Consider the following 50,557-nt stretch of genomic DNA (forward strand, 5'->3'; position numbering starts at 1 on the left):
AGCTCGACCTTGCCATGAAACCCATCATCGATCCCGGTTCCGTAACCGGGCGGAGTTTCACCCTTGGAATTGTCGCACCCGGCCATCAGCGGGACAGCGGCAGCAGTTGCCCCTACCGCGGCGAAGCCACCCAGAATCGAACGCCTGGAAAGCCTATTACCGGAAGGTAGAGGGGCGGAATTGGATTCGAGCGAAAACTGCTCGTCGGACCGGTCCATGATCAAATAACCAACCTTTCGATATCAATTCATGTAGGGCCATAACGTCAAGCGAATCGAAGTTTCCGAAGCGCAGTCAGAAACTGAAAAGCCGCCAGCCGATATGGCCTATGACGGTGACTCCTGGTCGCGGCCGTCGTGCCAGGTCACTACGGTCGGGCAGTCATTCGGGCAAGGCGCAACGGAACCCGAGGTGACACGTCGCCGTGTCCTCGGTCTGGCCCTGGCGCGCCGCCGGCCGATACCGCAAGCAATAGTTCGGTGCACACAGATACGAACCGCCCTTGACCACCCGACGCGGGAACCGCTCACCGAACTCCGGTTCTGGTGGCACGTCAGCGCGGGCGGCACTGGTCGCGGGTGCACAGCACGAGCCCGCCGCAGCACGGTGTTCGGGACGGAAGTAATCGGTGGTCCACTCCCACACGTTGCCCGCCACATCGAACAGTCCATACCCGTTGGGCGGGTAGGTCCCGACCTTGGTCGTGCCCGGCTGCGCCGCCTGACCCTTGCCCGGCAAGAACTCCCACGGAAACCGACCCATCCACGTATTGGCCATCCGCCGCCCCCGCGGGGCGAACTCCGCACCCCACGGGAAAGTCGCCGCGTCCAATCCGCCACGAGCGGCGAACTCCCACTGGACCTCGCTCGGCAGCGTCTTACCCGCCCACTCGGCATAGGCGACAGCGTCGGCATAGGCGACATGAGTCACCGGGTGGTGCGTGCGCCCATCCAGACTCGTGCCCGGCCCGCCCGGATACCGCCAACTCGCGCCCGGAACGTAAGACCACCACAGGTGCCAATCATCCAGTGGCACCGGTCCATCCGGCGAACGGAACACCAAAGCGCCCGGCACGAGATCCACAGGATCGGCACCAGGGAAGTCCGCCGGATCAAGTTCCCGCTCGGCCACCGTCACATATCCCGTCTCACGCACAAACCGGTGAAACGCCGCGTTCGTCACCGGATGGATGTCAATCCAGAACGACTCCACCACAACCTCACGCACCGGCTGCTCCTCAGGAAAGAAATCCAGCGAACCCATGGCGAACACACCGCCCGGGACCCGGGCCATACCCTTACGCCCGACCGCTACCGCATTACCCGACATCGTCCGTGCCTCCAGCTGAACCGATCAGAACCTCATGCACTCTCAGACAGTGCTGAGCCAACCTACTTCCGTCATCCGATGCGCTCAGCGACCCACGAAAGAGGGTTTCGATGCGGAGCGTGGTCTTCGGACAGCGCTTCATCTTCACGTCCGCACGGTGCGCGCCGGAAGTCGCCACATCGACGCGCTGCCGGTCCTGGCGACCGCCGCGAGCAACCGGCGTACGACTCGCGCCTTCCGCGGGCCGTACGGGTACCAGAGCGGTTCCCAAGGCAGGGGACGGATGCGCGGCGCGGTGACCGCCTGTTGACGCGTGTATTTGTGAAGGCCGGCGGCTCCGCCCAATCGTGCGCCGGATCCCGACCGCTTCCACCCGCCGTGCGGCAGTCCCATCTCGAAGAGATTGGTGACCGTGTCGTTGATGTTGACCGCACCGACCTCCAGCGCACGGGCGATCTGCGCGCCGCGGGCCGGGTCGCGGGTCCACACCGATGCCGACAAGCCGTACGCCGACTGATTCGCGCGTCGGATCGCCTCGGCGGCGTCGGCGACCTTCACGATCGGGATGGTCGGCCCGAAGGTTTCCTCGCGCAGGCAGGTCATCGACTCGTCGACGTCGACGAGCACGGTCGGCGCGAGGAAGGGCCCGTCGGCGTCACCGCCGCCGATGAGCGCTCTGGCTCCGGCGGCGACGGCCTCGTCGATGTGACGCTGCGCGATCGCACGCTGGGCCGGTGTGGCCATGGCGCCGATGTCGACGGAGTAGTGCATGGTGTCGTCGCCTTGGCGCAGCCCGGCGACGTAGTCCACCAGGTTGGCGACGAACCGGTCGTAGACCGGCGCCTCGACGTATACCCGTTCGACCGAGATACACGCTTGCCCGGAGTTGAGCAGTGCGCCCCAGGCGATTCCGCGCACCGCCCGATCCAGGTCCGCGTCCGCCAGCACGATCGCCGGATCCTTGCCTCCGAGTTCCAGGCTGTAGGGGATCATCCGGTCGACGCACCGGTGTGCGATGGCCTGCCCGGTGCGGGTGGATCCGGTGAACTGGACGTAGTCCACGTTCTCGACCACTGCGGCACCGGTCTCGCCAGTGCCGGTGACCACCGCGAACACCGCCGGCGCCCCGATCTCCTGCCAGCCGCGCTGCAGTTCCAGTGCCGTCAGCGGTGTCACCTCCGACGGCTTGAGCAGCACCGCCGCGCCGGCCAGCAGGGCCGTGATCGCATCCGCGCCGGGAATCAGCAGCGGGAAATTCCACGGCGAGATCACACCCACTACCGGGAAGGGACGGTGGATCCGCATCATCCGCTTCGGTGTGCTCAGCAGTCCCGACGGACGGACGCGTTCGTCGGCGAGGAACTCCATGGCGTGGCGGGCAAAGTAGCTGATCGCCTCGGCCACGAACGGCAGCTCGATTTCCGCTTCGGCGCGCGGCTTGCCCGACTCGGACTGCAGCACATCGGCGATGCGATCCCGTTCTGCGAGCAGCCACTCGCGCAGCTTGCGCAGCCAGCCGGCGCGGGCGGCGGGACCGATCGCCTCCCATTCCCGTTGCTGCTCACGCAATTCCCGGACGATCGCGGCCACCGCCTCGGGCCGCTCGTTCGGTACCGCTGCCAGTACTGTGCCATCGACCGGCGACAGCACCTCGATCTTGCCGGTCATGCCGCGCCACCATTGAGCCGCCGGTGATAGCGCTCCCGTAGTACGGGATCGACGTGCGTGGCACCGACGTCGATCTTCAGTGCATGTAGCAGCGCGTACCGTGCGCCGCTGGGCAGGATCGCCATCGACGCGAGGAGCTGGCCCAACGATTTCGGACTCACGGCGCGCCGCTTGCGTTTCGCGACCGCCGCGACGATTCCGTCGGCCACGTTCTCGGGATCGACGGTCGTGATGCCTTCCATCCACTTCGGTATTCGCGTTCCCGCGGACAGCTCGGTGCGCACCACGCCCGGCAATACGAGCGTGACGGCCACACCATCGGTGCGCAGCTCCCGCTCGAGCGTCTCGGTGAACCCGATGACGAAACGCTTTGTCCCGCAGTAGGTGGCCAGACCCGGCAATACCGTCACGCCGGCCAGCGATGCGATGTTGACAATGTGTCCGCCGCCCCGTGGCCGGAACCGCTGTACGGCGAGCCGGGAGCCGATGAGTACGCCGTTCACGTTGATGTCCACCATCCGCGCGGTCATCGCGGGATCCTCGTCGGAGAACAGTCCGGTCGGCATGATGCCCGCGTTGTTCACGAGCACGTCGAGCGGGCCCAGCTCGGCTTCGGCGGCGGCGAGAAAGTTCGCGAAGGAGTCCGCGTCGGTGACGTCGAGTGGCAGTCCGACGATGCGGGCGCCGGAGCGGGCGGACAATTCGGCGCCGGTCTCGGCGGCGAGCCCGGCATCGATGTCACCGATCGCGACGTCGGCGCCGGCGGCGAGGAACGCCGCAGCGGTCGCCCGGCCGATGCCACGGGCGCCGCCGGTGACGGCAATCACCTTGCCGCGCAAGCCTTGTGGTGAGAGATACGGTCGGGCCATCTCAGGCACCCTCTTTCGTGGTGTAGAGCGCGTCGATCTCGTTCGCGTATTTCGCCGAGATCCGGTTGTGCTGGAGTTTCATCGTCGGGGTGACCTCGTCTCCGCCGGGAGCTGCAGGATTCCGGAGCCCAGCCGCATGCTGTTGGTGCGGGCGGCGAGGTAGCCGAGCTGGCTCACCGCGTCGAAGCTGTATCCCTCAGGGAGAGAGGCGATGCCGAGCCCTGCGCTCTCGTAGTCGGCCAATTGCTGTGCGACGGTGTCTATTCCGACCTGAGAGTCGGTGCTGAGATGGAGATTGATGCCGATACGCAAGTTGGGGCCCTTCGGAAGACAGGTGGGAACGAGCTCGTTACCGGCTTACGACGCAGCGGGTTCGTCACCGGGCATACAGATCACGGGCGATGATCATCTTCTGAATTTGCGGCGTGCCGTCACCGATCTGGTAGCCGGATATATCGCGCAGCATGGCCTGCAACGGCATTTCCTCGGACCAGCCGATGTGGCCGTGCAGTACCACGCAGTCGTTGACGGCGGCCAACGCGACCTGCGGAGCCCACCACTTGAGCATGGCCGCCTGTGTGGTGTGCGGTTGGCCGGCCATGCGCAGGCCGAGGGTCTGGTAGGCCAGCGCCCGTACCGCGGAGATATAGGTGCTGTGCTCGGCCAGCGGGAACTGCACGCCCTGGTTCATCGCCAGCGGCCGCCCGAAGGTGGTGCGCTGCTTGGTGTATTCCACCGTCATGTCGATGGCGCGCTGCGCGGTGCCGATCACCATGAGCCCGATCAGGGTCCTGGTGAGGTCGAATTCCCGCATGATCCCGTGGAAGCCGGAGCCCGGTTCGAGCATCACGTAGGAGTCGGGCACGTAGGTGCCGTCGAAGGTCAGCGCTCCGCGGCCGATCGGCTTACAGCCCGGGTCCTGGAACGCCTGCCGCGCGATGGTCGGATCGTCCAGCTGCACGACGAAGGCACCGATTCCCTTGGCGCGTTTGCCCGGATCGGTCTGCGCGAGGACGACGGCGACATCGGCGTGCGGGGCCTGAGTGATGGAGGACTTCTCTCCGTACAGTTTCCAGCCGCCCTCGACCCGCTCGGCGCGGCAGGTCAACGCCGAGGCGTCGGAGCCGGTGGCGGGTTCGGTGAGTGCGGTGCAGCCGATGGCTTCGCCGGAGATGAGTTTGGGCAGCCAGTCTTCGCGCACTGCCGCCGGCGCGTGGGCGGCGAAGAAGCTCGTCTGCGCATTGACGAAGAAGTACGCCACCGCCATTGTCGAGCAGGCGTAGGCGATCTCTTCGGCGGCCAGTCCGAGGACGAGCAGGTCCGCGCCCTGGCCGCCATGCTCCTCCGACACGGCCAGTGCGGTGAGGCCCGCGGCGGCCAGCTCACGTAGTTCCGCGCGCGGGTATTCCGTGCTCGCGGCCCGTCCCAGCTGGCCAGGAGTGAACTTCTCGCGGGCGAATTTGCGGATGTTGTCGCGGAAGACGAGGTGATCCTCGTCGAGGATGAATGTGTTCATGATGGTCCGATCAGGTTGCGGGACTCGGAGATTCAGCGGCCGATGAGTGTGCCGTTTTCGGCGGCGGCGACCACCCCGGCAGGCGGTAGAAACCGGTCACCGAACGTCGAGGCGAGTTCCCGGGCGCGGGCGACGAATCCGGCGGGGCCACCGTTGTAGGTGTTGATGAACGACAGCGCACCGCCCGTTCCGGCCGGGAATCCACCCATGACGGAACCGATATTGGCCGTGCCGGCGGATTCGACGATGCCCTCCTCGAGGCAGGCGGCCACCTCCAGCGCCACCCGGAACAGGAACCGGTCGCGCAGATCTTGGAACGGGATGTCTCGGGCGGGTCCGAACGCCTCGCGCAGACCCGGCCACAGCCTGAGGCGCTTGCCGTCGGTGTAGTCGTAGAAGCCCGCTCCGGCGGCGCGGCCCAGGCGCTCGAACTCGTCGACCATGCGGATCACGACACCCTCGCCCGCAGTGCGGTTGTCCGCCCCGCCCGCCGCGGCCTCCGGGTCGGCGATGATCTGCCGTGACAGCGACAGGCTCACCTGGTCCAGTACCAGCAGCGGCTGGGTCACCATGCCGTTCTGCATGGCGGCTTGTTCGATCGAGGTAGCGGGCACGCCGTCGGCGACCATTTCGCATGCCTCGAACGTCGCCGCCATGAACAGGCGCGTCAGATAGAAGCCGCGGCCGTCGTTGACCACGATCGGCGTCTTGTTGATCAGGCGGACCGCGTCCACCGCGCGCGACACCGTTTCCCGGCTGGTCAGCTTGCCCTTGACCACCTCGACCATCGGCATCTTGTCCACTGGCGAGGAGAAGTGCATGCCGATGAATGCCTCCGGCCGGGTTACTCCCTCGGCGAGTCCGGAGATCGGAATCTGCGAGGTGTTCGACGCCAGCAGCGCCCCGCCGTCCAGCACCGGCTCGACCTGCCCGTAGGTCTTCTTCTTGAGCTCGGGATCTTCGAATACGGCCTCGATCATCAGATCCGCGCCGACCAGGTCGGCGTCGTCGGCGGTCGGCGTGATGCGGGCGAGCAGCTCATCGGCTCGCTGCTGGGTCCATCGGCCTTTGGCGACCGCGGCTTCGACCAGCATGCGCGAGTACGCCTTGCCACGTTCGGCGGCCTCCGGCGAGATGTCTTTGAGGGCTACGGCCACACCGGCTTTGGCGTATTCGTAGGCGATGCCCGCGCCCATCATGCCTGCGCCGAGTACCGCCACCTTGGTCGGGCGGAAAGGCGCCGCCCCGGCGGGGCGGTCGGTGTTCCTGTTCGCCTCCCCGAGGTCGAAGAATGCCTGAATCCCATTGGCGGTCAGCGGATTCAGCGCCAGATTCACCAGGTATCTGGTCTCGATCGTCGATGCCGCGGCGAAGCCGACGAGGCTGCCTTCGGTCGCGGCGGCGATCAGATTGCGCGGGGCCGGCAGATCGGCTCCCTTGAGCTGCTTGCGCACGGTGGCCGCCAGTGCCAACACCTGCTGCGACAGTTCGGTCTCGGTGGCGCGTCCGCCTGGCAGGGTGTAGCCCTTCCGGTCCCATGGCTGCACGGGAGCCGGGTTGGCGGCGATCCACGCCCGCGCGGCCGGCAGCAGTTCGCTATCGGTGCCGACCACGGCGTCGACCAGTCCAGCCGCGAGCGCCTTGCGCGGGCTGAACTTGGTGCCCTTCAACAGCACGTTCATCAGCGCGCCTGCCAGGCCGAGCATGCGCACGGTCCGCACCACTCCGCCCGCGCCGGGAAGCACGCCGAGGGTCACCTCGGGCAGGCCGATCTGAATTCCAGGCCGATCCACGGTCACTCGATGGTGGGTGGCCAGCGCCAGCTCGAGACCACCACCGAGGGCGGTGCCGTTGATCGCGGCCACCACCGGCTTACCCAGGGTCTCCAGCCGCCGCAGCAGCGCCTTGGCTCCGTCGAAGAAGTCGGCGATCCGCGCCGCGTCCGTGCTCTGGAGCAGCGGCCCGAGCTCCTTCAGATCCGCACCGGCGCTGAAGATTTCCTTACCGGAGGTGATGATGACACCGGCATAGCTCGCTTGTTCGGTCTCCAGCCGATCCACGGTGTCGGCCAGCGACTGCCGGAAGGCGGCGTTCCAGGTGTTGATGGCCTGGGAGGGGTCGTCGATGGTCAACACCACGATGCCGTCCGCGCCCAGCTGCCAGTCGATGATGTTCTCGGTCATAGTCTTTACAAGTCCTCTCTGGTGCGGCGGATCAGCTCAGGCGCTCGACGATGGTGGCGATGCCGATGCCGCCGACCGCGCAGAGCGTGACCATGCCGTAGCGCTTGCTGGTGCGGTCCAGTTCGTCGATGACGGTGCCGAGCAGCATGCCGCCGGTCGCGCCCAGCGGGTGCCCCATGGCGATGGCACCACCATTGATGTTGATCTTGTCCACATCGATGTCGAACTGCTGGGCGAAGGTCAGCACCACGGCCGCGAACGCCTCGTTTACCTCGATCAGGTCGATGTCGTCGATGCTCAGTCCGGCTTTGTCCAGCGCCTTGCGGCAAGCCGGGTATGGGCCGGTGAATCCGATCGTTGTGTCGGATCCGGCGACCGCGGTGGCCACGATCCGAGCGCGCGGGGTGAGTCCGAATTCCGCGCCGATGCGGGCGTTTCCGATGGCGAGCAGCGACGCGCCATCCACGATGCCCGAGGAATTGCCCGCAGTGTGCACGTGCTCGATGCGCTCGAGCTCGTGATAGCGCTGCAGCGCGACAGCGTCGAAGCCGCCGTGCTCACCGATCGCCGCGAACGCCGGCTTCAGCTTGCCCAGAGACTTCACGGTGGTGTCCGGACGAATCAGTTCGTCGTGCTCGAGCACGACGACACCGTTGAGGTCCGCGACCGGTATGACGGCATCCTTGAACCGGCCTTGCGCCCATGCTCGGGCCGCGTTCTGGTGTGAGCGCGCCGCGAAGGCGTCGAGATCGGTGCGGCTGAAGCCGTACTTGGCGGCCAGCAGATCGGAGGCCGGTCCCTGTGGAATGATCGGAGTGCGCTGGTACGCATTGGGATCCGAGGCGACAACCATGCCGCCGTCGGAGCCCATCGGAACCCGAGACATGGATTCGACGCCACCGGCGAAGATGAGGTCCTCCCAGCCCGAAGCGATCTTCTGGGCGGCGGTGTTCACCGCTTCGAGTCCGGAAGCGCAGTACCGATTGAGCTGCACGCCCACTGCGGTCTCGCCCAATCCCGCACGCAGCACTGCCATTTCGGCGATGCCGAAGCCCTGCTCGCCGACTGCGCTGACACAACCCAGGATCACGTCGTCGATGCGCCTGGCGTCGATGCCCTCATTGCGTCGCAACAGCTCCCGGATCAGCCCGGTGGCGAGCTCGACCGGCGCAATCGTGTACAGCGCGCCGGTGGGCTTGCCCAGACCACGTGGAGTGCGAATTGCGTCGTATACCAATGCTTCTGTCGTCATTGCTTCCTGTTTTCCGTTCTGTCGCTTCGGATTCGACGCGACGGTTCCGCCGAATGGAAATGGCTGAGCGGCAGCGTGTTCAGGCCTGACCATGCTCGTAGAGGGCGTCGATTTCGCCTGCGAATTTCTCGGCGATGACGTTGCGGCGCAGCTTCATCGTGGAAGTGATCTCGTCGCTCCCGGGTTCCCAGAACACCGGCAGCAGGGTGTATGCCTTCACCTGCTCGACTCGTGACAGTCGCGCGTTGGCGGTGGCGACGGCCTCGTCGAGCTGCAGGCGGACGGCTGGATCAGCTGCCAGCGCGCGCGGCGAAGGATCAATACCGTGCTCGGCGGCGAATGCGGCCGCCGCCTCGGGTTCGAGGGTGATCAGCGCGGTCACGTACTTGCGCCGATCACCGATAGCCACCACGGACCCGACCAGCGGGCTCGCCGCCCGGATCGCGCTCTCGATATTGGCAGGAGACATGTTCTTGCCCGCGGAATTGATGATCAGTTCCTTCTTGCGATCGATGATCGTGACGTATCCGTCGGTTTCGATGACCCCGACATCACCGGTGTGCACCCAACCGTCGGTGGCGACGGTCTCAGCAGTGCGGACCGGGTCGTTGCGATAACCCTTCATCAATCCGGGTGTGCGGACCAGCAGTTCACCGTCATCGAGGCAGCGCATTTCAACCCGGCTCAGCGCTGTGCCGACGGTGCCCACCCGCTGCGCACCCGGGCGGTTGGAAGTCGCCAAGCCGATCTCGGACATGCCCCAGGCCTCGGCCACCGGAATCCCGAGCGCCAGCAGGAATTCCACAGTCTCCAGAGTGATCGGTGCGGCACCGGTGTAGGCGATGGTGGTCTGGTCCAAGCCGATTTGTTCCAGCAGGCGTGCCAGGACCAGACGCTTGGTGAGCAGATGTTGTAGCCGCAGCAGTAGCGGGACGGGTCGGCGCGCGAGATCCGCGGCAACCTTGCGATGGCTGACCTCCAGCGCCCACGCCGCCACCTTGCCGCGCAGTCCCGCCTCCTCGGCCAGAGCGGCGCGCACGGCCGCCTCGACCTTGTACCAGAGCATCGGTACGGTGACGAACACCGTCGGACGCACCACCGGCAGAGCCGCCGCGAGGTCCTTGCTGTCGGGCACCGTATATACCGCCGCCCCGGTGATGGCGGGCATGTAGTGGGCAAGCCACCGGTTGATGGCGTGTGCGTCGGGAAGGTAGGACACCACCCGTCCGACGCATCCCGACGCGAACTCCGGAATCCCGAGCATCGCTTCGGTGCCGAATATGGCGTTGCGATGTGACATCTCGACGCCCTTCGGGTCGCCGGTGGTGCCAGAGGTGTAGATGATGGTGATCGTGTCGTCCGCTCGGACTGCACGCCAACGGGATTCGAAGTCGAACTCGGGGTCGCCGAGGGCTTCGAGCTCCGCCAGCGTCATCGTGCCCGCCGGGGCGTTGCCGAGGCAGATGATGTGCTCGACGCGGCTGTCCACCTTGGCTCCGAGCACCCGCTCCAGGAATTGCTCCTCGCACACGACGACGCGGTTCGCCGCATTGCTGAACAGGTAGGCGATTTGTGCCGGGGCATTGGTGTTGTAGACCGAGAAGGGGATCGCGCCCAGGTGGTACGCGGCCGCATCGATCAGATTGAACTCCGGGCGGTTGGTCAGCATGATTGCGACCGTGTCGCCGTGCTGAACGCCGAGTGCCGCCAGCCCCGCGGCGAGCCCGCGCACTCGAGCACCGTATTCACCCCAGGTCAATGCGGTCCCGCCGTCGAGCGTGCGCAGCGCGATATCTCCGGCGCGAGTCGCGCAGGTGTGCTGGAACAGCTCGCACAGCGAAGCTGCCCGTGACAGCCGCAACAGGGTGTTCGAAGTGCTCATGGCGGCCAGTGTGCTGTGACACGAGAACGGGACGCTTGTACCGTGAGTCACAAAGCCGTCGGTGGCGGTTGTGCCGACGCCACGGTCTGTAATGTGCCACCGACGCCACCTGTACATCGACGTACGCCCGGGAGAAATCGATATGCGTCAACCCCGTGACCTGGTCGCGGAGGCCAAAGCCTGGTTCGAATCGTTCGCCTACCGTGAGGTGGCCGAGCCGGAGTTGACCACCCTGTCCGGGCGAATGATCGACGCCATTGCCGCCGACGCACCGGAGATCGGATCCGACGCCGCACTTCGGCCGGCGCTTCGGGTCGCGGTACACGACGGTGTCGGCGCGTACTTCAGTCAGGGCCCGCATGAACGCCCAGGCGATATCGATTTGCCCACTACGGCCAAAGCCCTCGGGCGCGCACTGGCCCGGCGTGGCTATGACATCGCCCTGCTGCAGCGCTGCTACCGGACTCTGCAGCGCATTGGCTGGGCCGAGATCATGACCTCGGCCTGCCGCGAGATCACCGATCCGGAGTTGCTGCCGGTGGTGCTGGATCTGCAGTGGGATCACTTGAGCCGCACCATATCCCGGGCAACCGAACGGGCCGAGATGGCCTTCCTCGACGAGATGCGGCGGCAAGCGAGCAGCGTGCTGACCCGCAGGCGCGAGCTCGTCGAGGCGATATTGCGCGAGGAGGCAGTCGATATCGAGCGCAGCACACGGCAACTCGGGCACAACCTCTACGTCCAGCAGACCGGCCTGATCATTTGGACTCTCGACCCCACCGAGGACGATGCCACCGCACTGCTCGAGAAGCTGGCGATCGAAATCGCGACCGCGCTCGGCGCTCCACGTCCCCTGACGCTGCCCGCCGGCGGTCGGATGCTCTGGGTCTGGCTGGCCACGCCGGAGGTGCCCGACCTCCGGGAGATCGCTCGCCTCCAGGTATTCCAGCACCGGGAACCGGTCGTGCAGCTGGCCGCCGGGGTGCCCGCCACCGGCGTGGAAGGATTCCGTGTCAGCCATCAGGAGGCACTGCGGGCCTATCGGATCGCCGCCGAGACCGCCCCCGCGCCGGTCACCCTGTACCGCGATGTCGAACTCATCAGCTGTCTGGCCGCCGATATCGCCGCGCTGTCCCGGCTGGTGCGGCGCGAATTGGGCGGTCTCGCAGAGCGGGGCGCGGCGGCCGCGCGGCTGCGCAACACCGCACTGGTGTACCTCGAGCAGGGCAGTATGGCCAGGGCCGCCGAGGCGCTCGGCGTGCACAAGAACACGGTGCTCTACCGGATACAGCAGGTCGAACAGTTACTGCCGCAGCCACTCGACGAACACAAGATGCCCTTGGAGGTTGCTCTCCGAGTCGTGGCCGCGCTCGGTGAACGGGTGCTTCCGGAGTGACCGCCGCGCGAAATGCGCGGCTGCCGGTCTATTTCGGTCAGGCGGTGAGTGCCGCTCAATCGGTGCGGCGGGACCACGTCGGTACTGCCAGATGCGATCAAGAGTTTGTCGAGACTTCTGCCACTGAGGCGCATCCCGCCCATGTGTTCGGCGAAAGCCCGCGGGGCGACGGTGCCTACGGTAGTGAGCACTCCGCCTCGACAATATCTGCCACGCCGACACGATGAGGACATGTGGGTGCGCGGAATGCATTGTCGGCCCAGGTGTGTCGCGCTCGATGCGCTGTGTCCGTGGTGATCGTGGCTTGGTCACAGCGTCTTGGATGAGGTGCGGCAGGGCGGGATGGTCGCGCTGGGTTCCAGCGAACCGGTCGTCATCGCTGTGGTAGGGGCGAATCTGCAATACGGGGCCCACGTCATCCGGTTATGAACGCCGACCAGGCGGATAGGGCGGCACATTCGTCAGTGACGCCAGCGCTGCACTGCCTCAACGTGGACCGGACGGCCCTGTTCGGCCTCGCGATCGGCGTGATCTCGTTCCACGAGGGGAAGCAACGCCAGGATGTCCTTGCGAGAGTTGATCATCAGCTTGGACAGAATCGCGGCGATCTGTGAGTCGACGGTGCGTGCGGAGGTTCTGCGGCGTGTGGCGATCGTGGTGTTGGTCAGCCCGGCGGCCGCCAGCACCGCGACCTCCTGCTCCGCGCCTGTCAATTCGTCCCATCCGGCCGAGCCACCGTGTTCGATGTCCATCCGGGCAGCGGGCCGAATGTTTACCGTCACATGCTCTTCGACGAGCAGGGCCACGTCGGATATCTGCTCTCCTTCCCGGTGCGCGGATTCGAACGCCTTGTGCCCCAGGATGTCTCGTGCGACCTCGATCGCCTCGACTGTCATCTGCTCAAAAGGCCCCAGATTCGACAGGTCGATGCCCACCTGCTGTCGCAATGCTGCAGTTCCACCCGCCATCCGCGCGATCACGCGCGCCCGCTGCACGGTTTGGTCCCGGGTAACCTCGTCCGTCTGGTCGGTGATCATCCGCGCCAAGATCCATGCCCGAATCTCCACGCCCCACACGGAGCCCCATTGGTCCCGCATCGGAATCTGAAATGCCAGCCCCGCATCGCACAGGGCCAGGGCTTCATTCGCGTCACCGTGCGCGGCCACCGCGATCGCGCAGGCGAGCCGGGCCCACGAAATCGCCCACTGTGCTCCCGCGGCCACGCTGCAGTCCAGATGTCGACGGGTCCGGCTCAACGCCTGCTCCGCGGTTCCGTGGAAGGCCGCCGACAACGCTTCGAACAGTCCGGCCATGGAGGCCCCGCCGAAATCTCCTTCGGCTGTGAACTTGGCGCGGGCCCGGGCCAGCAGCACCGTGGCTCTGGGATCGCTGTGCACCAAGAGCAACAGACTGCCCGCGAGGTATTCGACAGAGGGCGGCAGACCGAGATCCGCGCACGGATCGTCGCGCCACCGAACTCCTTCCGTCGGCACGACGCAGACGGCGACACACTCCTCCAGCAGTCGTTCAGCGTCCTCCGGTAGTCCTTGACATAGACTGATCCACCCGATCAGCGCACGTGCCCTCACCTCGAGATCGGTTGGGCAGCAACCCTGTTGGACGGCGGCGGCCAGGCTGCTTTCGGCCAATCTTCGTGATTCTCGCAGCGAGCCGCGAATGAATGGAACCCGCGAGGCGATGAGGCCGGCCGCGATCTCGGCACCGATCACCGCCTCGTCAGGGTGACCCATGCTGCCACTGACAGCAATCGCGACGTTGTCCCAACTGGCGCGGGTCCTCGCCAGCAGTTCTTGCTCGCGGGAGCTGACCCAACCGGTGCACAGCGCGGCTACTTCGTCGCGATAGTAACGGCGGTGGTGTTCGGTGAGCAGGCGGTATTCGCTCTCGCTCCGCTCCAGCAGCCGTTCGTGCGCGAACACCCGGAAGCTTTCCAACAGCGAGTACCTTGCGGTTTCGGCGCCGACATGAAGAGCGACCAGCGAACGATCGACCAGCTGTTCCAGCAGAGCTTCGATCTCACGCGCGCCCAAGCCGTCCGGTTCGGTGTCGGCGCAGACCGCTTCGATCGTTTCGAGGCTGACACCGGCATCGAGGACGGCGGCCCCGGCGGTGTCGGTGTCATCGGGATGGATGTCATATCCCGCGGCGAAGACCGACATCCGTTCGAAGAGCAAGCGCTCCTTGCGGCTGCACAGCTCGTACGACCAGCCGATGACCGTGCTGATGTCTCGGTGCCGCTCATCGCGTCCGACACGGAATCCCGGCGACCATCGCAACCTGCGATCGGCATGGAAAGTGTCCAGGTCACGCAGGATCATCGACACCGTCTGATACCGAAGGCGAGCGGCGGCCAATCGGATGTGCAGCGGGTAATTGTGCATGTGGCGGCAGATCGGCTCGACCAATTCCGCTTCGGCCGCGGACACCGGACGACCTGCCAGCTCGGCGCGCTGCTGGAATAGTGCCACTGCCTGGCCTCGCGACAGCGGAGGGATCGTCACGACCTGCTCGTCGACCCATCCGATCGCGGTCCTACTGGTGGCCAGCACCACCAACCCTGGTATGGCGTCGAGTAGTTCGGCGACCACCTCGCCGACCGCATCGAGCACGTGCTCGCAATTGTCCAGCACCAACACCGAGGGCCGCACCCGACCGACCGTATGGGTGCGGCCGATAGTGTCGATCAATACCTGCCGTCGAGTCCTACCGGAGAAGTCGCTATCGATCATCGCGGTGACGATCTCGTCCTCGACCGCGTTCGCATCGGCGTTCGGGCGCAGCCTGGCCAGATGCACCCAATGCACCTGCAGCCGACGGGCTTTGCGCAGCCGCGTTGTCACCGCCGCGGCGAGACGAGTCTTTCCGACACCACCCGGCCCGACCAGAGTTACCATTCGGGCGGCATTCGCCAGCACCGCGACGATGCGCTCGAGTTCACGTTCCCGTCCCACGAACCCGTCGTTGGTCGTCGGTATACCGACGTCGAACAAATCAGGTTCCAGCGACATGTCGGGAAATCTTAATGGCTACTTGGAGTGTCGTCCCAGTGACTTCGAGTAACGGGTCCAATCCGCCCCTGTCGGTAGATCCCCGACGGACCTGCTGATGCGCCTGGACCACCTGTTCGCTAACTTGTGGCTCCCAGTTGCCCAGAACATCGGAAGGGAACCGGGTTGCTCGCAGCGCATTTCGACGCGGTACGTGGTCGAGTCGCTCAGCTATCAGCTGGCGATGTCCGATCCAAGGCAGCCATCGGCTCTGGGAATCCTTCGTAGATGTGACGTGGATCGAGACCGGCGCATCTGGTCGGTTCCGGCTACGGGGCGCTCAGTTGTGTGGTGGCCGCGGCCGAGAGACCGCACGACGCGGTGGAACCTGCTGACCTCGGCACGGGCCGGTGCCGGTCAGCTGGACTTTTCACGTCGGGGGGCGAAGGTGTAGCTGAAAGAGATCAGGAAATCGATGACGACGACGATGCCCCACGGGCCCAACACCATCCACAGCGGTGCGGTGCGCGCGGTGTCGCCGACCAGCAGAGTGAAGACGGCGAGAACTCCAGCCGCGACGACGTAGGCCGCCAGGTGCCGGAACCATTGGGACCGTTCACGAGCGGCATGGGCGCGTCCGGTCTTGGGAGGCCGTTCCGGGCGCGGACCTCCGGCGAACCGGTAGGCGAAGCGCTGGTCTGCCCAGTCGATCATCTGCGGTCCGAAGGCCACGGACACTCCGATATAGATCGCGGCGAGCCCGTGTGCTGTACCCGCCTGCCCGCCCGTGCGCAGGTCGATCACCGACACCGCCAGCAGCACCACGTCGACCAGCGGCACACAAGCCAGCAGGATCGTGCTCAGCTGCCGCGCCGAGGTCAAGTACCGGACTGCGAGGCCGAGAAGCAGCAGCGCCCAGAACCCGATCTCACACCCGATGATCACCGCAATCATGGCATCCCCCTTTTTCGCACGGTCGTGTTGAAACAAAATAGCACGACCGTGTGAAAATAGTCTCGTGCCCAAGATCGTGGATCACGGCGAACGCCGCACCGAACTTGCCGAAGCCGTCTGCCGGGTGATCGCGCGCGACGGAGTGCAGGAGGTGTCGGTGCGCACGGTGGCCGCCGAGGCGGGGTGGTCCACCGGCACGCTGCGGTACTACTTCACCAGCCGCGCCGAACTGCTGGCCTCGGCGTGCGCACTGGTCATCGAGCGCGTTAGCGCGCGGATCGGCGAACTTCGGCAGACCGGAGACATCCGCTGGACGGTCCGCGCCGCGCTGTTGGAGACCATGCCCCTGGATGCACGCCGCCGCACAGAGGAAACCGTTGCCTTCTCGTTCCTGGCGCTCGGCCTGGGCGATCCGGCGCTGGCGGCGGTCCAGCGCACGCATTTCGAAGCGATGTACCGCCTCTGCCGTTCCCTGATCGACGCCCTCGGTGACCTGAATCTCCTGGCGGACAACGCAATTCCTCGTGAGGCTGCGGCACGGCGGCTCCATGCCGTCGTCGACGGCCTCGCCCTGCAGGGACTCGCGAGGCATCTCGATCCGAAAGAGATGACCGCACAGCTCGACTCATATCTGAACGACCTGATCGTCCCTGAAAATTGAGCATGCGGCCCGTGCGTCGCCATAACTTCCAGACCGCTCCATGGTCGTGCGCCCGGCCCTGACCCTCACAGACGCACGATCGCTTCCGTGGCCCCGACGATGCTCCGGCACCAGCAACAACCCCACCAGGGTGGTCACCGGCCCCTCGGCACACAACACAGCATCACAACTCGAACAAAGCCGACCGCGCGGCCACGCACCGATACAACTCCTGCCCGAACGCCGACGGGTCCCCACCCGCACCGGCGCAGCCGGTGTCATGCACACTGTTCATCGAAGCCCTCCGTTATCAGATTTGTTCTGTCCCAAGACAAATCATCACCCCAGGGCTTCATCCCATGATCAACCGGAGCACGAACTCAAACCTTAAATCTCGAGCTGAGACCCTCACGAACAACAGTTTCGGTGAATTCGGTATTCACCGATATGCGGATTCTTGTCCCTGGCGGTCATCACGGTTGGCAAATGACACCTCGCAGGCGCTCGGTCCGTCATCGCGACCGGGACGCCCGCCGACGGGATTCACGAGTGGCGCGTTCGCGTTCCGCCGACGGTAGTAGCGCCAGGATGTCCCGGCGAGAGTTGATCGCGAATTTGGACAGGACCGAAGCGAGTTGCGCATCGACCGTGCGGGTCGAGGTGCCGCGGCGTGTGGCGATCATGGCGTTGGTCAGGCCGGTGGCCGCCAGCACCGCGACTTCCTGCTCGGCGCCAGTCAATTCCCTCCACGCGGGGTGCCCGAGCTCGGTGGACGGCCGGCCTGTGGGCAGCTTCTGCGGCGCCACCAAACTGTCGGCGAGCACGACAACGGTCGGCATCTGTTCTCCCTGACGAGCCATGGCGTCGAACGCCTTGTCTCCCAGGACTTTCCGAGCGATGTCGATCGCATGGCGCGTCCTAGCGGCGAAGGGCTTCAGATTCACGATGTCGAGTCCGATCTGCCTGCGCACCGGCTCGATGCTGCCCGACACCTGGGCGATGTCGCTCGCCCATCGCACAACGTGGTCTGTCACCGGGTCAGTGCCCGAGCTGCTGATGAGCTCGGCGAGAGCCCAGGACCGAATGTGTATGCCCCACACACAGCACCATTGATCCCGCATCGGAATCTGTTGCGCCAGACCCGCATTGCACAGCGCCACGGCCTCAGTCGGGTTGCCATGCTCCGACAGCGCGATCGCACGGGCGAATTGGGCATGGGAGGTTGCCCATTGGGCGCCCGTTGCCACGGTACCGGCCATGTTCTCCCCGGTCACCCGCAGGGCCTGGTCCGCGGTCCCGTAGAAGCAGGCTGCCAACGCCTCGAACAGGCTCGCCATCCCGGCGCCACCCAGATGACCTGCCGCGGTGAACTTGGTTCGGGCGCGAGCCAACAGCGCAATGGCTGCCGGGTCGCCATCGGCCAGCAACAATTTGCTGCCCCACAGGTAGTCCACTTCGGGTGGCAATCCGAGATCAACGGTCGGGTTCGCACGCCAATCCGCATGTGCCGCTGCTCCGAGGCACGCGTCGATGCACCGCGCCAACAGCATTTCGGCATCGTCGGGGAGTCCCTGGCACACGCTGAGCCATCCGATCCACGCGTGCGTCGATATCTCCAACTCGGTGGGGCAGCGTCCGTGCTCGAGGGCCGCGGCCAGGCTGCGTTCGGCCAATCTGCGGAATTCACGCAGGGAACCACGCAAGAAGGGCAGCCGGGACGCGATGAGATCGACCGCCATTTTCGCCCCGATCACCACCTCGTCGGGGTCACAGGTGCTGCTACTGATCGCCGCCGTGATGTTGTCCCATTCCGCGCGGGCCCGAGCCAGGAGTTCCTGCTCGTCGGAGGTGACCCAGCCGGTGCACAGAACCGCTACGTGCTCGCGATAGTGGTGACGGTGGCGGGCGGCGAGCAGGCGGTGTTCGGCCTCGCTGCGTTCCCGCAGGCGGTCGTGGGCGAACATGCGGAAGCTCTCGAGCAGCGAATACCGCACGATTTCGGGGCCGACATGCAGCAAGACCAGAGAACGGTCGACCAATTGCTCGAGCAGGGCCTCGATTTCGTGTGCAACCAAGCCATCGAGATCCGCACCTGCGCATACGATCTGGATCGTTTCGAGGTCGGCACCGATATCGAATATGACGGCTTCTCGATCGGTCTCGGCGTCGTCGGGATTGATGTCATATCCGGCCGCGAAGACCGACAGGCGTTCGAACAGCAGCCGTTCCTTCGGGCCGCACAACTCGTATGACCAGCCGATGACGGTGCCGATATCGCGGTGCCGTTCAACGAGGCCGGCCCGGAATACCGGTGACCAGCGCAGCCGGCGATCATCCAGGGTTCCGCCGTCGAGGTCACTCAGGATCGCCGGAAGCGGCTGGTAGCGCAGTCTGGCGGCGGCGAGTCGGATATGAAATGGGTAAAAGTGCAAATGCTGGCAGATCTGCTCCACCAAGCCCGCATCGGCGGCGGATATGGGACGACCGGTGAGTTCGGCGCGCTGCCGGAACAACGCGACGGCCTGATCGCGGGCCAACGGCGGGATTGTGACGATTCGCTCCTCTACCCAGCCGATCGCCGTCCTGCTGGTGGCCAGGATGATCAATCCTGGTATCACGGCAAGTAATTCAGCGATCACTTGGCCGACCCCATCCAACACGTGCTCACAGTTGTCCAGCACCAGGATCGTGGGCAACACCCGTCCGGCCGCATCGTTACGGCGCAATTTGTCGACCAGTGACTGGACCCCGGACCTGCTCGAGAAGTCGCCGTCGAGAATGGCGGTGACCATCTCCTCCTCGACCGCGCAGGCCGTGGCGTGCTGAGGCAGCTTGGCCAGGTGTACCCACGGCACCGGCAGATGGCCGGACCGACGCAACCGCGCGGTCACCGCCGAGGCGAGACGTGTCTTCCCGATGCCTCCCGGCCCGACCAATGTGACCATCCGGGCGGAGTCCGACAGCACGGCAGAGATGCGCTCGAGCTCTCGTTCGCGCCCGACGATCCCTTCGTCGCCGATCGGGATACCGACGTTGTTCATCGGCATACCTACCTCGGACAAATTCGGACCAGCGACATGGTCGCAAAGCCTAGTGGTTTGGTCGCACCTCGTCCCCTTGACGTCGAAGAACGCCGATTCGGTCACCCAATCAGCAAGTACCGAAGTATCGCTGCTGCCGCGCCATCGAGGAGCTATGGCACGACCGAGGATGACCATCCCAGGCGGGCGCCAGCGCCACCCGAACACCGTCGGCAACCGGAATCCAGCGCTGACGCATCCACGGGGCGATCGACCTGACCACGGGCGCGAACACGCCCCGAGGTTGCCTGTGCGTCAAGACCGTTCAGGCCGGACCACCCGACGCGCACGCCGCACGCCAGGACGCCGTCACTGTCCGGAAGGCCGGCGAGACAGCCTTGCGCAGGCGGCTCGAACAGGCCACCGACCTGCCGTCCCGCTATGAACCGGCGACCTTGGCGGCACTCGTTCACACGATCTCGGACGGCATCGCCGTCCAGGCGCCGCCGGGCGCAACCGCGACGAACTGTGGCAGCTCGCCAACTTGGCGCTGCGGGCCCTCCTCGGCGAAGGCGCGTAGACCAACTCCGCGACGAGATCGGGTCACCCTACGTGGGCATCGGCGTTACTGAGCGCCCTGCGCACCTCGGCTGCTGTACCGCATTGCAGAGCATGGGTTGCGAGGCGGATGCAGACCGATAGGTCTAGTTGACGTATTGCCGCCTTGATCGTGGGAATGCTGGGCGGCGCCACGCTCAGCTCGGTGACACCAAGACCAAGCAGGATCGGGACTGCGGCCGGGTCCGCGGCGACCTCGCCGCACACGGCGACACGGGCGTTGCCGGCACCACGGCACACCATATCGATCAGTCGCAGCACACCAGGGTCGAGAGGGTCGGCGAGGGCAGCGACCGCGTCGTTGCCACGTTCGGCAGCGAGCGCGTATTGGGTCAGATCATTGGTGCCGATACTGAAGAAGTCGACGTGGTCGGCGAACGCCGCGGTCTTGGCCGCGGTCGCTGGAACCTCCACCATGATCCCCACTTCGAGGTTTGCCGCCTGGGGCAGGGTGTCGGCCAACAGTTTTCGTACCGCCTGTAGTTCCGTGAGGTCGGTGACCATCGGCAGCAGCACACTCACCGGATTGTCGGCCGCGACTCGGCCGATCGCGGTGAGCTGGTCGCGGAGCAACTGTGGTCGCTCCAGGGTCAGCCGGATGCCACGAACGCCGAGAAACGGGTTGGCCTCGGCACGCTGAGGGACGTAGGGGAGCGGTTTGTCACCACCGACGTCGAGTGTTCGCAGCACGATGCGGCGCCCCTCCAAAGCCCCTGCGATGCCCAGGTACGCGTGCTCCTGCTCGTCGATGTCGGGCGCGTGATCGCGCCCGAGAAACAGGAATTCGGTGCGGACCAGCCCGGCCAGGTCCGCACCGCTGACCTTGGCAGCCACAGCTTCCGCAACGGAAGCGATGTTCGCGGCGACATGCACCTCGACACCGTCGAGGGTCGTGGCCGGTTGGTTCGCCGCTGCGGCATCGGCCCGCAATCGCGCACGCTGTTCGGCTGCGAGCGTCTCGAATTCAGCCAGCGTCGAACCATCCGGCGCTACCACAAGACGTCCGGTTCCACCGTCGAGCGCGACCGTGGTCCCAGCAACGACCTCGAGAACCCACGACCCCGCGCCGACCACGGCGGGAATCCCACTGGCGCGGGCCAGGATTACGCTGTGAGAGGTCGAACTACCTTGCGCCAGTATGATTCCGATGACCGACGCCGGGTCGAGATCGGCAACCTGTGCCGGGGTGAGGTCACGCGCAATCACAACACCCACGGAGGACACCGTTTCACGCACGTGCCCAAGTAGGCTGCCCAGTACCTGATCACGGACGGCCCGCAGATCGGCGGCCCGTGTCCGCTGATAGTCATCGGACAGTTGCTGAACTTCGGCTGCGGCGGCATCGAGCGCGCCGGCCCACGCCGCAGCTGCGGATGTGCCCGTGTCGATTTCGCGCCTAACGGTGTCAAGTAACTCCTCATCCTCGAGAAGGAGCAGGTGCGCCTCGAATATCCCGGAGGCGGAACCCGCACGCCGAGAGGCAGCGGTAATCTCGGTCTGCACCGTAGCCAATGCCTGTGCGAACCTTGCCCATTCGTCGTCCAGCGTGCCGGTCGGCTGCTGCGGAATGTCGAACTCGGACGAGACTAATGGCCACGCCGGGCCGATACCGATACCGGGGGATGCGGGGAAGGGTCCGGTTGGTCCCGAAGCCGAAACAGACATCTCCGGTTCGGCTATCTCATCGAACCGTCGTGCGGCGAGTCCGATCACGCGGGCGACCGCGGCCTGCGCGTCCAAACCCGTTGCGCTGACTTCGAGTCGATGGCCGGCCAAGGCGCCCAAAGCGGCAACCCGGCTGAGGCTTGCCGCCGAGACCGGGCCGGTGCCGGTGGTGAGGTTGCGCAATCGGACCTTAGCGCGGCAGCCCCGCAATTCGGTGACGAGTCGCGCTGCCGGACGGGCATGGAGACCATGCTCGTTCTCCACAGTGAACACCGCGACCGCGGCTTCGAGGTCGTCACTCGCCCCGCCGCCGCCTTCCGACGCGGGTTCACCCCCACCGACAGGTTCGCCGGCTTCCCCTGAGTCGGTCGGACTCGAGCGGAGTTGAGTCCGCTTGCCCAGCAAGGCGTTCTCCGCTTCGGATGCGACCTCATCGAGACCCGCGCCACCGCTGGCGCACACGGAGGCGGTGATCAGCCCCTCCACGATCGCGGCGCCGCACAGCCGCACGCGGTGCGGTGCGGCGAGCAGGTCGAGCGCGAGTTCGGCCGACAGTACGGCACTGCCGAGATCCATGAGCACGAGCACGCCATCGCCGGAATCCGCCGCGGCGATGGCCTGTGCCACCGCGACCGCGTCGGTGCCGAGGGTAGTGGCGTCCAACCCTGCCGCGATCTCGATACGTACCTGCTGGTCGTGCAACATCTCCGTGGCCAATTCCACGGCGGCCCGTGCCAGCGAGAAGCTGTGGGAGACAACAACGATGCCGATCATCGCGCCGCCCGCTGGGCCGCCAAAACCAGGAGTCTCGCACTGGCCGCGCCCGGATCCACGTGTCCCACACTGCGTTCCCCGAGGTATGAGGCGCGGCCCTTACGGGCCTGCATGGGTTTGGTAGCGTCCAGTCCCGCTGTGGCCGCTGCCACCGCGGCGTCGAGTGCCCACATCAAATCGCCTCCCGCTGTGGCGCTTTCGTAGAGGATGTCGGCCACCGGCGCGAGCGCGTCGTACATGGTCTTGTCCCCTGGCTCGGCTTTGCCCCGGGCCACGATTCCCTCGAGTCCGGCGCGGAACGCGGTGGCGAAACCCGCGATGTCGAGTTGGGCATCCGTCACAGCGGCGCACCGGAGAAAGAAGGTGCCGTACAACGGCCCACTGGCGCCGCCGACCGTCTGGATGAGCGCCATCCCGGTCCGCTTCAATGCATCCGCGGCACTGGTGGGCGGGTTCGCGTCGAGCGCGGCCACGGCCGCCGCCGTTCCACGTCGCATATTGCCGCCGTGATCGGCATCGCCGATGGCGGCATCGAGCTCGGTGAGCTGATCGACGTTCTCGTCGATCAGCGTGGCGAACTCACGAATCCACAACGTCGGATCGATCACGGTCATCTCACACTCCCCATCGCAGCGCCGGAGTCCGCACCGGCGCATCCCACAGAGTCACCATTTCCTCGTCCACCTTGGTGAGCGTCACCGAGCATCCGGCCATGTCCAGCGAGGTGACGTAGGGTCCCACCAGTGACCGTGCGATCGTCACACCGTGTCCGCGCAGGATGCGTGCGACCTCCTCGAACATCACATACAGCTCGAGCAACGGTGTCGCGCCCATCCCGTTGAGGAAGCAGATCACGGCGTCGTCGCGGGTGAACGGCAGATCCGACAAGATCGGCTCGACAAGCATCTGCGCGACCTCGCGCGCCGAGGCCGACGGCACCCGGCGACGGCCGGGCTCGCCGTGAATGCCGATGCCGATTTCGATTTCGGTGTCGCCCAATTCGAAGGTCGGTTTTCCGGCAGCGGGCACCGTGCACGATGTCAACGCCATACCCATGCTGCGGGAATTCGAGTTCACCGCGCGCGCGAGCTCGGCGATCGCCGCGAGCGGGCGGCCCTGTTCGGCGGCGGCTCCCGCGATCTTCTCCACCATGAGCGTGCCGCCGACACCGCGTCTCCCGGCGGTGTAGAGGCTGTCCTGAACCGCTACATCGTCATCGACCAGCACTGTCGATACCGCGATGCCGGTTTCGGCCGCCGCCAGTTCGGCGGCCATCTCGAAATTCATGACATCACCGGTGTAGTTCTTCACGATGTACAACACACCCGCACCGGTATCGACGGCGGTGGTCGCCGCCAAGATCTGGTCGGGCACCGGAGACGTGAAAACCTCTCCGGCGCAAGCGGCGTCGAGCATGCCGGTGCCGACGAATCCGGTATGCAGGGGCTCGTGCCCGGAGCCTCCTCCGGATACCAGACCGACCTTGCCGAGTTTCGGTTCATCGGCACGCAATACGAGCTTGTTCTTCTCGTCGACGCGCAATTCGGGATGGGCGGCGGCCATCCCGGTCAGGGCCTCGGCGACGATGTCCGAGGGATTGTTGATGAGCTTCTTCATATTTCGGTTCCTCCTCAGGCGGCGGTATCGACGGATGCGGGCGCCTCGGCGCCAGTGGCGGTGCGGACCAGGGCACCGGCGGTCAGGGCCGCGGCGGCTCCGGCGAGCAATTCCGCGGCCAGGTACACCGGTGCCTGGCTCCAGGACACATGCCCGCCCCAAAGCTGTTGCACCAGCATCGGTCCCAGCGTCCGCGCGGGGTTGATGGAGGCGCCGGTGGCCGGGGCGACCGGAATGATCGCCGCGAAGACGACGAGTCCGATTGCCAGGCCTGCGAAACCCGGTGCCGCGTTGCGATGGATGACGAGCAGCACGATCAGCACGAGGATGAAAGTGCCCACGAACTCGGCGATGAACGCTCGACCGGCGCCGACGCCCGCACCGTACGTGGCGACGCCCAGTCCGAGTTCGCTGGCTCGGTCACCCAGCACCCCGACGATGGCCAATGCGCCGATTGCGGCTCCCGCCAGTTGTGCGGCCAGATACGCGGGCACGCGCCGCCAAGGGAATTGCCCGGACAGGGCGAGCCCCAGCGTCACGGCCGGGTTGATGTGGTTGCCCGATACGTGTCCGAAGGCGTACGCGGTGCCGACGACGACCGTGCCGAATGCCAGCGAGATCATGCCGAGGTCAGCCATCGTGAACGGCGCGTTGCCGTTCACGATGAGCGTCGCCGGGACCGATCCGACGCCGATGAACACGAGGAATGCCGTGCCGAGAACTTCCGCCGCAAGCTGTTGCGGCGTACGCAGTCCATCCATGAGATTCTCCAGAGAGAGTTTCGAACTAGATTCGACATTGTCGAAAGTGTTTCGTAGAGTACGTTGATGTTGCGTACATCACAAGACCCGGAAGGGGGCTATGTGATTCAGTCCGTCGACAGGGCGGTCCGCATCCTGTTCGCATTGCAGGGTGCACGGCGGATGACCCTGTCCGAGTTGGCGGCCGAGCTCGGGTTGCCGGTGACGACCGTGCACGGCATCGTGCGCACCCTGGTCGCACACGGAGTGGTGGTGCAAGAGGGCGGCGGCGGGCGATATCGGCTCGGGCCGGCGGTCCTGCGCATGGGCAACGTCTATTTGGATACCCTCGACCTGCGGGCTCGCTCACTGACGTGGGCGCACGACCTCGCGCACCGCACCGGCCTGGCAGTGCGGGTCGGGGTGCTGCTCGGCAGCGACGTTGTGGTCATCCATCACGAGCCACGACCGGACGGCAGCCGCCAAATGCCCGAAACCGGCATCGAAATCCCCTCGCACGCCAGCGCATTGGGCAAGTCCATCCTCGCCTTCATGCCATCGGACAGCTGGCCCGCCGACCTGCACAGCATGACCGCCGAAACCATCACCGCGACACCGGCGTTGGCTGATCACCTCATCGCCGTCACGGCCACCGGGCTGGCGTTCGAGTGCGACGAAGCGGTACTGGGCGAATCCGGCATCGCCGGTGCCGTTTTCGACCGCACGGGTGTTGTCGGGTCCGTCGGAGTTGTCGTGCCGACCACCGACTGGCCCGCCGACGAGTCGGTCATCGAAGCCGTCCGCACCACCGCGCGAACCATTTCGAGAGAACTGGGATCCAGCCGATGGCCGGGGCTCGGCTGAGAACGGCCGAGTTGCCATCGGTGTCGACGGAGTGATCGACATCCATGTGCTGATGCAGGATCCGCACTATGTCGACGACATCGTCGGCGCTGAGCCGGTAGACAGCGTGTGCGAGCCCACGGGCGGCTCGAGGTAGCCGACCGGCGACTCACCCTATTCAAGAGTTGCCCTGGCCAGCTTGCTGGTGCGGCCCAGCCGAGGCGGCGCACGGGTTTAGCTGTGGCCATGTCGCGTTCGATGCCATGTGCTTGGTTGTCGATTTCCCCCATGGTTATTCGTCCTCCTCGACCGATGGTTGCCGTGCCGCGTCCTCCCCGAGGTCGGCCAGCACCTGCTGCCCGCGCGAATGCGGCGTTGGCCGCCGGTACTCCGGCGTAGGCGCCGGTGTGCAGTAGCACCTCGGCGATCTCGGCGGCGCTGAGACCGTTGCCGAGCGCGGCGCGCACGTGCATGGCGATCTCCTCGGCGAGCAGGGTGATGTCACGGGCGATCTTGGCTATAGCCGCGCAGGTCTGGCCGAGCGCCCCGGCGATCTCGGTGACGCGACTGCGTTCGGTATGCCAGGGTATGACGGGCTCGGCCAGACTGAGTCGCCACGCGATACCGCTGAGGATTGCGAGACCGATATCGCCCAGGGCGGCCAGTGTGCCGACCGCGCCTCCCAGTTGGACCGCCAGTCGTTCCCTGCGCAGCCGCTCGAGCCGGTCCGAGGCCGCGACGAGGCCGCCCAGCCATTCGGCCGCGGTTAGTCCGAATGTCACCGGGGACAAGCCCGTCGTTGGTCGTCGGTATGCCGACGACCAACGAACCAGGTTCCAGCGACACATCGGGAAAGCCGATGGTTTGTTCGCGTCCGACCCCGTGACTTCGGATAACGGCGGAATGCACCTGCTATCGGTAATCGACGATCGCGCTGCTGATGCCGTCGAACTACCTATTCGCCAAGTGTGAGCTCCGGTCGCCCTCGAGGATTGGAAGGAAATGGTCGTTCTCCCGCATTACGACGCCATGCGCAACCGAGACCTTCACGTTTCCACGATCGCAGTCGATTCGCGGCCAACATCGGCCAGGAATTCTTCGGAGGCGTGAAATGGATCGAGACTATTCATCGGAAAGCTCCCAGCGGCCATTCGCGGCACCGGGGGTCCGGGGTCTGTGCCGGGGTCGTGCTGGTGTTGTTTTCCGGACGGTTCGTCCCGTGCCGTCGGTCATGGATGTGGAGCCGTGGGGTGGGGTCGGTCCGCGGGTGATTCTGGTGCATGGTGTGCAGGCCGCGGAGTCGACGTGGTTCGCGCAGCGGCCGTTGGCGGATCGGATGCGGCTCGAGGTCGTCGTGCGGCCCGATCACCGTGCGGGCGCGCTGTTTCGGGGTGGGGATTATCTGCGCGATGCAGATGAGCTGGCCGGTCTGCTCGCCGGTGAACCAGCGCACCTGGTCGGTTCCGGTTATGGCGCGCTCGCTTGTGTGGTGGCCGCGGCCCAGCGACCGCACCGGGTCGAATCGTTGACGTTGATCGAGCCGACCTGTATCGGGGTGTTGGCGCATCCGGCGATCCTGGACATGTGCCAGCGCTGGTGGCGTGAACGCCCGCAGGATCTGGCCGAGTTCGCCGCGCGGTTCGGTCGGTTGGCGGGGCTGCCGATCGGTGTCGAATTCACCGCCGAGCATTGGGACGCTGTGGAGAGGCTGCGGGAGTGCCGCCCGCCCTGGGACGCGCGTCTGCCGTTGGAAGCCATCGCCCAGTGGGGCATTCCGACTCAGGTGTATTCCGGCGGTCATTCCCCCGTCCTGACCGCGGTCGCGGCCACGGTCGCCGCGGGTGCCGGTGGTGAGCACGTCGAGCTGGTGGGCAGGGAGCATGCGGTCCAGACATTGGGCGCGCCGTTCAACGACCGTCTGCAGCGGCACATCGACCACGCATACCAAACGTGAAGCCATCGATTTCACGACCGGCCCTGTATGCGGACATATTTGGGCGAGCCGACCCTCCGCAATGCATCAACGGACGCTGGAATGCGCACTGCGCAAAGCAGTATCGCCCCACGCAGCGAGTCCAGGCGCGCCTGTGCAATTCCCCGCCTGGGTGAAAGCACGCGGGCATTGGGTCGAATTCGGCTGTGCGAAACCCGAATTGGCCTCCCAATGAGGGGGGCACTGAATCGGCGGCGCTGAGCGACCGCCTAACACTCCGCACCCGCGAACGTGAATCACGTTCCAACAGAAGGAAACCACAATGATCAAGAGCGCAACGCCAGCGATCCGCAGAGTGGCCGCCCGTAATGAGTGAGACCAGTCAGAAAAGGGCATTAGTCGTCGGCATGGGTGTCAGCGGACTCGCTACGGCAGCGCGGCTGCGCGAGGCCGGGTGGACGCCGGTGGTCGTCGAACGCGCCTCGGGTAGACGGACGGGCGGCTACTTCGTACTGCTGTTCGGCGCGGGCCGCGCGGCCGCGCGGCGATTGGGCATCCTCGATGCGATACACAATCGCACGACGACCACACCGACGCTCGACTTCGACCGCAACGGCCGCGCCCGCAACACCGCGCCGCTCAGCGACTTGCCGGGAGCGCCGTGGATGATGCTGCGCGGCGACGCCGAGCAAGCCGCGTACTCGGCCCTGCCCGACGATGTGGAGCTTCGATTCTCGACCGTGCCGACCGCGATCGAGCAGGACGAGGAGGGGGTGACGGTTACCCTGCTCGACACCGAGACGGACACCTCGGTCACCGAGCGGTTCGACTTGGTCGTCGGCGCGGACGGATTGCGATCGACGGTGCGCGCCCTGGTGTTCGGCCCGCACTCGAAGTACCTGCGGCGACTGAATTACATGATCGCCGCCTTCGAATTCCCCGGCGCCCCTTCGGGTCTCGCACCACGCCAGGGCGCGACACTGTTCGAACCCCACCGATCAATGTGGGTGTTCCCGTTCGCCGACCACGATCCCACCATCTTGCTCACCTATCGCACCGACGACGTCGACGCCGAGTTCATCCAGCCACCCGCGGACCGCATTCGCGCCGCCTTCGGCCCCCGGCCGCTGGGCAGTATTCTCGGCGAGGCCGTCGACGCTCTGGAGTCGACCGACACGATGCTGTTCGACTCGGCGGAGCAGGTGCGCATGGATGCCTGGCATCGCGGCCGAGTGGTCCTGGTGGGGGACGCCGCGTGGTGTGTGACCTTGTACGCCGGCATGGGCGTCTCCACCGGTTTCATCGGCGCGGAGCTATTGGGCGTCATGCTCGAGCGTCACCCCGGCGACATCACCGCCGCGTTCAGCGCCTGGGAGGGGGCGCTGCGCCCCTATATCGTTCACCTTCAGGGCAAGGCCATCGACCAGCGCCGAATCTTCGTGATGGACAACCGATTCCAAATCCTGCTGCGCCGCACAGTGCCGCTGCTGACGCGGACCGCACTTGGCAGACGCATCGCCGACCGGGTGATCGACGCCGAAGACATCGTCAAGTACAAGAATGCCGATATCATCGGCGAGATTCTCCGCGAACTCCCACCGGTCGATCGGCAGGAGCGGACGCCCCTTGTCTGAACTGCCCGAACGCAGTTCAGACAAGGCCGCGCACATCGTTTACCGTGTCTCCGCGACCGTCTCGGCCAGAGGGTTGCGTGGTGTCGGGTCGACACGCTCGAACAGCATCACAATCAGCAGCCCTCCGATCACCATCAGCGTGGCCCCGATGCGGAAAGCCAGGGCATAGCCGTTCGTCACCGCGGCGTCGACGGGCAGGCCGCGGTGGAGCTGATGATCGGTGTACCGCACAGCGATTGTCACCAGAACGGCGAGGCCGAGCGCGCTGCCGATCTGTTGCATCGTGTTCTGCACTCCCGAAGCCAGCCCTGAGTCCTGGACGGTCACCCCGTGCAGAGCGGCATTAGTAGCGGCGGGCATCGTGGCCCCCGCGAATATTCCGAACACGATCATTCCTGGCAATATCCCGCTGGGATAGGACGTGGCGGTGTCGATGCCGCTCGTCAGCAGCAAACCCACGCCCGCGCCGATGAAGCCGGTGGCGGCCACCGCCTTGACGCCGAAGCGGGGCGTCGTCGCGGTACCAAGGCCGATTCCGACACCGATCGCGAATCCCAGTGGAAGCCACGCCAGTCCACTCCGCAGCGGCGAATAGCCCAGCACATTCTGCTCGAAGAAGGTCAGCATGAAGGTGTAGGAGATGAATGCCGACATGAAGAACAACGACGTGCCGTTGACGACCGACCTGGTCCGGTTGGCGAAGAACGTCAACGGAATCAGTGGATTGCGCACCCGATGCTCGATGACGACCGTCGAACCGAGCAGACCGATGCCCGCGACGAGCGGTAGTACCACGCGCACGGATCCCCACGGATGGTCCGCTGCCGACAGCAGCGCGAAGACGAGCGCGAACAGCCCACCGGTCGAGGTGATCGCCCCGGTGACATCGAGCCCGAAGTCCTTCTCGCGCACCATCCGGCTCTCGGCGACGATTCGGGGCAGAACCATCAGGACCAGCACGGCGACAGGCACATTGATATAGAAGATCCAGCGCCAGGACGCGAGGTCAGTCAGGACGCCACCGACGATGTAGCCGAGGGTTCCTCCCAGTGCCACCAGCCCGCCCCACAGGCCCAGGGCCTTGTTCCGCTCCTTCGGATCGGTGAACAGCAGCGCGATCATCCCGAGCGATGCGGGGGCGGCCACCGCCTCGGCGACCCCCTGACCGAACCGGCCCGCGACCATCATCGCCGGGGCGACGGCCGCACCGCACACGGCCGATGCCGTCGCGAACAGGACCACACCGGTCAACAGCAGCCGTCGGCGGCCGAACACGTCGCCCAGCCGCCCGCCCAGCAGCAACAACCCGCCCGACATCAGCACATAGCCGTTCACGACCCACGTCAGCCCGGACGGAGTGAAGCCGAGAGAATCCTGGATCCGCGGCAGCGCGACATTCACGATGGTCATGTCGAGCAGGATCATGAACTGCAGCCCGCACAACAGAGCCAGCGCCCACCAGCGTCTCGGATCCGCGGGCGTGAGATCGGCACGCTCGACAGTCGAACCGGCGTTTGCGACGGTGGTGTCTTCCGTGGTCATGCGTGGCTCCTCACGCCGACGTTATTGCCGTCGAGGTCGGTGAACACCGCGATTCGACCCATGGGGGTAGTCCGCGGCTCCATTGTTCGGCGGGCGCCGAGTCGCTGTGCTCGCTCCAGCGCGCGATCGACGTCCTCGACGGGGAAGTACACGACGATCCCGGTGTACGGGCTGTCCGAACCCCACTGTCCGATCCCGCCCGTGGCGGGGCCGTCGGGTGCGCCCACCAGTGCGTAGGTCTCGTCGAGAGCGTTCACAGGCCACTCGAAAACTTCCTGGTAGAACTGTCGTGCGCGGGGGGCGTCGGGCGTGGAGATGTCGAACCACGCGGGTGCGTAGTGCTGTCCGTTTGCTGTCATGAGAGTCCTCCTCAGCCGGGGAGGGAATGTCCGGCGAAGTGTAGGACTGTGGAGATGAGGCAGAATCGTCGCTTGTGAGCAAAGTTTCTTCCGAGGCGGCTTCGGAGGCGGCGGAGCGTGAGCGCGAACCTGAGCTGGCCCGCGCTCGAGACGGGGACCATGCGGCGTTCACGCGCCTGGTGGGACCGTTGCAGCGAGAGTTGCACGCGCATTGCTACCGGATGCTCGGCTCCACTCACGACGCCGACGATGCATTGCAGGAAGCACTCATTCGGGCTTGGCGGGCGTTCGCAGGTTTCGAAGGACGGAGCACGTTGCGCTCATGGCTCTACGCTGTGGCCACCCGAACGTGTCTGGACGTGATCGGCGCGCGGGGCAAGCGAGCCCTGCCCGTCGACCTGGGGCCCTCCAGTGACCGGGCCGTCCTCACTCGTGGCCCGTTGAACGATGTCGCGTGGCTGGGTCCGTATCCGGACTCGGCTCTGCGGGCCGGGCCGGAAGCACGCTATGAACTGCGGGAAACGGTGGAGCTCGCGTTCATTGCCGCCCTGCAGCACCTACCGGGCAACCAACGGGCCGCACTGCTGTTGTTCGATGTTCTCGGCTTCTCCGCCGCCGAGATCGCCTCCACGATGGATACCACTGTCACGTCGGTGAACTCCGCACTGGCGCGAGCCCGCAGGGTCCTCGCCGAGAAAGTGCCCTCGCCCACCCAGCAGCAGACACTGCGCCAGATCGGCGATCAGCAGCTGCAACAAATCGTTGCCGCCTACTGTGACGCACTGGAACAGGGTGACGCCGACGCTCTCGTCGCCTTGCTGACCGAGGACGTCACCTGGTCGATGCCTCCACTCCCGGATTGGTATCACGGTCTGGACGCGGTCACCGACTTCGCTGTGCAAGTGCCCCTGAGCCGGTGTGGCGCCTGGCGGCACATCCCGATCACCGCCAACGGCCAGGCAGCCGTGGCCAGCTACCTGCGGAGCGACGGGACGGGCGCCTACCTTCCCTGGGCGATCAATGTACTGACCTTGCGGGGTACGCGGATCGCCGAAATCACGTCGTTCCTCGGCTCCGGTCACCTGCAGACCTTCGGCCTGCCGGCCGCACTGTCCTGAACACGTACGAACGTTGCCGACCCTCAACTCCGGCCGACCAAGACCGTGCCCTCACCTCGACGTGTCTCATCCCCCGTGGTGGCGAAGGTGTTGTATCGCTGTGTCTCGAGCGGTGAGGAGGTCGTTGCCGTGTTCGAGCACCCATTGGCCGAGCGCTTGCATCGGTCCGTCGACAAGACTGATTGAACCGTCCCAGGTTTGGTGCCCACCGGTTTATCTGTCACCGGCCGGTTGCTCGGCGCGGTGTGCATAGTAGTCGGCTTCGTACTCGACCGGTGGTGTGCGGCCGAGCCGGTGCATGAGCCGACTGGTGTTGAACCAATGGACCCAGTCCGCGGTAAGGGTCTCGATGTCGGCGAGCCGGTTGAGCGGGCCGCGCCGGAACGGTGAATCGTCACGGATCGCTTCGGTCTTGTAGAGCCCAATTGTGGTCTCTGCCAACACATTATCGAATGCGTCACCGACCGAGCCGATCGATGGAATCATCCCCGATAGCATTAGTGATTCACCGAACCGCACCGATGTGTATTGCGACCCGGCGTCCGAATGATGGATTGTGCTGCCGGACAATGGATGCCCCTCGCGGGATCGTATCGCCGCCGATTGCCGGATTGCGGATTCGACGAAGCTGGTGTGCTTGGATGTCGAGCATTCCCAGCCGAGAATTCTCCCGGCGTAGGCATCGATCACGAACGCGGTGTAGACGAACATCCCAGTCGCCAACCGAACATAGGTGAAGTCGGCGACAAGGAGCCGGTTCGGCGCCGGGACCCGGAACTGACGATCCACCAGATCCGGTGCCCGCTGCGCCGCCGGATCAGCTACGGTCGTGCGCACGCTTCTGGCCCGGGTGGCTCCCTTCCAGCCGTTGGCGCGCATGAGTCGTTCCACCGTGGAGCGGGCCACCGGAATGCCTTGGCGGCGAAGATGAGCCCACATCTTCAACGACCCATACAACGACTCCGGCCGACGCCGCCCAAGCTCGTCGGGCTCGTAACAGCGCGCCAGGATCTCGGTCACCGCCGCGTCCCACAGGGACCGTTTCGATGGTGCTCGCTTGTTCCACGCGTGGAATGTTCTCGGGGCGATCTTGCACCCGTGCGCACTGAGCGCACGGCAGATCGGTGCGACCCCGAACCGAGCCCGATGCTCGGCGATGAACCGGCAGATTATTTCTGTTTCGGGCCGCACTCCCGAACTAAGAAAGACGTTGCCGCCTTGAGGATTTCGATCGTCTTTTCCAACTCGGCGTTCTTACGCCTCAACTCACGAATCTCCCGCGCCGCCGCGGTTGAGACACCCTCGGATTCGCCCTCGTCGACCGCAGCCTGGCGAACCCACTTCCGCAATGTCTCGGGAGTCATCCCCATCCGACCCGCGATCATGGTGATCGCGGCCCACTCCGAGGCGTAATCGTCCCGGTGCTCGCGAACCAGACGAACCGCCTTCGCCTTCGTCGCCGCGTCGTACTTCGTCGGCATGATGTCTACCTTCCCAATCAAGAAGGTGGGCATCAAACCCGGGATGCTTCAGGGCGTGTGCCGTCGGCCCATCGCGCGTATCTGCGTGAGAATGTTTTCGATTTGTTCGTCTCGCCCGGGGAGCCCGAGGCGGACCTTGTCCATGGGGGCCGTGTCCTCGATGGCGATCACTTTGAGGCCGTGTTCGGCGAAAATTTCGATGTCGCGTCTGATCGCTGCCTCCCCCAACGGAATATCGTCGGAAGCAGTGCCTGGCGGCTGGGGTATCGAGTACGGCACCGGCGGTGTGCTGGTCGAGGAGGCCTTCTACACGGCCGAGGAGGTCACTGCCGACAGCTACTCGGGCCACGAGTGGATGTGGGCGAGGCAGCTGAAGGAAGCGCAGGCGAAGCAAGCACAGCAGGCCGAGTCGGACGCGAAGACGGTCGGGGTCCGAGGCGACGACGACCACTGCCCGCACGGCGACCGCCACTGGCTGCTGGGCGTCGAGACAGGCGCCGATCCAACGGGCAATCGTCCGGTGGCCGGATACCGCGGACCGCTGGGTGGGAGAGCGCAGTTGCCAGGGGGATTTCGCCACTTACCGTGTGGCTCCAACCGATCGCCTCATCGAGGGAAGTGAATGTCGTGACAAATCACGACAGCGACTTCGACGCCGTCGTCCTAGGGGCGGGGATCTCCGGCCTCTACCAAGCGCAAGCAAGACAACTCCGATACCAGCGAAAACACCTGCCACACAACGCAATACAACTGTCGTGCTAAACAGGATCGGTCTGCGGGCGGGGGCATCGTCGCCCAGGTGTGGGCGCCTGCCCGAGACCCACATGGCATATGAAGCCGACGGACGGTGCATGCCCTGAGCCATCTGGCCGATTCGGTCGAACCGGTCGCGGCGGTACGCGGGATCGACGGCGCCCCGCGTTGATGCTGTCCCTGGTGGGTCCCGGGCAGGACCATCCTGCGTCCAGCCCGGGAACTGTTGTGTTGAAACCCCGGTGGGGTCTTATCTCGCTGGTGGCGACGCTCGTTCTCGCCGGTCGATGTGGGTCAGTGCACGCAGAATTCGTTACCCTCGACATCGGCCATGGTCACGAAGTACTGATCGCGCTCCCGGCCGGTCCGCAGCGCGGTACCGCCGAGGCCATGAAGTTCGGCCACCAGCGCGTCGACCCGCTCGATCTTGCGCGCCAACGAGTCATCCGGAGAGGTCGCCTGAATATCCAAGTGCAGCCGGTTCTTGACGGTTTTGAATTCCGGCACCCCCAGAAAACACAGTCGCTCCGGCCCGCACGGATTCTGCAACGCAGCGAACTGCACCCGCTCGTTCTCCGGAAACCCCCGGCTGACCTGGTAATCCATCCAATCGTTGTAGCCGGCCGGCACCGGATCAACCCGGTAGTCCAGGGCCGCAGACCAGAAGGCGGCCATCCGATCCGGATCGTGGCAGTCGATAACAACCTGAAACTGTCGAGGCATGATCGAAAGAATGCCAGCACGTCTATCGTCTGTAAACCCGTTGCGTCACAGAACATTAGAGGATGCCAGGCGGTACCGATAAGTGCCTACAGAACTACCGATGCGTGAGAGTCTTCTTCGTGAATATTTACGCTCGGGCCGCCCCACGCGGCCTGAGCATAAAATGGAGGACTGCTCGGATGTTGCGGGAAATGGGCGCCGGTAAGCGCCCGCAGTGTTTCCGGTTGGGCTTGGAGGCGGATTGGGGGCAGCCGGGATCTGCCCACGAACTTTCCAAGCTCTTGTGTGTGAAGAAGCTCGTTGTACCGGCGGCTCATGCGCTGCACGCGGTGTTCGATAACGGAATCGATGAGCGGATCGAACCATGGGAGCAATTGATCCCGCAATTGGACAATAGAATTTATTGTGCTGCAACATATCCCACGTCCGTAGTCGGTTATTGATGGCTTGGGGCCGTGTCGCAGGCAGGGGTTCATACCGATATTGCGTACCACCGAACACACGGACAAGGAACGGGCGGCGCCAACATTTGAGCGAAGCTTGGTTTCCACCCGCTGTGGGCGTTCATCGACCACGGCGACATCGACACTGGAAAGCCGGCCGGGCCGCAGCCACTGATACCGGCTCAATCGACTGCCGACGACCGTCATCAACCGAAATCAGGTCGCCGGTGTTGAGGTGCTGCGCTGTGAGCTCAATGATCGCGCGGGTCGGGCATAGTGGCCTCATGAAGTACGTGTTGCTGATCTGTGACGATGAGAAGGTGTCCCCGACTATGGAGGAGATTGCGGCGGACCCGGCGTATCAGGCCTATGGGGCGGAGATGAATCGGCGAGGAGCCAGTCTCGGTGGTGCGCGGTTGCGTCCGGTGGCGGATGCGACGACGGTCCGTGTGCGGGATGGGGAGACGCTGGTGTCCGATGGTCCGTTCGCGGAGACGAAGGACTTCATCGGCGGTATTGACATCATCGAGTGCGCCGATCTGGACGAGGCGCTCGCGATCGCGGCACGACACCCCTACGCAAGCCGGGGTTGTGTCGAGGTGCGTCCTGTCTGGGAATGACCGCGCCGGAGGTGGTTCGTGCCGCGGTCGATGCAGCGTATCGGGACGAGTGGGGCCAAGTTGTCGCCACGCTGATCGGGCTGACCGGGAACTGGGACCTGGCGGAGGAATGCGCGCAGGACGCGTTCGCCGCCGCGTTGGCGACATGGGCGCGCGATGGCGTTCCGGCCCGTCCGGGTGCATGGCTGACGACGACGGCACGTCACCGGGCGACCGATCGGCTGCGGCGGGACGCAGCGGGGGCGGCGAAGTTGCGGCAGCTTGCTGTGTTGGAGCGGGATCCGATCGAGAGGGAGGACCGCGCGGAGATTCCGGACGAGCGGTTGCGGCTGATCTTCACGTGTTGCCATCCCGCGCTGCCGTTCCCTGCTCGGGTCGCCCTGACATTGCGGACGCTGGCGGGGCTGAGCACGGGTGAGATCGCCAAGGCGTTCCTCACCACCGAGCCGGCGATGGCGCAACGCCTGGTGCGCGTCAAGCGCAAGATCGTCGAGGCCGGGATACCGTACCGGGTTCCGCCGGCGGAGCTCCTGCCGCACCGGCTGACAGCTGTCCTCGCGGTGCTGTACCTGATCTTCAATGAGGGCTACGACGAAGAAGACGGGCGCAGGGCATTGGCCGCGGAGGGGATCCACCTCGCCCGGACGCTGGTCCATCTGATGCCGGCCGAACCCGAGGCGCACGGCCTGTTGGCGTTGATGCTGCTGCTCGAGGCCCGCCGCGGGCATCGCACCGACGACGGCGTGCTGGTCACGTTGGAGAACCAGGACCGATCCCAATGGAATCGCGCGCTGATCGCCGAAGGCATTGCGACGCTCGACCGAGCATTGGCCGCGCGGTGCTCCGGGCCGTATCAGGTGCAGGCCGCGATTGCAGCCTGCCACGCAACAGCGCCCGACGCCGCGGCTACCGACTGGCCACAGATCGCCGCCCTGTATGCGGAACTCACGCGGCTGACGCCATCTCCCGTGGTGGACCTCAACCGCGCCGTGGCGATCGCGATGACGGAGGGCATCCCCGCCGGACTCGCCCTGGTCGACGATCTCACCGAGTCTGGCACGCTCGATGGCTACTATCTGCTGCCCGCGACACGGGCCGATCTTCTCCGCCGGGACGGCCGACTCGCGGAGGCTGCGATGTCCTATGAACAGGCGCTGAAGCTGGCGCCGACCGACGCCGAACGTCGCTATCTGACGAGTCGTCTTTCCGAGATCTGACCAGTGCAAAGGCCATCGCGGCCGAATTTTTCCAACTTTCTTCCCGGGCGATGTCGATCCCGGGCGGCCTCCTTCGTCGGTGGGGCGAAACCACCTAGAGAGAGGCAAGAACGATGTCGGACACCAACTACCTGACCGCCACCATGACCGTCGACCGGACGCCGGAGCAGGTCTTCGAGGCAATTACCAACGTCCGCGGCTGGTGGAGCGAGAACCTCATCGGCCACTCTGCCGCGCTGCACGACGAGTTCGTCTTCACCGACGACAGCGAATACGCCGGTGAGACCGTCCGAGCCAAGAAGGGCCTCCGTTTCGCCCGGTTCCAGATCACCGAGTTCGTGCCCGGCCGACGGGTGGCCTGGCACGTCGTGGACTCCGACTTCATGGACGACCGTGACGAGTGGACCGACACCACCGTCATCTTCGACATCACCACCGACGCGCAGGGCACGACGCTGCATTTCACGCACGAAGGTCTCACCGCGGCGGAATCGGCCTGCTTCGAAGCGTGTTCGCGTGCCTGGACCTTCTTCATCGCCGAGAGCCTGCCGCAGCTGCTCACCACCGGCGCGGGCCGGCCCATTGCGAGCTACCGCCGGTGAACCGCCGCGAGCAGAAAGGACACCGAACCCGTGCCTGACACGCACAATCCCATGGAAACCGCCGCTGGTCCACTGACCTCCACGCCCCGGCGGAAGCCGGGCACTCGTCAACGGCTCGTGCTGGTATTGGCGTGCACAGCCATGGCGATGGTGGGCCTCGACATCGCCATCGTGAACGTGGCCCTGCCTTCGATCCAGCGAGACCTCAGAATCAGCCAAGGCGGTTTGCAGTGGGTTGTCGTCGCCTACGGTCTCATGCTCGGCGGATTCCTCCTGGTCGGTGGCCGAACGACCGACCTGCACGGACGACGCCGCGTCTTGCTCGCCGGCCTCGGCTTGTTCACCGCCGCGTCGCTGGTGGCGGGCGTGGCGCAGTACAGCGGCGTGCTGATCGCGGCGCGTGGGATCCAGGGGCTGGGTGGAGCACTCATCGCACCGGCGGTCTTGTCGCTGCTGGCGGTCACCTTCGGTGAAGGGCGGGAACGCAATCGGGCTCTCGGCGTCGTCGGAGCCGTCAGCGGAGTAGCCGGAACGGTGGGTGTTGTCGCGAGCGGTCTCATTGCCGCTGGTCCAGGCTGGCGGTGGGCGTTCTTCATCAACGTTCCCGCAGGCCTTGCGCTCATCACACTCGCGGTCACCGGTCTTGCGGCCGATGAGCCCCTTGGCCGTTCCGGGCGGCTTGACGTCGCGGCGGCCGGCATGGTGACCGGCGGACTGCTGACATTCGTCTACGCACTCCACCATGCCTCCACACATGGATGGACCTCCGCCGGGACACTGGCATGGTTCATCGCGGCCGGCATACTGATGGCCGTGTTCGTGTGGTTGGAGAAGCGTTCACCAGCCCCGCTCGTGCCGGCCAGGGCACTGCGGAACCGCACGCTCGTCGCGGCGAACCTCACCGCGCTGCTCGCATTCGGCGCGTTGCTCTCGTTCATCTTCCTCGGATCGCTGCTGATGCAGCAGAAGCTCGGGTATTCGGCAGCGCGAACGGGTCTGGCGTGGCTGACTACGACAACGACCGGGTTCGTGGTCGCGTGGGCTGTGGGCCATCTCGTAGCCGCCGTGGGGGTCCGGCGCCTGCTGGTCACCGGCCTGACACTGGTGACCGCCGGCGTGGTGTGGCTTACCAGGGTCCCTGCCGACGCCAGCTACCTAACCGATCTGCTTCCGGCGTTCCTGGTCGCCGGACTCGGATTCGGGGTCTGCGGGCCCTCGCTCCAGATCTGCGCGCTGTCTGGTGTCACCGAATCGGAATCAGGACTCGCATCGGGCTTGCTCGAGACAATGCGCGAGATCGGCGGCGCGGCGGGCGTCGCCGCGGTATCAACAGTCCTTGTAGCCGGAACCGGCTTCGACGGCTTCCACACCGCATTTGCCGCTATCGGTATCCTCGCCGGTCTCGGAGCCATCGTCGCAGCGACCGGCTTTCGGCACGGCACTTGACCGGAATCGGCCCCGTTGCTGTGCGTCCGATATCCGACATTCCGCCGATCCGGTGCCGGGTATCGGATGCGGTGCGGGATGATGTGCGACCGGCAGATCGCCGCCGGATCGGAGTCCGGGCCCGTAGTGGTTGCCGGTGCGGATCGATACGGACGGTGTCGAGATCGACGCCGATCGTGGCGCGGAGCCGTTTCCCGGCGAACAGTTGTTCGCGCCGGAGGCATATCTCCGGGTGCAGTCAGGGGTGGTCGGTGAACTCAATGATCAAAAGGTAGTTGCCGTTAGGGTGGTCCGCGAATGTCGCGAAGCGGCCCAACGGTCGGTCGGCGGGCTCGGCGATCCAATGTGCACCCGCGTCCCGCAATTCATGGACCATCACAGGGCTCCGATGTGCGCGCCCAGCCTGCTGGATGCCGCTGCCGTAGCAGCTACTCGCCAGCGGGACGGACTACCGCATGCTGCAGCACCGGATCCGTCACCACCGGATGCTGCACTACGGCTACGAGGTCGCGGGAGTTGCGAAATCGGTTGGGACACCGATGGAACCCAACGAGTCCTGCAATGGATCCATCTGACGGACCGCACCCTCGTTGCGGATATGGACACCGTCGGAACCGTCGTGCACTCGGTCACCGGCCAACGTTTGCTCGCCCCTGCGGCGCACCTCAGCAAGCTCGCAACCCACGCCGCGCTGCTCGGTCTTCCAGCATGGCGCGGAGAACGCGGCCGGGTTCGAATCTGGTCTCCGCTACCGGAGAGACCGCCGGGGAACCATAGGCTTTCGGGCCGGTCCTCGGCATCGCAACCCGGCTGCGGTGCCGGAGTCCGGCGCTGCCCCGCCCGGCTGGTCGGGGCTGATCCTTTGCCGATCAGTGGAAAGGCAGTTCCACTGCCGGCCTTCCGGAATCGGGTCGCGTCGCGACAGTCCCTGAAACGTGCTGGCTGCAGATAATTGCGCTCCCGCCAGCCGGATCGGTCGCTGCATTCCGTTCCAGTGTGGCCGGTTACGCGGCGATCTACGACGCCAGGTGCCCTGTGAGCAGCTGTGGGCAGAGCGTCGGGTTGGGACACAAGCGGATGTGGGCGCAGACTCGAGCTGGCTCCACGGTTACCCCGCGGGCCGCGATCGCGTCCATATGTGCGGATGTCCTGACCCGCAGGACATTTCGCCGGGCCGGGCAGCGCCTTATGCGGCATCATCGGACGTGTTGCGCCGCAGTCGCTCTCGCTCGCCGACCTCGCGGCTGGGCATCACCGCCGGGCCGGACTCGTTGCAGCACTGCCGGATCTCGTATGTATCTTTCTGGGTCGGGGCCCCTTACGATCGCCTGGTGAGCGCGCCAGAGATGGTTCTGTAGTACGTCAACGCACTGAAGTGGCCGGTGGTCGTGGTGCTCGCGATTACACTCTTCCGCAACCCAGCACGCGCCATGCTGGCGCAGGTGCAGAGACTGCAGGTCGCGGCCTTTGGCGCCGAGGCCGAGATGGAGCGCCAAGCCCAGGACTTCGCCCGCGACGTCTCCGCAGTTCCCGCGGACACACCACCCCCCTGGTGGAGTCCATTGAACTCGACTCGCAAACCTCCAACATCCCTAATTCGGAGCCCCCGGACGCCCGAACAACCGGCCCGGAACGCTCGCGCATCATCCAGGTTGCGCCCCAGGTGGCGGCGGTAGGCAGGTCGGCGGCTGAGTTCCTGGAATTCCAAGCGAGTCTGAGTTCGTGAAAGACTTCTCATACAGCGGTTCCTCGGTCCTGCGGACGATCGAGTCAGAGCCTGCGGAGACCATGATTCGCATCGCGCACGACCTGAAACGGATAGTAGGAAGCATCGGTGGGGGAGAGTTGTGGCCAGGCACTCTCTACTCTCTCGAGAGTACGTGGACCGAACTCCTTCGGCTTCGGAACAGAGCCGCCATGGACGGCGCGAGCGTTGCCGCAGCACACTCGTACAACGTCGGCGCTCGGGATTGGGCACGCCGATACGCCGAGTTCCTCGAGGCGGCGGTTGAGGCGTTCGAGCAGATACCACGCAGTGCGTCCGTCGATACCTTCGCAGATGCCTCGACCGACGCGCTGACCTGATCGGTGCGGCGAGCGGGGCCGCCGTATCCCAGATTGTGAAGGCCGCAATCGACTTCCACAGAGCCGGAAAGACTTCCGTGATATGACTGTCCATGATTCACCGGGCTGACGTGCCGGTTTCTTAGGATTTTCTCAGCTGAACCCGAATTGAACCCCCACAGAGTGCCCCACCTGCGGTTATGCACTGATTCGGCTCGACGCTGCCACCCCACCTTTTCTGCATAACCGCAGGTAGAACGGATGACGTGACGTACTGTCTGTGTCCGGAGGGGGTATCGACCAGTACGCCAACCTCCTACGACACCGAAAACTGCTGGTCATCGGCAAATAGCGGTGGCGTGACGGCTCTGGTCCGTTGCCGCAGGTTCGTGCCCCGGGCGGGGCACATCGAATATGGGAACGGGGACGACCTGCGGTTTTCGGGTGGGCGGTTGGTGATTGAAGCCGATTACCAGATGTAGGGGCGGGTCTGTGCAATTTGCCTCGGGTGCAGCTTCGCGACTGGGATGGCTGTCTCCGAAGGCTGCGGCGATGGAGGTGAAAGTCGTACGCGGGCGGGCGCCGCTGGAGAACTCTTCGCTGTTACGATTCGATGATCGCTTGACGGGAATATGACGGTTAGTCTGGCGGTTTCGGGACTAGTGGCACTAAATCGGTTTTCTGACAATCGATTTCGTCCCAATCCCCGGCCGGTCGCATCGTGTCCGCTGTCCCTGAATCCGAAATTGGGAACGATTACGGTAAGCAGCGCCACCTACGAGGCATCGACGGTCAAGGGGGGCAACGGAGTCGAGTATGCCTATCACCGCGTGGGGCCGTGCGTCGGGCGTCCGCTCGCCCTACTGCAGCACTTCCGAGGGAATCTCGGCAACTGGAATCCCGATCTTGTTGACGCACTGGCCGTTTCGCGCGACGTCATAGCCTTCGACAACGTGAATCACTCTTGAGTCGTTTTGGTAGAATATGCCGCACTGCAAGGGGTTTCGGTCAATGGACCTTGCTTCCCGCAACACCGACGCCGCAGCGATCATCTTCACCGGAGACGGCACGCCCGAGCAGTTGGGTGCTGACTACCACCGCGATGCCACGCCATGTCGCTGATCCAGTTGGCCGAATTAGTTTCGGTGTGGTCTATCGCTCTATACAGGTGTCGCTGGACCGTAGGGTCGGTAAAAGCGCTGGTCATAAAGAGGGGAAGAGAATTGAGTGTAAGGGTGCCGACTTGACACCGCGAAGGGGATGCATATGCCCCAGATTTGTGTCCGGAGGGGTATCGACCAGTACGCCAACCTCCTGCAACACCGAAAACTGCTGGTCATCGGCAAATAGCGGTGGCGTGACGATTCCGGTCCGTTGTGCCGTAGGCCCACTCGCGATCGGAAACCTCCGTAGACCCATCGACGGGCCGACTGACCTGAGGAGATTTCGCGGATCGCATTCTCGGCGTATGGCAAATGTCGAAGCGTTACCCGCCCGAGGTTCGTGAGAGGGGCTGCTGCCCGATCAGGTGACGCCGGTCGGGCAGCAGCACCCTCGCACTAGAGGAACGGGATCAGGTTGCCGTTCGCATCCACGCAGTCGAGTATGTCCTTGTGGGCGAGATCATCGACTGCGTACTGGTATCGGCGGATTAGCACCTCCCACGTACTGCGCACCCTGGAACAGAAGGGTCTGCTGGAACGGCGCGATCACCCGACCGACCGCCGCGCCAAATCCCTCGTTCCCACCGAATCCGGTGCGGCCCTGGTCAATCGGGCCATCGGCGCCGTCGAAACCTGCGACCGTGCCTTCTTCGCCCCCCCTCGGCGACCGCACCCCCCGCTTCACCGCGGCACTGCGTCGACTCCGCGACCGCGAGCCCGACTGAGCAGGCCGCTCTCCCAGAGCAGCGGCCACAGCACCAGGACGGCCACGCCGCACACCACCGGCAGCGCACCGAGATGGGACGCGAACGCGCCCAGCGCCAGAGCCAGAATCGAACAGGGCACCGGCCACGCCAGCGCCCAGCGCCATCCCGCCGCACTGCGGACACCACTCACACCCACCACGATGAAATAGGTTGCGGCGCCGCCGCACAGCGCCCAGCCCACCCCGGTCGCGAGATGGCCGTGCGGATGATCCAGGGCCAGGCCAAGACCCGCGGCGAGGGCGGCTATCCCACCCGTGACGCCGCAGTGGGTGAGCATGGTGCGCTGCCACGGTTCGTTCGCCGCGGCCACCGTGTCGGTCATCAGCCGCGGGATGAAGCCGTACAGCAGCGTCAGCGCCCAGAGCCCGGCCAGGCTGACGAAGGACGCGAAGGCCAGTCCGAGTACCCCCGCGTTCCACCGCACACCGCCCAGCGCCGCGATGATCGCGATGACGCCCTCGCCGAGCACGATGATCACGTACAGACCGAGTCGTTCACCGAGATGGGCCGGATCCGCGTGCACCGCCTCGATCACCGGCACCCGATCGGGATCGAAACGCGGACTCCGCTCTATCCGCTTCAACCGGGCCCGCAGGTTCTTGCGCGCTTCGGCCAGCATCTTGTCGCCGGAGATCGCGAACATCACGTACAGGTCCAGCGCCAGGCCCAGTGCCCACAGCCAGAACTTGCCGGGCTCGCCCACCCACAGCGACACGATCCACGGATACACGCCGACGGTGAGCTGTACCGTCGGCCAGTCGACCACGAACTTGCCGCGGCCCCACAGATGTTCGGCGCCCAGCCGCACCAGCACATAGACCGCCGCGAACGTGGTGGCGTGCCGCTCGGGAATGCCGGGCACGGCCGCCGCCATCAGGCCCAGGCTCAACATGGCCGCCAGCATCAGGGCCACCCTGGCCTGGTCGCGAGCAATGTTGCCGTACAGCGTGATACACGCCCACACCATCCAGAACGCCAGGTACAGAACCACATACAGACCCAGATCGCCCAGTGATGGACCCCGGTGCAGCAGGTGTGTCAGCTGACCGATGCCCGCCACCGCGACCAGGTCGAAGAACAATTCCATCCAGCTCGCGTGCCGCTCGGGCGTCCCGTTGCCCGCATCCGCCGGCTCGCTTCCGCCTGTCCCAGGAGTCTCATTGACCACACCCGCACACTAACCGCCCGGCCCGTGCCCGGTTTCCATACCGCCACGCCGAGGGCCGCCCGACCTGTCGGAGGGCACTGTCATGATGGACCGCGTGACTGCTGCGACCACCCAGGCCCAGCTCCGGCTCGACGAACTCGATGCCGAGCAGGCCGCGGCCGTGCGCGCACCCCGGGGACCGGTCTGCGTGGTGGCGGGCGCCGGCACCGGCAAAACGCGCACCATCACCCATCGCATCGCGCACCTAGGCAGTGTCTCGAAGTAGATGTCGAGGTCATAGCCATTGGTCGATGGCGGCGATCTGAATGACGGCCAGGTATCGGGTGGCGAGTTTCTCGTAGCGAGTGGCGACCGCGCGATGCTGTTTGAGCCGGTTGATGCCGCGTTCGATGGTGTTGCGGTGCCGGTAGATCTCGGGATCGAAGGCCGGTGGACGACCGCCCCGGCGGCCCCGGTTGCGGCGGTGCCCGGCTTGATCGGCTGGGACCGGGATCGTGGCGGCGATCCCGCGCTCGCGCAGGTGAGCACGGTTGGCGGCTGAGGAATACGCCTTGTCGGCCAGCACTCGTTCCGGTCGAACGCGAGCTCGCCCGCGACCGAGGCGAGGGATCCAGATACCGTCGAGGACCGCGGCAAACTGTGGACTGTCGCCGGCTTGACCGGCAGTGAGCAGCAACGACAGCGGTCGCAGGCCGTGTTCGCAGGCCAGATGTAGTTTGGTGCCCCATCCACCCCGGGACCGTCCGAGCGCGTGATCGGCCGGTTCGGTGTGGTGCCCGCCGGGTGGTTCGGTGTGCTGCTCACCGTCACGGCGGGCTCCGGCGGCGTGGGGGTGGGCACGCGTGATCGTGGAGTCCACGCTGACCAGCCAGCCGATCTCGCCGGCGGCGTCGGCGATCGCCTGTAGCTGTTGTAGTACCGCCGCCCACACCCCGGCACGGGCCCAGCGGCGAAACAGTGCGTAGATCGCCTGCCAGGACCCGTAGTACGGCGGGATGTCACGCCACGGGCAGCCGACCCGGATCCGCCAGCGGATCCCGTCGACGAGTCGGCGTCTGGTCCACCTCGATGGCCGACCCGGTCGTTTCGGGCTGGGCAGCAGCGGTTCCAGCCGCGCCCACTGGGCATCGGTCAGGTCCGCTCGCGCGGTCACCGCTAGGGTGGTCACGAGGTCTCCGGTGTTCAGTTGAATCTTGGTCGATCAACCAACTACCGGAGACCTCGCTACTTTCAAAACCACAGCACGCCAACCAGTCTCAAGCCCGCGACACTACTTCGAGACACGCTCTAGCTCCGGCGACGTTGGGCAACCCGACGAGGGCGTCGCCGAGCCTGGATCTACTCATCGTTGAGGACGCTGCCCAGCACCGCGGTGCCCAGTACAACCCCGATGCTCTGCAGGGTGCGAAACAAGGCATTTTGGCGAGCATGGCTTTCTCCGCATCGTCGGCCGCTGCCACGTCCTCGGGCAGAGGTGAGGCGATCGGCATGGTCAGATGCAGGGCGGCAACCCGTTCGGGTGCCAGACAAGCCAGTTCGGTGCTGACGAACGCGCCCCTAGTCGCCGCCGTGTGCTCCGAAGCGTTCGTACCCGAGCCTGGTCATGAGTTCGGCCCAGACCCGTACGGTGCGGCCGGGGTTCCAGCCGGGTTCCCGGGGCCGTTCGCTGAACCCGAAACCGGGCAGTGCGGGTACGACGACGTCGAAGGCGTCCTCGGCCGGACCGCCGTGCGCGACCGGGTCGGTCAGCGGCCCGATGAGGTTCTCGAATTCCAGCACCGAGCCGGGCCAGCCGTGGGTCAGTACCAAAGGGAAAGGTGTCGGGCTCGGGTGAACGCACATGCCAGAACGCGATGTTCAGCCCGTCGAGCCGAGTCTTGAAGTGTGGCAACGCGTTCCATCACTTCTCCACTGATCGCCAATCATGCTGGCGCCAAGCGTCCAGCAGGTTCCGCAGACGTTCCAGGCCGATACCTTGGCTCCCGTCCGGAACCGTCTCCGCCTCGGGAAGTCGGACCCGGTCGAGACGTTCCTGCAGGTCAGGGTCGGGAATGCTGATCGGGAAAGGTTCGATCTCGGTCACGACCGCGACGCTAGGGCAGAACCCGACGCGGTCGATGAAGAGAATGTGTGAATCAGTTCTGCCGCAGTAGGTCCGCCGCCGGTCGCTGCCGCGCTCACCGGGCGGTCCGTTTCCGGTGTGGGCCTGCTTCGGCGATCTCACGCTGTGGCCCCGGCGTCCTCAGCAAGTTTGGGAAGGGCTCATATCTCTCGCTCCGACGAGTTGTTCCCGATCTCGGCGTAGGTCTGGACCAGTGGCAAGACACGGTCGAGGGCCGCCATGTTTTACCACGCCGCGCTGCTGGCGACCCGGACCTCGTGCCCGGCGGCCCGCAACGCCGCGGCGTCGGGAACCATCGGATCGAAATGCCGTGTCCGGGCTGGGGGGTGAGAAGAACGCGCATCGAGCTTCTTTGGAATGGATCGAGATGGGAGCAGCCGAAATCTGGAGCCAGGGCTTGATCATGGCCTGCACAGGTAGACGGGTAGTCGGGAATGTCCGTTGGAGATGAAGCTGCTCACCGGCCGCAAATCGGCCGGGTCGGCGGCCAGAGTGAGTTTCGGGAAGCGAGCGAACAGGGCAGGTAGCGCGAGTTGGGCCTCGAGCCGTGCCAAGGGCGCTCCGAGGCAATGATGGGCGCCGTGGCCGAAGGAGAGGTGTTGGTCTTTGGTGGGGCGGTGTATGTCGAAATCGTCGGCGTTGGGCCCGTGGACGTGGGGGTCGCGACCGGCCGCGGCGAAGGAGGCGAGGATCGCGTCGCCTTTCGGAATGCGGAAGCCATCGATGTCGAGGTCCTCGACCGCGAAGCGCAGCGGCAGGTGCGCGATGGGTGCTTGGTAGCGCAGGGTTTCCTCCACCACGTCGGCCCAGCTCGACCTTCCCTGAAGCACATCCGCACGTTGCTCTGGATGGGTCAGCAGCGCGAAAACAGCGTGGTCGAGCAGGTTCACGGTGGTCTCGTGCCCGGCGCTGATGATCAGCATGAGGGTGTCGATGAGTTCCTTTTCGGTCAGTTGGGTGCCGTCTTCGTCGTAGGTGGCGGTCAGCACGCTGGTGATGTCGTCGCCGGGCTCAGCTCTGCGATAGGTGACGAGTTCGCTGACCAGCCGGTACATGTCGAGGTAATTGGCCACCGGATCTTTGCCGGTGTCCGAGGTGTCGAAGAACCTGTCTACCCGTGCGTGCAGCGCGGCGGCCAGATGATTTGGAACGCCTATCAATTCGCTGATCACGCGGATCGGCACCGGGTAGGTGAACCCTTTCCGCAGATCGACCGCCGTGCCGGGCGGGATCGCCGAGAGCTGGTCGAGCAGGTCGGTGGTGATGGCTTCGATCCGTGGCCGCATCGCCATCGTCCGGCGGTGGGTGAACGCCGGGGACACCAGCTTTCGCAGTCGGCGGTGCTCGGCTCCGTAGGCGGTGAACATGTTGTCGACACCGACCCACGAGCGCAGCGGCCAATCCGCAGGGATCTCACCGTTGTTGAATGCGGTCCAGTGCTGCCGCGCGTCTTTGGATACCCGGGAGTCGGTGAACAGACGGCGTAGTACGGCGGTGTCGGTCACCGACCACGCGAGAACGTCACCGGGCAGCACGACCTGGGTGATCGGCCCGCGCAGGCGGATCCGTGCCGACTCGCCTTGGATGTCGACACCGGCAGTGTCCAGCACGATCGGTGCGTGCTCCGCGGTGCCGGTGCCCGTGCTTCCCGAATCCTGTTGACTCACAAGCCTACTCGCCTTCATGCAAGTGCCACGATCGTCTGATCTGGCCACCTTCGAAGGCTAGCGAGATCGGTAGCGCACACGCTTGAATCGCCGCGCCATCTGGATGGAACATTCGCGCCACCAGAATGACCACGAACGGATCTGACGGCGAGATGACCCCCACCGCAGTGGACGCGCAGGCATCGCACGATGCCTGCACTTCGAGTGCTCGCCTTGAACCAGGGCGATACCTGGCGAGAAGATGGGCTCCGGGCAGCGTAGGCGGAGTGGATCGGCAGAGGATGGACAGCACAGGAACCGAGGTCGCAGACCAGCGCGGTGGGTTCGTACTGGACTCCACCATCGCCGGTACTCGCGGATTCGATGTCTTCCAACACGAGTGGCGGGCGAAGATCGGCGATCGCTTCCCGCTGCCGACTGTCAGCCGGGCCACGACCGGTGATTTCCGGGTCAGGAGCCGCGTGGCGCAGATATGCGATGTGGCGATCCACGATCTCGACAGCGCCTCAGCCATCCGGACCGCGGGCACACTGTCCGGTTACGCGGATCAGGTACGGATGTATGTGGTGCGGCGCGGTGTGTGGTCGTTGGGCGGTCCGCCTGGTCGCGTCGAACACACGGTGTCGGCCGGACAGTTCCTGCTGCGGCACGGGCCGCTGCTGCACTTCGCGACGACACCGCACACCACGGTGCAGTTCCTCGCGCTGCCCGTCGCCGCGTTCGAGCCACGACTGCGAAACCGCAGCGTCATCGAGTCAGCGGACTCGGCCGAGATGCGCGTGCTGCTGGCCCACACGAGCACGGTCCACGCGACGGTGACCGACCTCGGCCCTGCCGGTGTGCACGCCGCCCACGGCGCGCTGCTCGAACTAGCCAAAGCGGTGGTGACCGGCGGATTCGACGACGCGGAACCCGAACTCGAGCCCGCACTCATCGAGGCGGCAAAAGTGTTGGCGGACAGTCGTCTCGCCGATCCTGAACTGTCCCCGGCAATGCTGGCACGCGAGCTCAACGTCTCCGTGCGCACCCTGCAACGAGCGTTCACCACGGCGGGAGAGTCGGTGGCCACCTACATCCGCCACCGCAGGCTCGACCAGGCCCGGCTCGCACTCACCGCCCGATCCCGTCCGCCTAGCGTCTCCGAACTCGCCGCGTACTGGCAATTCTCCGACAGCAGCCACTTCATCCGCGCCTTCAAAAACCGCTACGGCCAGCCGCCCGCCGAGTACGCCCGCTCAGCCAGGACCACCTGAATCCTGAGCTGGATCCACGGACGAGCTGGCAGAACTGTGCAGGAACGGCCAGAGCTACAGATAATTCTGTCGAGTCATGCCCCAGAGGTGATCACCGCTGCCCGGCCCGAAGATGTCGTCGTCATGCGCAAGCGCGCCGACGGGAGCCGTGTCGGTCGCGCTATTGCCACCATCCCCATGACCGGGAGAGAGGAAGTGATGCGGAAGGCGCGGCTGGCCGCTCAACTTACCGCTGTGACGAATCACGCCGGACTCGCTCAACGAATGAGCCGCGACGAAATCCGTCAACTGGTGGGAGGCACTCGGTGGAATCCTGGCAATCCTGCGAGCCGCCGACCCCGGCGACAAGCTGGAAGTCTACCGAGAACTGGGACTGAAACTTACCTACAACCACGACGACCACACAGTTACGGCCGAGACGAACCCACGGCCACGTGTTGGCGTACTGTCTGTGTCCGGAGGGGGACTTGAACCCCCACGCCCGATAAAGGGCACTAGCACCTCAAGC

At 65.5% G+C, this 50,557-nt stretch carries 37 protein-coding genes and 6 pseudogenes; 16 read left to right on the forward strand and 27 right to left on the reverse strand.

Translation table 11 applies throughout. The annotated features are described in order from the left end of the window. The 9 genes and pseudogenes from ABZ293_RS38370 to ABZ293_RS38410 form a co-directional block, all read right to left on the reverse strand. Positions 1 to 218, reverse strand: a pseudogene (locus tag ABZ293_RS38370) (hypothetical protein); the annotation flags it as partial. A gap of 163 nt (positions 219 to 381) precedes the next feature. Next, entirely contained in the window at positions 382 to 1,329 is a 948-nt protein-coding gene (locus tag ABZ293_RS38375; RefSeq protein WP_355189008.1) for a formylglycine-generating enzyme family protein, read from the reverse strand. A 144-nt stretch (positions 1,330 to 1,473) separates the two neighbouring features. Continuing rightward, positions 1,474 to 2,997, reverse strand: a complete 1,524-nt coding sequence (locus ABZ293_RS38380; protein WP_355189010.1) for an aldehyde dehydrogenase family protein — start codon at positions 2,995 to 2,997, stop codon at positions 1,474 to 1,476. Then, positions 2,994 to 3,866: an SDR family oxidoreductase gene (locus ABZ293_RS38385; protein WP_355189012.1), complete on the reverse strand. Its 873-nt coding sequence runs from the start codon at positions 3,864 to 3,866 to the stop codon at positions 2,994 to 2,996. Before ABZ293_RS38385 ends, ABZ293_RS38380 begins: the two co-directional genes overlap by 4 nt. Before the next feature lie 87 nt (positions 3,867 to 3,953). After that, positions 3,954 to 4,166, reverse strand: a pseudogene (locus ABZ293_RS38390) (LLM class flavin-dependent oxidoreductase); the annotation flags it as partial. 76 nt (positions 4,167 to 4,242) lie between these two features. Continuing rightward, positions 4,243 to 5,382, reverse strand: a complete 1,140-nt coding sequence (locus tag ABZ293_RS38395; RefSeq protein ID WP_355189014.1) for an acyl-CoA dehydrogenase family protein — start codon at positions 5,380 to 5,382, stop codon at positions 4,243 to 4,245. A 32-nt stretch (positions 5,383 to 5,414) separates the two neighbouring features. Next, positions 5,415 to 7,565 (reverse strand): 3-hydroxyacyl-CoA dehydrogenase NAD-binding domain-containing protein, encoded by a 2,151-nt coding sequence (locus ABZ293_RS38400; protein ID WP_355189016.1) that lies wholly within the window; start codon positions 7,563 to 7,565, stop codon positions 5,415 to 5,417. 31 nt (positions 7,566 to 7,596) lie between these two features. After that, a complete protein-coding gene (locus ABZ293_RS38405) occupies positions 7,597 to 8,817 on the reverse strand; it encodes an acetyl-CoA C-acetyltransferase (RefSeq protein ID WP_355189018.1) in 1,221 nt (406 codons plus the stop codon). A 79-nt stretch (positions 8,818 to 8,896) separates the two neighbouring features. After that, entirely contained in the window at positions 8,897 to 10,699 is a 1,803-nt protein-coding gene (locus ABZ293_RS38410; RefSeq protein ID WP_355189020.1) for an AMP-binding protein, read from the reverse strand. Positions 10,700 to 10,841: 142 nt separating this feature from the next. Here ABZ293_RS38410 and ABZ293_RS38415 point away from each other — a divergent pair, with 142 nt between their 5' ends. Further along, positions 10,842 to 12,095, forward strand: a complete 1,254-nt coding sequence (locus tag ABZ293_RS38415) for a helix-turn-helix domain-containing protein (RefSeq protein WP_355189022.1) — start codon at positions 10,842 to 10,844, stop codon at positions 12,093 to 12,095. Between the two features lie 461 nt (positions 12,096 to 12,556). On the opposite strand, the gene ABZ293_RS38420 is transcribed toward ABZ293_RS38415, so the two are convergent. Both ABZ293_RS38420 and ABZ293_RS38425 read right to left on the reverse strand, forming a co-directional pair. Next, positions 12,557 to 15,124, reverse strand: coding sequence for an AAA family ATPase (locus ABZ293_RS38420; RefSeq protein WP_355189024.1), 2,568 nt, complete (start codon positions 15,122 to 15,124; stop codon positions 12,557 to 12,559). Between the two features lie 396 nt (positions 15,125 to 15,520). After that, positions 15,521 to 16,057 (reverse strand): 2TM domain-containing protein, encoded by a 537-nt coding sequence (locus tag ABZ293_RS38425; RefSeq protein ID WP_355189026.1) that lies wholly within the window; start codon positions 16,055 to 16,057, stop codon positions 15,521 to 15,523. 64 nt (positions 16,058 to 16,121) lie between these two features. Between ABZ293_RS38425 and ABZ293_RS38430 the strand changes: the two genes are divergently transcribed. Then, positions 16,122 to 16,718 carry a TetR family transcriptional regulator C-terminal domain-containing protein gene (locus tag ABZ293_RS38430; protein ID WP_355189028.1) on the forward strand — a complete coding sequence of 199 codons (597 nt, stop codon included), beginning with the start codon at positions 16,122 to 16,124 and terminating at the stop codon, positions 16,716 to 16,718. Between the two features lie 491 nt (positions 16,719 to 17,209). Here ABZ293_RS38430 and ABZ293_RS38435 read toward each other — a convergent pair whose 3' ends face one another. The 5 genes from ABZ293_RS38435 to ABZ293_RS38455 form a co-directional block, all read right to left on the reverse strand. Continuing rightward, the gene (locus ABZ293_RS38435; protein WP_355189030.1) at positions 17,210 to 19,738 is read right to left on the reverse strand and encodes an AAA family ATPase; all 2,529 of its coding nucleotides are present in this window, start codon (positions 19,736 to 19,738) and stop codon (positions 17,210 to 17,212) included. A 582-nt stretch (positions 19,739 to 20,320) separates the two neighbouring features. Beyond that, on the reverse strand, positions 20,321 to 22,774 hold the full coding sequence (gene ptsP / locus ABZ293_RS38440) for a phosphoenolpyruvate--protein phosphotransferase (protein WP_355189032.1): 2,454 nt from the start codon (positions 22,772 to 22,774) through the stop codon (positions 20,321 to 20,323). After that, entirely contained in the window at positions 22,771 to 23,388 is a 618-nt protein-coding gene (gene dhaL / locus ABZ293_RS38445; RefSeq protein ID WP_355189034.1) for a dihydroxyacetone kinase subunit DhaL, read from the reverse strand. Before dhaL ends, ptsP begins: the two co-directional genes overlap by 4 nt. 1 nt (position 23,389) lies before the next feature. Next, the gene (gene dhaK, locus ABZ293_RS38450) at positions 23,390 to 24,391 is read right to left on the reverse strand and encodes a dihydroxyacetone kinase subunit DhaK (protein WP_355189036.1); all 1,002 of its coding nucleotides are present in this window, start codon (positions 24,389 to 24,391) and stop codon (positions 23,390 to 23,392) included. 14 nt (positions 24,392 to 24,405) lie between these two features. Beyond that, positions 24,406 to 25,152, reverse strand: coding sequence for an MIP/aquaporin family protein (locus ABZ293_RS38455; RefSeq protein WP_355189038.1), 747 nt, complete (start codon positions 25,150 to 25,152; stop codon positions 24,406 to 24,408). A 66-nt stretch (positions 25,153 to 25,218) separates the two neighbouring features. On the opposite strand from ABZ293_RS38455, the gene ABZ293_RS38460 reads away from it, so the two are divergent. Further along, a complete protein-coding gene (locus ABZ293_RS38460) occupies positions 25,219 to 25,995 on the forward strand; it encodes an IclR family transcriptional regulator C-terminal domain-containing protein (RefSeq protein WP_354959368.1) in 777 nt (258 codons plus the stop codon). A 395-nt stretch (positions 25,996 to 26,390) separates the two neighbouring features. Here the strand turns inward: ABZ293_RS38460 and ABZ293_RS38465 are convergent. Further along, a pseudogene (locus ABZ293_RS38465) lies at positions 26,391 to 26,447 on the reverse strand (hypothetical protein); the annotation flags it as partial. On the opposite strand from ABZ293_RS38465, the gene ABZ293_RS38470 reads away from it, so the two are divergent. From ABZ293_RS38470 to ABZ293_RS38480, 3 genes are all read left to right on the forward strand, one after another. Beyond that, the gene (locus ABZ293_RS38470; RefSeq protein WP_355189077.1) at positions 26,442 to 26,744 is read left to right on the forward strand and encodes a hypothetical protein; all 303 of its coding nucleotides are present in this window, start codon (positions 26,442 to 26,444) and stop codon (positions 26,742 to 26,744) included. The pseudogene ABZ293_RS38465 and the gene ABZ293_RS38470 sit on opposite strands and share 6 nt — an antisense overlap. 449 nt (positions 26,745 to 27,193) lie before the next feature. Next, on the forward strand, positions 27,194 to 27,928 hold the full coding sequence (locus ABZ293_RS38475; protein WP_355189040.1) for a hypothetical protein: 735 nt from the start codon (positions 27,194 to 27,196) through the stop codon (positions 27,926 to 27,928). A gap of 347 nt (positions 27,929 to 28,275) precedes the next feature. Then, positions 28,276 to 29,541 carry an FAD-dependent monooxygenase gene (locus ABZ293_RS38480; protein WP_355189042.1) on the forward strand — a complete coding sequence of 422 codons (1,266 nt, stop codon included), beginning with the start codon at positions 28,276 to 28,278 and terminating at the stop codon, positions 29,539 to 29,541. A 39-nt stretch (positions 29,542 to 29,580) separates the two neighbouring features. Here ABZ293_RS38480 and ABZ293_RS38485 read toward each other — a convergent pair whose 3' ends face one another. Both ABZ293_RS38485 and ABZ293_RS38490 read right to left on the reverse strand, forming a co-directional pair. After that, a complete protein-coding gene (locus tag ABZ293_RS38485; protein WP_355189044.1) occupies positions 29,581 to 31,083 on the reverse strand; it encodes an MFS transporter in 1,503 nt (500 codons plus the stop codon). After that, entirely contained in the window at positions 31,080 to 31,442 is a 363-nt protein-coding gene (locus ABZ293_RS38490; protein ID WP_355189046.1) for a VOC family protein, read from the reverse strand. Before ABZ293_RS38490 ends, ABZ293_RS38485 begins: the two co-directional genes overlap by 4 nt. Positions 31,443 to 31,516: 74 nt before the next feature. On the opposite strand from ABZ293_RS38490, the gene ABZ293_RS38495 reads away from it, so the two are divergent. After that, positions 31,517 to 32,560: a sigma-70 family RNA polymerase sigma factor gene (locus ABZ293_RS38495; protein WP_355189048.1), complete on the forward strand. Its 1,044-nt coding sequence runs from the start codon at positions 31,517 to 31,519 to the stop codon at positions 32,558 to 32,560. 213 nt (positions 32,561 to 32,773) lie between these two features. Here the strand turns inward: ABZ293_RS38495 and ABZ293_RS38500 are convergent. Further along, positions 32,774 to 34,041, reverse strand: a protein-coding gene (locus ABZ293_RS38500; RefSeq protein WP_355189050.1) for an IS3 family transposase whose coding sequence is annotated in 2 segments (ribosomal slippage) — positions 32,774 to 33,759 and positions 33,759 to 34,041 — 1,269 coding nt in all. Because the reading frame shifts where the segments join, the coding sequence is not laid out codon by codon here. A 250-nt stretch (positions 34,042 to 34,291) separates the two neighbouring features. Between ABZ293_RS38500 and ABZ293_RS38505 the strand changes: the two are divergent. Continuing rightward, a pseudogene (locus ABZ293_RS38505) lies at positions 34,292 to 34,396 on the forward strand (2,3-dihydroxybiphenyl 1,2-dioxygenase); the annotation flags it as partial. Positions 34,397 to 35,088: 692 nt separating this feature from the next. Here ABZ293_RS38505 and ABZ293_RS38510 read toward each other — a convergent pair. Beyond that, positions 35,089 to 35,517, reverse strand: coding sequence for a VOC family protein (locus ABZ293_RS38510; protein ID WP_355189052.1), 429 nt, complete (start codon positions 35,515 to 35,517; stop codon positions 35,089 to 35,091). A 727-nt stretch (positions 35,518 to 36,244) separates the two neighbouring features. Between ABZ293_RS38510 and ABZ293_RS38515 the strand changes: the two genes are divergently transcribed. The 6 genes and pseudogenes from ABZ293_RS38515 to ABZ293_RS38540 form a co-directional block, all read left to right on the forward strand. Beyond that, on the forward strand, positions 36,245 to 36,580 hold the full coding sequence (locus tag ABZ293_RS38515; protein WP_355189054.1) for a YciI family protein: 336 nt from the start codon (positions 36,245 to 36,247) through the stop codon (positions 36,578 to 36,580). Further along, a complete protein-coding gene (locus tag ABZ293_RS38520) occupies positions 36,577 to 37,797 on the forward strand; it encodes a DUF6596 domain-containing protein (RefSeq protein ID WP_355189056.1) in 1,221 nt (406 codons plus the stop codon). The genes ABZ293_RS38515 and ABZ293_RS38520 overlap by 4 nt, the downstream gene beginning before the upstream one ends. Before the next feature lie 113 nt (positions 37,798 to 37,910). Further along, complete coding sequence (locus tag ABZ293_RS38525; RefSeq protein ID WP_355189058.1) at positions 37,911 to 38,399, forward strand: SRPBCC domain-containing protein; 489 nt, start codon at positions 37,911 to 37,913, stop codon at positions 38,397 to 38,399. A gap of 30 nt (positions 38,400 to 38,429) precedes the next feature. Then, positions 38,430 to 39,845, forward strand: a complete 1,416-nt coding sequence (locus tag ABZ293_RS38530) for an MFS transporter (protein ID WP_355189059.1) — start codon at positions 38,430 to 38,432, stop codon at positions 39,843 to 39,845. A 1,917-nt stretch (positions 39,846 to 41,762) separates the two neighbouring features. After that, positions 41,763 to 41,930 (forward strand): hypothetical protein, encoded by a 168-nt coding sequence (locus ABZ293_RS38535; RefSeq protein WP_355189061.1) that lies wholly within the window; start codon positions 41,763 to 41,765, stop codon positions 41,928 to 41,930. Positions 41,931 to 43,514: 1,584 nt separating this feature from the next. Then, positions 43,515 to 43,616, forward strand: a pseudogene (locus ABZ293_RS38540) (hypothetical protein); the annotation flags it as partial. A 137-nt stretch (positions 43,617 to 43,753) separates the two neighbouring features. Here the strand turns inward: ABZ293_RS38540 and ABZ293_RS38545 are convergent. Next, entirely contained in the window at positions 43,754 to 45,007 is a 1,254-nt protein-coding gene (locus ABZ293_RS38545; RefSeq protein WP_355189063.1) for a low temperature requirement protein A, read from the reverse strand. An 82-nt stretch (positions 45,008 to 45,089) separates the two neighbouring features. Here ABZ293_RS38545 and ABZ293_RS38550 point away from each other — a divergent pair. Further along, a pseudogene (locus ABZ293_RS38550) lies at positions 45,090 to 45,254 on the forward strand (UvrD-helicase domain-containing protein); the annotation flags it as partial. A gap of 27 nt (positions 45,255 to 45,281) precedes the next feature. On the opposite strand, the gene ABZ293_RS38555 reads toward ABZ293_RS38550, so the two are convergent. The 4 genes from ABZ293_RS38555 to ABZ293_RS38570 form a co-directional block, all read right to left on the reverse strand. Beyond that, a complete protein-coding gene (locus tag ABZ293_RS38555) occupies positions 45,282 to 46,175 on the reverse strand; it encodes an IS5 family transposase (protein ID WP_355189065.1) in 894 nt (297 codons plus the stop codon). A 389-nt stretch (positions 46,176 to 46,564) separates the two neighbouring features. After that, positions 46,565 to 46,816: an alpha/beta fold hydrolase gene (locus ABZ293_RS38560; RefSeq protein WP_355189067.1), complete on the reverse strand. Its 252-nt coding sequence runs from the start codon at positions 46,814 to 46,816 to the stop codon at positions 46,565 to 46,567. Positions 46,817 to 46,907: 91 nt separating this feature from the next. Beyond that, positions 46,908 to 47,090, reverse strand: a complete 183-nt coding sequence (locus ABZ293_RS38565; RefSeq protein ID WP_355189069.1) for an epoxide hydrolase N-terminal domain-containing protein — start codon at positions 47,088 to 47,090, stop codon at positions 46,908 to 46,910. Between the two features lie 440 nt (positions 47,091 to 47,530). Continuing rightward, a complete protein-coding gene (locus tag ABZ293_RS38570; protein ID WP_355189071.1) occupies positions 47,531 to 48,796 on the reverse strand; it encodes a cytochrome P450 in 1,266 nt (421 codons plus the stop codon). A 281-nt stretch (positions 48,797 to 49,077) separates the two neighbouring features. On the opposite strand from ABZ293_RS38570, the gene ABZ293_RS38575 reads away from it, so the two are divergent. Beyond that, on the forward strand, positions 49,078 to 50,049 hold the full coding sequence (locus tag ABZ293_RS38575) for a helix-turn-helix domain-containing protein (protein WP_355189073.1): 972 nt from the start codon (positions 49,078 to 49,080) through the stop codon (positions 50,047 to 50,049). Positions 50,050 to 50,103: 54 nt separating this feature from the next. Here ABZ293_RS38575 and ABZ293_RS38580 read toward each other — a convergent pair whose 3' ends face one another. Further along, complete coding sequence (locus ABZ293_RS38580) at positions 50,104 to 50,337, reverse strand: hypothetical protein (protein ID WP_355189075.1); 234 nt, start codon at positions 50,335 to 50,337, stop codon at positions 50,104 to 50,106. Positions 50,338 to 50,557 lie beyond the last annotated feature (220 nt).

It is taken from the genome of Nocardia sp. NPDC005998 (assembly GCF_040614395.1).
In the GTDB taxonomy this organism is placed as follows: Bacteria; Actinomycetota; Actinomycetes; order Mycobacteriales; family Mycobacteriaceae; genus Nocardia.

What these genes read in the sequence shown, in the direction of transcription:
- ABZ293_RS38375 (WP_355189008.1), bottom strand. Translation starts at nt 1,329, where the DNA reads ATGTCGGGTAATGCGGTAGCGGTCGGGCGTAAGGGTATGGCCCGGGTC.
- ABZ293_RS38380 (WP_355189010.1), bottom strand. Translation starts at nt 2,997, where the DNA reads ATGACCGGCAAGATCGAGGTGCTGTCGCCGGTCGATGGCACAGTACTG.
- ABZ293_RS38385 (WP_355189012.1), bottom strand. Translation starts at nt 3,866, where the DNA reads ATGGCCCGACCGTATCTCTCACCACAAGGCTTGCGCGGCAAGGTGATT.
- ABZ293_RS38395 (WP_355189014.1), bottom strand. Translation starts at nt 5,382, where the DNA reads ATGAACACATTCATCCTCGACGAGGATCACCTCGTCTTCCGCGACAAC.
- ABZ293_RS38400 (WP_355189016.1), bottom strand. Translation starts at nt 7,565, where the DNA reads ATGACCGAGAACATCATCGACTGGCAGCTGGGCGCGGACGGCATCGTG.
- ABZ293_RS38405 (WP_355189018.1), bottom strand. Translation starts at nt 8,817, where the DNA reads ATGACGACAGAAGCATTGGTATACGACGCAATTCGCACTCCACGTGGT.
- ABZ293_RS38410 (WP_355189020.1), bottom strand. Translation starts at nt 10,699, where the DNA reads ATGAGCACTTCGAACACCCTGTTGCGGCTGTCACGGGCAGCTTCGCTG.
- ABZ293_RS38415 (WP_355189022.1), top strand. Translation starts at nt 10,842, where the DNA reads ATGCGTCAACCCCGTGACCTGGTCGCGGAGGCCAAAGCCTGGTTCGAA.
- ABZ293_RS38420 (WP_355189024.1), bottom strand. Translation starts at nt 15,124, where the DNA reads ATGTCGCTGGAACCTGATTTGTTCGACGTCGGTATACCGACGACCAAC.
- ABZ293_RS38425 (WP_355189026.1), bottom strand. Translation starts at nt 16,057, where the DNA reads ATGATTGCGGTGATCATCGGGTGTGAGATCGGGTTCTGGGCGCTGCTG.
- ABZ293_RS38435 (WP_355189030.1), bottom strand. Translation starts at nt 19,738, where the DNA reads ATGAACAACGTCGGTATCCCGATCGGCGACGAAGGGATCGTCGGGCGC.
- ptsP (WP_355189032.1), bottom strand. Translation starts at nt 22,774, where the DNA reads ATGATCGGCATCGTTGTTGTCTCCCACAGCTTCTCGCTGGCACGGGCC.
- dhaL (WP_355189034.1), bottom strand. Translation starts at nt 23,388, where the DNA reads ATGACCGTGATCGATCCGACGTTGTGGATTCGTGAGTTCGCCACGCTG.
- dhaK (WP_355189036.1), bottom strand. Translation starts at nt 24,391, where the DNA reads ATGAAGAAGCTCATCAACAATCCCTCGGACATCGTCGCCGAGGCCCTG.
- ABZ293_RS38455 (WP_355189038.1), bottom strand. Translation starts at nt 25,152, where the DNA reads ATGGATGGACTGCGTACGCCGCAACAGCTTGCGGCGGAAGTTCTCGGC.
- ABZ293_RS38460 (WP_354959368.1), top strand. Translation starts at nt 25,219, where the DNA reads ATGTTGCGTACATCACAAGACCCGGAAGGGGGCTATGTGATTCAGTCC.
- ABZ293_RS38480 (WP_355189042.1), top strand. Translation starts at nt 28,276, where the DNA reads ATGAGTGAGACCAGTCAGAAAAGGGCATTAGTCGTCGGCATGGGTGTC.
- ABZ293_RS38485 (WP_355189044.1), bottom strand. Translation starts at nt 31,083, where the DNA reads ATGACCACGGAAGACACCACCGTCGCAAACGCCGGTTCGACTGTCGAG.
- ABZ293_RS38490 (WP_355189046.1), bottom strand. Translation starts at nt 31,442, where the DNA reads ATGACAGCAAACGGACAGCACTACGCACCCGCGTGGTTCGACATCTCC.
- ABZ293_RS38510 (WP_355189052.1), bottom strand. Translation starts at nt 35,517, where the DNA reads ATGCCTCGACAGTTTCAGGTTGTTATCGACTGCCACGATCCGGATCGG.
- ABZ293_RS38515 (WP_355189054.1), top strand. Translation starts at nt 36,245, where the DNA reads ATGAAGTACGTGTTGCTGATCTGTGACGATGAGAAGGTGTCCCCGACT.
- ABZ293_RS38520 (WP_355189056.1), top strand. Translation starts at nt 36,577, where the DNA reads ATGACCGCGCCGGAGGTGGTTCGTGCCGCGGTCGATGCAGCGTATCGG.
- ABZ293_RS38525 (WP_355189058.1), top strand. Translation starts at nt 37,911, where the DNA reads ATGTCGGACACCAACTACCTGACCGCCACCATGACCGTCGACCGGACG.
- ABZ293_RS38535 (WP_355189061.1), top strand. Translation starts at nt 41,763, where the DNA reads ATGGACGGCGCGAGCGTTGCCGCAGCACACTCGTACAACGTCGGCGCT.
- ABZ293_RS38575 (WP_355189073.1), top strand. Translation starts at nt 49,078, where the DNA reads ATGGACAGCACAGGAACCGAGGTCGCAGACCAGCGCGGTGGGTTCGTA.